At 65.5% G+C, this 53839-nt stretch carries 63 protein-coding genes (1 of these 63 cut by a window edge); 44 read left to right on the forward strand and 19 right to left on the reverse strand.

The annotated features are described in order from the left end of the window. Position 1: 1 nt before the first annotated feature. Both lnt and ACODSN_RS00010 read right to left on the reverse strand, forming a co-directional pair. Complete coding sequence (gene lnt, locus ACODSN_RS00005) at positions 2-1567, reverse strand: apolipoprotein N-acyltransferase (protein WP_489052583.1); 1566 nt, start codon at positions 1565-1567, stop codon at positions 2-4. 11 nt (positions 1568-1578) lie between these two features. Further along, complete coding sequence (locus tag ACODSN_RS00010; protein WP_489052146.1) at positions 1579-2214, reverse strand: YqaA family protein; 636 nt, start codon at positions 2212-2214, stop codon at positions 1579-1581. Positions 2215-2361: 147 nt separating this feature from the next. Here ACODSN_RS00010 and ACODSN_RS00015 point away from each other — a divergent pair, with 147 nt between their 5' ends. After that, entirely contained in the window at positions 2362-3138 is a 777-nt protein-coding gene (locus ACODSN_RS00015; protein WP_489052147.1) for a hypothetical protein, read from the forward strand. A 21-nt stretch (positions 3139-3159) separates the two neighbouring features. Here ACODSN_RS00015 and chrA read toward each other — a convergent pair whose 3' ends face one another. Beyond that, positions 3160-4440, reverse strand: a complete 1281-nt coding sequence (gene chrA, locus ACODSN_RS00020; protein ID WP_489052148.1) for a chromate efflux transporter — start codon at positions 4438-4440, stop codon at positions 3160-3162. A 331-nt stretch (positions 4441-4771) separates the two neighbouring features. Between chrA and ACODSN_RS00025 the strand changes: the two genes are divergently transcribed. From ACODSN_RS00025 to ACODSN_RS00085, 13 genes are all read left to right on the forward strand, one after another. Beyond that, entirely contained in the window at positions 4772-5377 is a 606-nt protein-coding gene (locus ACODSN_RS00025) for a hypothetical protein (protein WP_489052149.1), read from the forward strand. After that, positions 5377-6693 carry a DNA-packaging protein gene (locus ACODSN_RS00030; protein ID WP_489052585.1) on the forward strand — a complete coding sequence of 439 codons (1317 nt, stop codon included), beginning with the start codon at positions 5377-5379 and terminating at the stop codon, positions 6691-6693. The genes ACODSN_RS00025 and ACODSN_RS00030 overlap by 1 nt, the downstream gene beginning before the upstream one ends. A gap of 83 nt (positions 6694-6776) precedes the next feature. Beyond that, on the forward strand, positions 6777-7115 hold the full coding sequence (locus tag ACODSN_RS00035) for a hypothetical protein (protein WP_489052586.1): 339 nt from the start codon (positions 6777-6779) through the stop codon (positions 7113-7115). A 97-nt stretch (positions 7116-7212) separates the two neighbouring features. Further along, the gene (locus ACODSN_RS00040) at positions 7213-8346 is read left to right on the forward strand and encodes a phage portal protein (protein WP_489052151.1); all 1134 of its coding nucleotides are present in this window, start codon (positions 7213-7215) and stop codon (positions 8344-8346) included. Further along, the gene (locus ACODSN_RS00045) at positions 8343-8663 is read left to right on the forward strand and encodes a DUF6127 family protein (protein WP_489052153.1); all 321 of its coding nucleotides are present in this window, start codon (positions 8343-8345) and stop codon (positions 8661-8663) included. Before ACODSN_RS00040 ends, ACODSN_RS00045 begins: the two co-directional genes overlap by 4 nt. Continuing rightward, positions 8660-9067 (forward strand): HK97 family phage prohead protease, encoded by a 408-nt coding sequence (locus tag ACODSN_RS00050; protein WP_489052155.1) that lies wholly within the window; start codon positions 8660-8662, stop codon positions 9065-9067. Before ACODSN_RS00045 ends, ACODSN_RS00050 begins: the two co-directional genes overlap by 4 nt. A 79-nt stretch (positions 9068-9146) precedes the next feature. After that, the gene (locus ACODSN_RS00055) at positions 9147-10265 is read left to right on the forward strand and encodes a phage major capsid protein (protein ID WP_489052157.1); all 1119 of its coding nucleotides are present in this window, start codon (positions 9147-9149) and stop codon (positions 10263-10265) included. Between the two features lie 78 nt (positions 10266-10343). After that, a complete protein-coding gene (locus ACODSN_RS00060) occupies positions 10344-12884 on the forward strand; it encodes a tail fiber domain-containing protein (protein WP_489052159.1) in 2541 nt (846 codons plus the stop codon). Then, on the forward strand, positions 12871-13047 hold the full coding sequence (locus ACODSN_RS00065; protein ID WP_489052161.1) for a hypothetical protein: 177 nt from the start codon (positions 12871-12873) through the stop codon (positions 13045-13047). The genes ACODSN_RS00060 and ACODSN_RS00065 overlap by 14 nt, the downstream gene beginning before the upstream one ends. Next, entirely contained in the window at positions 13044-13322 is a 279-nt protein-coding gene (locus ACODSN_RS00070) for a phage fiber-tail adaptor protein (RefSeq protein WP_489052162.1), read from the forward strand. Before ACODSN_RS00065 ends, ACODSN_RS00070 begins: the two co-directional genes overlap by 4 nt. Next, positions 13322-13843 (forward strand): head-tail connector protein, encoded by a 522-nt coding sequence (locus ACODSN_RS00075; protein ID WP_489052164.1) that lies wholly within the window; start codon positions 13322-13324, stop codon positions 13841-13843. Before ACODSN_RS00070 ends, ACODSN_RS00075 begins: the two co-directional genes overlap by 1 nt. After that, on the forward strand, positions 13840-14043 hold the full coding sequence (locus ACODSN_RS00080) for a hypothetical protein (protein ID WP_489052166.1): 204 nt from the start codon (positions 13840-13842) through the stop codon (positions 14041-14043). Before ACODSN_RS00075 ends, ACODSN_RS00080 begins: the two co-directional genes overlap by 4 nt. Beyond that, positions 14040-14438, forward strand: coding sequence for a DUF3168 domain-containing protein (locus tag ACODSN_RS00085; RefSeq protein ID WP_489052168.1), 399 nt, complete (start codon positions 14040-14042; stop codon positions 14436-14438). The genes ACODSN_RS00080 and ACODSN_RS00085 overlap by 4 nt, the downstream gene beginning before the upstream one ends. Positions 14439-14456: 18 nt before the next feature. Here the strand turns inward: ACODSN_RS00085 and ACODSN_RS00090 are convergent, their stop codons facing one another. Then, complete coding sequence (locus ACODSN_RS00090; protein WP_489052170.1) at positions 14457-14780, reverse strand: hypothetical protein; 324 nt, start codon at positions 14778-14780, stop codon at positions 14457-14459. A 55-nt stretch (positions 14781-14835) separates the two neighbouring features. On the opposite strand from ACODSN_RS00090, the gene ACODSN_RS00095 reads away from it, so the two are divergent. From ACODSN_RS00095 to ACODSN_RS00150, 12 genes are all read left to right on the forward strand, one after another. Continuing rightward, positions 14836-15243: a phage tail tube protein gene (locus ACODSN_RS00095; protein WP_489052172.1), complete on the forward strand. Its 408-nt coding sequence runs from the start codon at positions 14836-14838 to the stop codon at positions 15241-15243. Further along, positions 15240-15551, forward strand: a complete 312-nt coding sequence (locus tag ACODSN_RS00100) for a gene transfer agent family protein (protein WP_489052174.1) — start codon at positions 15240-15242, stop codon at positions 15549-15551. The genes ACODSN_RS00095 and ACODSN_RS00100 overlap by 4 nt, the downstream gene beginning before the upstream one ends. Continuing rightward, positions 15548-15745: a phage tail assembly chaperone gene (locus tag ACODSN_RS00105; protein ID WP_489052176.1), complete on the forward strand. Its 198-nt coding sequence runs from the start codon at positions 15548-15550 to the stop codon at positions 15743-15745. The genes ACODSN_RS00100 and ACODSN_RS00105 overlap by 4 nt, the downstream gene beginning before the upstream one ends. Before the next feature lie 19 nt (positions 15746-15764). Further along, complete coding sequence (locus ACODSN_RS00110; protein WP_489052178.1) at positions 15765-16322, forward strand: tail tape measure protein; 558 nt, start codon at positions 15765-15767, stop codon at positions 16320-16322. Further along, positions 16319-18649, forward strand: coding sequence for a DUF2460 domain-containing protein (locus tag ACODSN_RS00115; RefSeq protein WP_489052180.1), 2331 nt, complete (start codon positions 16319-16321; stop codon positions 18647-18649). The genes ACODSN_RS00110 and ACODSN_RS00115 overlap by 4 nt, the downstream gene beginning before the upstream one ends. Further along, positions 18646-19473 carry a DUF2163 domain-containing protein gene (locus ACODSN_RS00120; protein WP_489052182.1) on the forward strand — a complete coding sequence of 276 codons (828 nt, stop codon included), beginning with the start codon at positions 18646-18648 and terminating at the stop codon, positions 19471-19473. Before ACODSN_RS00115 ends, ACODSN_RS00120 begins: the two co-directional genes overlap by 4 nt. Further along, positions 19470-19880 (forward strand): NlpC/P60 family protein, encoded by a 411-nt coding sequence (locus ACODSN_RS00125; protein WP_489052184.1) that lies wholly within the window; start codon positions 19470-19472, stop codon positions 19878-19880. The genes ACODSN_RS00120 and ACODSN_RS00125 overlap by 4 nt, the downstream gene beginning before the upstream one ends. A 4-nt stretch (positions 19881-19884) precedes the next feature. Next, positions 19885-22074, forward strand: a complete 2190-nt coding sequence (locus ACODSN_RS00130; protein ID WP_489052185.1) for a phage tail protein — start codon at positions 19885-19887, stop codon at positions 22072-22074. Between the two features lie 161 nt (positions 22075-22235). Then, positions 22236-22739: a DUF2793 domain-containing protein gene (locus ACODSN_RS00135; RefSeq protein ID WP_489052187.1), complete on the forward strand. Its 504-nt coding sequence runs from the start codon at positions 22236-22238 to the stop codon at positions 22737-22739. A 181-nt stretch (positions 22740-22920) separates the two neighbouring features. After that, positions 22921-23985: an OmpA family protein gene (locus ACODSN_RS00140; protein WP_489052588.1), complete on the forward strand. Its 1065-nt coding sequence runs from the start codon at positions 22921-22923 to the stop codon at positions 23983-23985. 189 nt (positions 23986-24174) lie between these two features. Further along, positions 24175-24708 carry a superoxide dismutase family protein gene (locus tag ACODSN_RS00145; protein ID WP_489052188.1) on the forward strand — a complete coding sequence of 178 codons (534 nt, stop codon included), beginning with the start codon at positions 24175-24177 and terminating at the stop codon, positions 24706-24708. A gap of 239 nt (positions 24709-24947) precedes the next feature. Further along, the gene (locus ACODSN_RS00150; protein ID WP_489052190.1) at positions 24948-25685 is read left to right on the forward strand and encodes a Bax inhibitor-1/YccA family protein; all 738 of its coding nucleotides are present in this window, start codon (positions 24948-24950) and stop codon (positions 25683-25685) included. A gap of 58 nt (positions 25686-25743) precedes the next feature. On the opposite strand, the gene ACODSN_RS00155 is transcribed toward ACODSN_RS00150, so the two are convergent. The 4 genes from ACODSN_RS00155 to ACODSN_RS00170 all read right to left on the reverse strand — a co-directional run bounded on the left by ACODSN_RS00155 (position 25744) and on the right by ACODSN_RS00170 (position 29843). After that, the gene (locus ACODSN_RS00155; protein WP_489052191.1) at positions 25744-26370 is read right to left on the reverse strand and encodes a glutathione S-transferase family protein; all 627 of its coding nucleotides are present in this window, start codon (positions 26368-26370) and stop codon (positions 25744-25746) included. A gap of 98 nt (positions 26371-26468) precedes the next feature. Further along, positions 26469-27158, reverse strand: a complete 690-nt coding sequence (locus ACODSN_RS00160) for an alpha/beta fold hydrolase (RefSeq protein ID WP_489052193.1) — start codon at positions 27156-27158, stop codon at positions 26469-26471. Between the two features lie 13 nt (positions 27159-27171). Further along, the gene (clpA, locus tag ACODSN_RS00165) at positions 27172-29490 is read right to left on the reverse strand and encodes an ATP-dependent Clp protease ATP-binding subunit ClpA (protein ID WP_489052195.1); all 2319 of its coding nucleotides are present in this window, start codon (positions 29488-29490) and stop codon (positions 27172-27174) included. A 155-nt stretch (positions 29491-29645) separates the two neighbouring features. Further along, a complete protein-coding gene (locus tag ACODSN_RS00170) occupies positions 29646-29843 on the reverse strand; it encodes a DUF1192 domain-containing protein (RefSeq protein WP_489052197.1) in 198 nt (65 codons plus the stop codon). Between the two features lie 99 nt (positions 29844-29942). Between ACODSN_RS00170 and ACODSN_RS00175 the strand changes: the two genes are divergently transcribed. The 7 genes from ACODSN_RS00175 to ACODSN_RS00205 all read left to right on the forward strand — a co-directional run bounded on the left by ACODSN_RS00175 (position 29943) and on the right by ACODSN_RS00205 (position 36490). Next, positions 29943-30950, forward strand: a complete 1008-nt coding sequence (locus ACODSN_RS00175; RefSeq protein WP_489052198.1) for an NAD(P)H-quinone oxidoreductase — start codon at positions 29943-29945, stop codon at positions 30948-30950. 102 nt (positions 30951-31052) lie between these two features. Next, positions 31053-31919, forward strand: a complete 867-nt coding sequence (locus ACODSN_RS00180) for a UDP-2,3-diacylglucosamine diphosphatase (RefSeq protein WP_489052200.1) — start codon at positions 31053-31055, stop codon at positions 31917-31919. Positions 31920-31930: 11 nt separating this feature from the next. After that, on the forward strand, positions 31931-32959 hold the full coding sequence (locus ACODSN_RS00185) for a glycosyltransferase family 4 protein (protein ID WP_489052201.1): 1029 nt from the start codon (positions 31931-31933) through the stop codon (positions 32957-32959). A 115-nt stretch (positions 32960-33074) separates the two neighbouring features. Beyond that, positions 33075-33758, forward strand: coding sequence for a DUF1013 domain-containing protein (locus ACODSN_RS00190; RefSeq protein ID WP_489052589.1), 684 nt, complete (start codon positions 33075-33077; stop codon positions 33756-33758). Between the two features lie 104 nt (positions 33759-33862). Then, complete coding sequence (locus tag ACODSN_RS00195; protein WP_489052203.1) at positions 33863-35569, forward strand: long-chain-fatty-acid--CoA ligase; 1707 nt, start codon at positions 33863-33865, stop codon at positions 35567-35569. A 41-nt stretch (positions 35570-35610) separates the two neighbouring features. Continuing rightward, a complete protein-coding gene (msrA, locus tag ACODSN_RS00200; RefSeq protein ID WP_489052205.1) occupies positions 35611-36144 on the forward strand; it encodes a peptide-methionine (S)-S-oxide reductase MsrA in 534 nt (177 codons plus the stop codon). Positions 36145-36229: 85 nt separating this feature from the next. Continuing rightward, positions 36230-36490 carry a hypothetical protein gene (locus tag ACODSN_RS00205; RefSeq protein WP_489052206.1) on the forward strand — a complete coding sequence of 87 codons (261 nt, stop codon included), beginning with the start codon at positions 36230-36232 and terminating at the stop codon, positions 36488-36490. Positions 36491-36495: 5 nt separating this feature from the next. Here ACODSN_RS00205 and ACODSN_RS00210 read toward each other — a convergent pair whose 3' ends face one another. After that, positions 36496-37449 (reverse strand): L-threonylcarbamoyladenylate synthase, encoded by a 954-nt coding sequence (locus ACODSN_RS00210; RefSeq protein ID WP_489052208.1) that lies wholly within the window; start codon positions 37447-37449, stop codon positions 36496-36498. Between the two features lie 83 nt (positions 37450-37532). Between ACODSN_RS00210 and ACODSN_RS00215 the strand changes: the two genes are divergently transcribed. Next, positions 37533-38348, forward strand: a complete 816-nt coding sequence (locus tag ACODSN_RS00215) for an ATP-binding protein (protein WP_489052209.1) — start codon at positions 37533-37535, stop codon at positions 38346-38348. 7 nt (positions 38349-38355) lie between these two features. On the opposite strand, the gene ACODSN_RS00220 is transcribed toward ACODSN_RS00215, so the two are convergent. Both ACODSN_RS00220 and ACODSN_RS00225 read right to left on the reverse strand, forming a co-directional pair. After that, a complete protein-coding gene (locus ACODSN_RS00220; protein WP_489052210.1) occupies positions 38356-39684 on the reverse strand; it encodes a PQQ-dependent sugar dehydrogenase in 1329 nt (442 codons plus the stop codon). 45 nt (positions 39685-39729) lie between these two features. Beyond that, on the reverse strand, positions 39730-39906 hold the full coding sequence (locus ACODSN_RS00225) for a hypothetical protein (protein WP_489052212.1): 177 nt from the start codon (positions 39904-39906) through the stop codon (positions 39730-39732). 217 nt (positions 39907-40123) lie between these two features. Here ACODSN_RS00225 and ACODSN_RS00230 point away from each other — a divergent pair, with 217 nt between their 5' ends. Beyond that, a complete protein-coding gene (locus ACODSN_RS00230) occupies positions 40124-40333 on the forward strand; it encodes a hypothetical protein (RefSeq protein WP_489052213.1) in 210 nt (69 codons plus the stop codon). 156 nt (positions 40334-40489) lie between these two features. Here ACODSN_RS00230 and argC read toward each other — a convergent pair whose 3' ends face one another. The 4 genes from argC to ACODSN_RS00250 all read right to left on the reverse strand — a co-directional run bounded on the left by argC (position 40490) and on the right by ACODSN_RS00250 (position 44181). Next, positions 40490-41434 carry an N-acetyl-gamma-glutamyl-phosphate reductase gene (gene argC, locus ACODSN_RS00235; protein WP_489052214.1) on the reverse strand — a complete coding sequence of 315 codons (945 nt, stop codon included), beginning with the start codon at positions 41432-41434 and terminating at the stop codon, positions 40490-40492. Further along, complete coding sequence (locus tag ACODSN_RS00240; protein WP_489052216.1) at positions 41431-42354, reverse strand: C40 family peptidase; 924 nt, start codon at positions 42352-42354, stop codon at positions 41431-41433. The genes argC and ACODSN_RS00240 overlap by 4 nt, the downstream gene beginning before the upstream one ends. Beyond that, entirely contained in the window at positions 42326-42721 is a 396-nt protein-coding gene (locus ACODSN_RS00245) for a MarR family transcriptional regulator (RefSeq protein ID WP_489052217.1), read from the reverse strand. Before ACODSN_RS00245 ends, ACODSN_RS00240 begins: the two co-directional genes overlap by 29 nt. 65 nt (positions 42722-42786) lie before the next feature. Continuing rightward, a complete protein-coding gene (locus tag ACODSN_RS00250; RefSeq protein WP_489052591.1) occupies positions 42787-44181 on the reverse strand; it encodes a leucyl aminopeptidase family protein in 1395 nt (464 codons plus the stop codon). 139 nt (positions 44182-44320) lie between these two features. Here ACODSN_RS00250 and ACODSN_RS00255 point away from each other — a divergent pair, with 139 nt between their 5' ends. Continuing rightward, positions 44321-44521, forward strand: coding sequence for a hypothetical protein (locus ACODSN_RS00255; protein WP_489052218.1), 201 nt, complete (start codon positions 44321-44323; stop codon positions 44519-44521). After that, positions 44521-45360 carry a DUF4163 domain-containing protein gene (locus tag ACODSN_RS00260; RefSeq protein ID WP_489052220.1) on the forward strand — a complete coding sequence of 280 codons (840 nt, stop codon included), beginning with the start codon at positions 44521-44523 and terminating at the stop codon, positions 45358-45360. Before ACODSN_RS00255 ends, ACODSN_RS00260 begins: the two co-directional genes overlap by 1 nt. A gap of 3 nt (positions 45361-45363) precedes the next feature. Here ACODSN_RS00260 and rimO read toward each other — a convergent pair whose 3' ends face one another. The 3 genes from rimO to serS form a co-directional block, all read right to left on the reverse strand. After that, positions 45364-46752, reverse strand: a complete 1389-nt coding sequence (rimO, locus tag ACODSN_RS00265) for a 30S ribosomal protein S12 methylthiotransferase RimO (protein WP_489052593.1) — start codon at positions 46750-46752, stop codon at positions 45364-45366. A 51-nt stretch (positions 46753-46803) separates the two neighbouring features. After that, a complete protein-coding gene (locus ACODSN_RS00270; protein ID WP_489052221.1) occupies positions 46804-47847 on the reverse strand; it encodes a peptidoglycan DD-metalloendopeptidase family protein in 1044 nt (347 codons plus the stop codon). 65 nt (positions 47848-47912) lie between these two features. Then, entirely contained in the window at positions 47913-49193 is a 1281-nt protein-coding gene (gene serS / locus ACODSN_RS00275) for a serine--tRNA ligase (protein ID WP_489052222.1), read from the reverse strand. 140 nt (positions 49194-49333) lie between these two features. On the opposite strand from serS, the gene ACODSN_RS00280 reads away from it, so the two are divergent. The 4 genes from ACODSN_RS00280 to ACODSN_RS00295 all read left to right on the forward strand — a co-directional run bounded on the left by ACODSN_RS00280 (position 49334) and on the right by ACODSN_RS00295 (position 51698). Then, positions 49334-49702, forward strand: coding sequence for a hypothetical protein (locus tag ACODSN_RS00280; protein ID WP_489052223.1), 369 nt, complete (start codon positions 49334-49336; stop codon positions 49700-49702). A 9-nt stretch (positions 49703-49711) separates the two neighbouring features. Next, on the forward strand, positions 49712-50215 hold the full coding sequence (locus ACODSN_RS00285) for a hypothetical protein (protein ID WP_489052224.1): 504 nt from the start codon (positions 49712-49714) through the stop codon (positions 50213-50215). Between the two features lie 582 nt (positions 50216-50797). Continuing rightward, entirely contained in the window at positions 50798-51262 is a 465-nt protein-coding gene (gene dksA / locus ACODSN_RS00290; protein ID WP_489052225.1) for an RNA polymerase-binding protein DksA, read from the forward strand. A gap of 67 nt (positions 51263-51329) precedes the next feature. After that, positions 51330-51698, forward strand: coding sequence for a PilZ domain-containing protein (locus ACODSN_RS00295; protein ID WP_489052227.1), 369 nt, complete (start codon positions 51330-51332; stop codon positions 51696-51698). A 214-nt stretch (positions 51699-51912) separates the two neighbouring features. Here the strand turns inward: ACODSN_RS00295 and ACODSN_RS00300 are convergent, their stop codons facing one another. Continuing rightward, positions 51913-52071 carry a YdcH family protein gene (locus ACODSN_RS00300; RefSeq protein WP_489052595.1) on the reverse strand — a complete coding sequence of 53 codons (159 nt, stop codon included), beginning with the start codon at positions 52069-52071 and terminating at the stop codon, positions 51913-51915. Positions 52072-52261: 190 nt separating this feature from the next. On the opposite strand from ACODSN_RS00300, the gene ACODSN_RS00305 reads away from it, so the two are divergent. The 3 genes from ACODSN_RS00305 to ACODSN_RS00315 form a co-directional block, all read left to right on the forward strand. Then, entirely contained in the window at positions 52262-52441 is a 180-nt protein-coding gene (locus ACODSN_RS00305) for a YdcH family protein (protein WP_489052228.1), read from the forward strand. 107 nt (positions 52442-52548) lie between these two features. Next, positions 52549-53028, forward strand: coding sequence for a DUF1465 family protein (locus tag ACODSN_RS00310; protein WP_489052230.1), 480 nt, complete (start codon positions 52549-52551; stop codon positions 53026-53028). A gap of 129 nt (positions 53029-53157) precedes the next feature. After that, on the forward strand, positions 53158-53839 hold the start of the coding sequence (locus tag ACODSN_RS00315; RefSeq protein WP_489052597.1) for an autotransporter assembly complex protein TamA. 1289 nt of this gene lie beyond the right edge of the window; only the first 682 of its 1971 coding nucleotides appear in the window; its start codon is at positions 53158-53160; its stop codon lies off the right edge, out of view.

Genomic DNA, 53839 nt, shown 5'->3' on the forward strand with positions numbered 1-53839 from the left:
TTTATGTGCCTCGATAGCGCCTGACCCACCCCAAAGCAATGCCAAGCAGAAGCAATGCCACCATGAAGATGGCGGGCGCGCGATTTCCGGCGCGGGAAAATATCGTCGGAGGGAGAGCAGGCGGCAGGCCGGTGTCGAGGAAGCCAGCGCGGCCCAGGCCGAGTGCATGGCGGATTTGGCCTCTGGCGTCGATGACGGCCGAAACCCCGGTCGGCGTCGAGCGGATGATCGGCAATCCTTCCTCTATCGCGCGGAGGCGGGCTTGCGCGAGATGCTGGACCGGCCCCCAACTGCCGAACCAGGCGTCGTTGGAAGGGTTGAAGAGGAAAGCGGGGCGGTTTGCGGGATCGATAACCTGGCCGGAAAAAATGATTTCGTAGCAGATCTGGACGCCCATTTTCATCGCGGGACGCCCGAGGGCGGCGGGGAGATTGAGGCTGCGCGGGCCGGGGCCGGGCCAGAAATCCGCGTCGCCCGGAACGAGGCGGGACAGGCCGAGCGGCTGAAGGAAGGACCGCATGGGGAGATATTCGCCATAGGGGACGAGATGCGACTTGTCGTAGCGGGCGGCGATGCGGGCATCAGGAGTCACGACCCAAAGGCTGTTGTTCGCGCCCGCAAGGACGCGGTCGAGGTACAGGCCTTTATCGACTTGTTTGTAGTAGATTTTATCGGCGCCGGTCATCAGCAGATCGCCGGGGCCGAGCAGGCTCGCCAGCCGGTCGCGCCATTCGGGTTCCATGTCGAGATAGGCGGGGATCGCGGCTTCGGGCCAGAATATGAGGCGGGGGGCGGCGCGTGAGGCGCCGGTCAGGGCGGCGAGGGTGCGAAAATGTTCCGCTTCGCGGGTGGGTGAATATTTTTCGCCTTGGCCGATATTGGGCTGGACCACGCGGATTCGCGGCGCGCCCGGGAGCGCGGGCGATGATCCTGCGACCATGCCCCACAAAGCAATAACGCAGAGCGGCAGCAGGATCGCGGCGGCGGGCACGAACCGGCTCCGGCTGGCGAGGATGAGGGCACCTGCGGCCAATATGACCAATGCGCCAAGGCCATAGGTGCCGATGATCGTCGCCGCGATGGCGATTCCCGTGGGCAGCAGGACGGCGCCGAGCGGGTTCCAGGCAAAGCCGGTGAAGGCGGAGGCGCGCAGATATTCAGTCGCGATCCAGAAGGCCGCGAAAATGAGGATGAGCGAGAGCGGCGCGGCGGCGCTTCGCAGGCGCCGGTTAATCCACCAGGCTGCGAGCGTGGCGAGGCCGGGATAGACAGCGAGATAGAGCGACAGCAGGACGACCGCGCCATAGCCGAACCAGTGCGGCATCGCGTCCTGAAAGGTGAAGGCGTGGGCGATCCAGTTGAGGCCGAGGGTGAACTGGCCGAGACCGAACAGCCAGCCGCGCGTGAAGGCGGCGCGGCGGTCTGGCGCGGCTTCAAGCAGGAGCAGCAGGGCGCAAAAGCAGAAGATCGCGACTGGCCAGAGCGAGAGTGGTGCGAAGCCTGTCGCCGACAGGAAGCCGGCGATCAGCGCCGCGATTTTAGGATGCCGTAGAAGGATCGCCTGCATCGCGGCGGGAATCAGCGCAGGGTCGCCATGGTGGCGTGGCTGCACAAATCATCCTTCTTGCCGCCGCCCGACAGCATCGATGCGCCGACAAATCCGCCCACGATCAGGACAAGGAACAGCGCGGAAAGCGGGGCGAGATATTTTTCGATGAAGGGTTTGATGGTCGCGCCGAATTTCCAGAACAACAGGCCGACGATCATGAACTGGAACGCGCGGCTGACGATGCTGGCCCATAGGAAGGTGAAGATCGACAGACCGACGAAGCCGGCGGTGATCGTGATCAGCTTGAACGGGATCGGCGTCGCGCCTTTGATCAGGATGATTTCCGCGCCATATTGCCGCAGATAGCAGGCGGCGACGGGGAATTTGGCGGACAGGCCCAGAGCGGCGAGAATTTGCTGTCCGACCGCTTCGTAGAGGAAATGGCCGATCGCGTAGCCGAGCAATCCGCCGAGGACGGAGGCGAGAGTGCAGATGATGCCGAAGCGGATCGCGCGTTCCGGGCGGGCGAGGCACATCAGGCCGAGCAGGGGATGGGGAGGAATCGGAAAAAAGCTCGATTCCAGAAAGCTGAAGGCGAAAAGCCAGCGTTCGGCATGGGGGTGGGCCGCTTTGGCGAGCATCCATTGGTAGAGCCGGGTAAGCATCGGGCGTGGGCCTAGCGGAGATCGTTTCGGGCCGCCAGCGCTTTCGGGCGGCTGGTCGGGCGACGGCGTTGACGATCGGGTGACGTCTGGGCAAGACCCTGCCTGCCATCCCGTCCTGCCTGCCCAACCCTGTCCGATCGGCGTTATGTGAACCAATATCCCCTGACCTGGCGGAAAATACGCGAACGAATCGGCGGTTTTGCGTTCGCGCTGGTGCTCAATCTGCTGTTGTTGCTGGCCCTGTTCACGCTGGCCCCGCACACGACGCCGCCGCCGGAGGAGGATCGCAATCCGGTGACGTTCGAGATGGCGCCCGCGCAAAAGGCGGAGAAGAAGCAGGCGAAGGCGGCCAAGCGCGCCGAAAAGCGCGAGGCGAAGAGCGTCGCGCCGCCGGTGGTCCAGCCCAGGCCGGTCCGCAAGCCCGTGGAATTGCCGCGATTGCCGCTCCCCTTCGTGACGCTGGACAGCAAGGCGATGGCGGCGGCGGACATCGGCAAGATGGCGAAATCGGATGCGGCGGCGGGCAGCGGCGCCAGCGGGAACAGCGGCGCGGTGGCCGGGCCGGGCGAGGGACCGGGCGGGGTGCAATTGTTCAACGCCGAATGGTATCGGCGGCCGACCAATGCGGAACTGTCGCCGTTCCTGCCCGCCAATGGACCGGCGCGCGGGTGGGGCATGGTCGCGTGCAAGACGGTCGATCATTATCATGTCGAAAATTGCCAGATATTGGGCGAATCGCCGCTGGGGTCGGGGCTTGCGCGCGCGGTGCGGCTGGCGGCATGGCAGTTTCTGGTGCTGCCGCCGCGCGTCAATGGCAAGCAGATGGTCGGAAGCTGGGTGCGGATCAGGATCGATTATACCCAGACTCCGGCGCGCGGCGCGGGTGACGGCGGCGAAGAGGCTGGCGGCGACGGGGGGCAGTGAGCCGACCCCGCGACACGATTATCAAAACAGATGCGCGAGCAGCGCCGCACCGGCGCAGAGCGCGAGCGTGCCGGGGACGCCGAGCCGGGTCCTGAACAGCAGGAAAAAGGCGAGCAGTGTAAGGACGAGCGCGAGCGGATCGAGGCTGCGCGGATCAGGAAGTTGGGGACGCAACGGCCCGGCTTCGACCGTGACGACCCGGCGGAACAGCAGGTGCAGCGCGAACCAGACCGACAGGTTGGCGATGACTCCGACCACGGCGGCGGTGATCGCGGCTAGGCCGCCCTGCAACCGGCGGGCATGGGACAGGCGCTCGATCCACGGCGCGCAGGCGAAGATGCCAAGGAAGCTGGGGGCGAAGGTGGTCCAGGTCGTGACCGCCGCGCCCAGGATGCCCGCGAGCATCGGCGAAAAGGGCGCGGGCGCGCGATAAGCGCCGAGGAAGCCGACGAACTGCGTCACCATGATGAGCGGTCCCGGCGTGGTTTCGGCCAGGCCGAGGCCATCGGCCATTTCTCCGGCGCTGAGCCAGTGATGCGCCTGCACCGCTTCCTGCGCCATATAGGCGAGCACGGCATAAGCGCCGCCGAAGGTCACGACGCCGAGTTTCGAGAAGAAAGCGCCGATCGCGAACAGCGGGTGATCGGGGCCGAGCAGGAGCGCGAGAAGCAGCATCGGCGCGGCCCAGATCGCCGCCCAGAGCGCGATGGTCGCGAGCGTGGCGGCGAGCAGGGATCGACGCGATTGCGTGGGCGGCTGCGGGGCCAGCGTCTTGAGGCGGAGCCAGTGCGGCGCGAAGGCGGCGACGGCCATGCCGATCAGGCCCGCGCCCAGCACCACGAGCGGGAACGGCAGAGCGAACAGGAACAGGGCGGCAAAGGAGAGGATGGCGAGCAGGATCTGAAGCGGGCTTTTGAGCGCGCGGCCGCCGATTCGCAGCAGCGCCTGCGCCACCAGCGCCAGCACCGCCGCCTTGATTCCCAGGAACAGGGCGGCGAACCAGCCGAGATGGGCGGCCTGCACATAAAGGATCGACAGGCCGAGCATGACGAGCGCACCCGGCAGGACGAATAGCCCGCCACCGACAAGGCCACCGCGCACGCCATGCAGCCGCCAGCCGATATAGGTGGCGAGTTGCTGGGCTTCCGGCCCCGGCAACAGGTGGCAGAAATTGAGCGCTTGAAGAAAGCGATCCTCGCTGATCCAGTCGCGATCGTCGACCAGTTCCTTGTGCATCAGGGCGATTTGCCCCGCTGGGCCGCCGAAGCTGAGCAGGCCGATGCGCGTGAACACGCGGGTCATCTGTTGAAAGGAAGGTTCGGATATAAGTTCGGACATAAGTTCCCCGGCGGCGCGATGGCCGTGCATTGATCCGACGCTTGGGCGGGGAACGCCTGAACGGGAGGTCGCCTTGTCCCGTTGCATATAGTGCTGCCACAGCGGGGGTGGGCGCGCAAGTTGTCGTGCGGCGGTTGATATAAATAACCTATTTGGAACATTATTCTTGACATCGTCACGCTGTTCTGGCAGTTATTGGCACACTGAGAAATTGTGACTCGCCGGCGACGGCAAGGGGCTGATCCTGACGGGTCGGCCCTTTTGCGTTGGCGGGCGTGCAGGCAACGGGGGCGGTATGGCGAAGGACGAAAAGGGCGCGGCGCAAGGCAAGGCGCGGATTCGCAGCTTTACCGGAAAGGCGGGGGACGGGCAGGTCGAGCGGGCGCTGACCGTGACGGGGAGCCTGCGCAGCGGGGGCGTGAACGGGCCGCAGGTGAAGGCGATCCGCAAGAATGGGTGGACCCCGGCGCGGCGCACGCTGTTCATGGAGACGCTGGCGGCGACCTGCAACGTCAGCGAGGCGGCGCGGGTGGCGGGCAAGAATCTGTCGAGCGCCTATTATCAGCGCCGCCGCGATCCGGCCTTTGCCCGCGAATGGGGGCAGGCGCTGAGCGTGGGCTATGGCGAGCTGGAGGCGTTGCTGCTGCGCCAGTCGCTGTTCGGCAGCGAGCAGGAGGATGTGACGCTGGACGGCGAAGGCGTGGTCAAGAGCCGCAAGATCAGGCGGGGCCATCCCCATGTCGTGGGCGTGCGGCTGTTGCTGGCGCATCGCGGCGCGGCGGAGGCGGCGCGGGCGCAGGAAATGCGCGAGCAGCCGGACGGCGAGGATGCGATCGAGCGGCTGCGCGCCGCCTTGCTGGAGGTGCGGGCGCGGGTGATGCCCGGTGCGGCGGAGGAATGATGAGCGGCGGGGTTTCGGATTTCGAGCGGCTGGCGCTGTTGCCGCGCGACGAGCGCGAGCGGGTGCTGGCGGGGCTGGACGCGGCGGCGGCGGAGCGGCTGGCGGTCGAGTGGCGCTGGCATGCGCGGCCCGATCAACTGCCGCCGGACGGGCGCTGGCGCATCTGGCTGATGATGGCGGGGCGCGGCTTTGGCAAGACGCGGGCGGGGGCGGAATGGGTGCGCGCGGTGGCGGAAAGCGATCCGCGCGCGCGCATCGCCCTCGTCGGGGCGACGCTGGGCGAGGCGCGCAGCGTGATGGTGGAGGGCGCGTCGGGGCTGTTATCGATCGCGCCATGGTGGAACCGGCCCGCCTTCGCGCCCGCGCTACGCAAGCTGATCTGGCCCAATGGCGCGATGGCGACGCTGTATGGCGCGGCGGAGCCGGAGGCGTTGCGCGGGCCGCAGTTCAGCCATGGCTGGGCCGACGAGATCGCCAAATGGCCGGGCGGCGAGACCGCGTGGGACATGATGATGATGGGCCTGCGGCTGGGGCGCGACCCGCGCGTGCTGGCGACGACGACGCCGCGCCCGGTGCCGCTGGTGCGGGCGCTGGTGGCGCGGGACGGCGCGGATGTCGTGGTGACGCGGGGGCGGACGGCGGACAATGCGGCGCATCTGGCGGACGGCTTCGTCGCGGCGATGACGGCGAACTATGGGGGCACGCGGCTGGGGCGGCAGGAGCTGGACGGCGAACTGATCGAGGAGGCGGAGGGCGCGCTGTGGTCGCGCGACGCGATCGAGCGGTGCCGGGTCGCGCATGTGCCGGCGCTGGGGCGGGTCGTGGTGGCGGTCGATCCGCCAGCGTCGGCCCATGGCGATGCGTGCGGCATCGTGGTCGTGGGGAAGGGCGGCGACGGCCGCGCCTATGTGATCGCGGACGCGACGGTCGAGGGCCAGTCGCCCGAAGGCTGGGCGCGGGCGGTGGCGGCGGCGGCGGCGACCCATGGCGCGGACCGGGTGGTGGCCGAGGCGAATAATGGCGGGGCGATGGTGGAAAGCGTGTTGCGGGCGGCGGAGGAGACGCTGCCGGTGCGGCTGGTCCATGCGAGCCGGGGCAAGGTGGCGCGGGCGGAGCCGGTGGCGGCGCTGTATGAAGCGGGGCGGGTCGCGCATCGCGGCGCTTTTCCCCAGCTGGAGGACCAGATGTGCGGGCTGGTGCTGGGAGGTGGCTATGTCGGGCCGGGGCGCTCGCCCGATCGCGCCGACGCGCTGGTGTGGGCGCTGACCGAATTGATGCTCGGGCGCAGCGGGGATGCGCGCATTCGCGGCATCTGACACTTCGATGCGTAGGCGTAACGAGGGAACCGGCCGGGGCGTTCAGGCGTATGGCAGGCAGGAATTCAGCCAGGAGAATCATGATGAAGACCACCAAATGGATCGCGGCGCTGACCGGCCTGTCGCTGATGGCGGGGCCGGCCATGGCGGCGTCGCTGAACAGCAAGGACAGGGCGCGGGTGGCGCGCGCCTATCCCAAGGATCGCAGCGAAGTGCGCTATTGCCTGTTGCAGGCCAAGAAGGGTCGCGACCGGGGCACGGTGATCGGTGCGGCGGGCGGCGCGGGGGTCGGTGCGCTGGCGGGCGGCAATCTGGGCGAATCGCTGCTGGCGGGTGCGGCCGGGGCCGTAGCGGGCCGGGTGATCGGCAAGAGCGAGGGCACCAATTCGGCCTGCGACCGGGTGCTGCGGCGTAATCCCTGAAGATCGGGGGCGCTGACCTCCCGATCCTTTTAGCAAGCGGTTTTCACGATCCCTGCCCCGTTCGACCGGGGCGGGGATTTTTTTATGCGGGGTTTCCATGAAATGGTTCGGGACGAAAGCAGCGCGCGAGGATGCGCGGCCGGCGTTGGCGCGCGCCTGGGGCGCGGGCGCGGTATCGCTCGGGGAATGGCCCGCAAGCTATGAGGCGCAGATGCGCGCCGGGGTGATCGGCAATCCGGTGGCGCAGCGGGCGTTGCGGCTGGTGGCGGACGGAGCCGGGTCCTGCGCGCTGACGGCGAGCGGTGAGGAAGCGGCGCGCGCGCTCGCGCTCGTCAACCGGGCTTCGGCGGGGCAGAATCTGGTGGAGACGCTGGCGGCGCATCTGCTGTTGCACGGCAATGCCTATGTGCAGGTGATCGCCGGGGTGGACGGGACGCCCGCCGAACTGTTCGCGCTGCGGCCCGAGCGGGTATCGGTGGAGGCGGATGCGCGCGGCTGGCCGATGGCCTATCTCTATCGCGTCGGCGACAGCGTGACCCGGCTCTGTTCGGAGGATGGCGCGGGGCGCACGGCGGTGATGCACCTCAAATCGCTGCATCCGCTGGACGATCATTACGGGCTGGGCTGTGTCGGCGCGGCGGCTGGCGCGGTGGCGATCCACAATGCCGCGACGCTGTGGAACAAGGCGCTGCTCGACAATGCGGCGCGGCCTTCGGGCGCGATGGTTTATGATCCGGGCGACGGATCGGTGATGTCGCCCGAGCAGTTCGACCGGGTGAAGCGCGAGATGGAGGTCGCCTTTTCGGGTGCGGCCAATGCCGGGCGGCCGATGCTGCTGGAGGGCGGGCTGGACTGGAAGGCGATGAGCCTGACGCCCGCCGAGATGGATTTCGTGGGGCTGAAGGCGGCGGCGGCGCGGGAGATCGCGCTGGCGTTCGGGGTGCCGCCGATGCTGATGGGGCTGCCCGGCGACAATAGTTACGCCAATTATCGCGAGGCCAACCGGGCGCTGTGGCGGCAGTCGATCCTGCCGCTCGTCGGCAAGATCGGCGCGGGGCTGGCGCAGGGGCTGAGCGGTTGGTGGCCGGGCCTGACGCTGGGCGTCGATCTGGATAGCGTGCCCGCGCTGTCGGAGGAGCGGGCGGCGCTGTGGGAGCGGGTCGCGGCGGCGGATTTCCTGACCGCCGAAGAAAAGCGGGCGATGATCGGAATTGGGGAGGCGCAGCCGTGAAATATGATGGCGAGATGCTGGCGCGGCTGGTGGCGCAGGCGGAAGGGGTGCCCGGAGCCGGTGATATGGTGATGATCCGCGCGCTGATCGAGGAGGCGAGCGAGCTGGGCGCGGGGCGGGCTTTGGAGCGGCTGGGCTTAAGCGACCGGCGGGCCGAGGGCGACATGCGCGAATTGCGCGAACTGCTGGGCGCATGGCGGGATGCGAAGAAAGCGGCGCGGGGGGCGGTGGTCGGCTGGGCGGTGCGGATCGGGCTGGCGCTGGTGCTGCTGGGGATCGCGGTGAAGATGGGGCTGCTCGGGCTGGTGCGGGCATGAGCGGGGCGGGGGATGTGCGCTTTGCCGGCTATGCCGCCGTGTTCGACCGGGTGGATCGCGGTGGCGACGTGGTGCGGGCGGGGGCCTTTGCCGGGCTGGAGCCGGGGGGCGTGCCGCTGCTGTGGCAGCATGCGCCGGGCAGCGCGATCGGGACGGTCGAGCGGCTGGAGGAGGACGCGCGGGGCTTGCGCGTGATCGGGCGCGTGTCGGCGCGAACGGCGGCGGGGCGCGAGGCGGCGGCGGCGCTGAAGGCGGGGGCGCTCGACGGGCTGAGCTTTGGCTATCGGGTGCGCGCGGCGCGGGGAATGCGGCCGCGGGAACTGCTGGCGCTGGAACTGGTGGAGGTGAGTCTGGTGACGCACCCGATGCAGGATGCGGCGCGGGTGATCGCGGTGGAGGGTTAGACTTCGTCGCCCGGTTTGAAATTGCAGGGCGGTCCCGGTCGGGGCCGCCCTTTTTCGTGTTCACAAGCAGGAGATGCGTATGACGGACGGTGTTTTGGACAAGCTGGAGGGGGCGTTTGACGCGGTGCTTCAGGGGGAGCGGATTTCGGCTTTGGAGGCGGATTTGTCGGCGATGCGGGTGGCGATGCAGCGGCCTGCGCTCGATGGGGTGAAGGGGGGTAGCGTCGATCCGGCGCGGGCCAATTTTGTCGATCGCTATTTGCGGCAGGGGCATGAGGCGGGCGTGGAGCTGAAAAGCTTTTCGGGCGCGAGCGGCGCGGCGGGGGGCTATGCGGTGCCGCGCGAGATCGATCAGTTGATCGACGCGACGCTCAAGGGCATTTCACCGATCCGGGGCATCGCCAATGTCGTGCGGACGGGGACGGCGGGCTATCGCAAGCTGGTGACGTCGGGCGGGATCGTGTCGGGCTGGGCGAGCGAGACGGGCGCGCGGACCGAAACGGCGACGCCCGTGTTCAACGAGATCGCGCCGCCATCGGGCGAGCTTTACGCCAATCCGGCGGCGAGCCAGGCGATGCTCGACGATGCGCAGTTCGATGTCGAGGGCTGGCTGGCCGGAGAGATCGCCCGCGAGTTCGCGGCGGCGGAGGGCGCGGCCTTCATCACCGGCAACGGGACGAACAAGCCCAAGGGCTTTTTGACCTACACCGCCACCAATGAGGCGGACGGGGTGCGCGCGTTCGGATCGCTGCAATATGTGGCGTCGGGCGGGGCCGGGGCCTTTGCCGCGTCCAATCCGCAGGACCGGCTGATCGATCTGGTGCAGAGCCTGCGTGCGCCCTATCGTCAGGGGGCGAGCTTCGTCATGAATGCGGCGACGCTCGCCACCATCCGCAAGATGAAGACGAGCGACGGCGCGTTCCTGTGGCAGCCGTCGCTGAGCGCGGAACAGCCGGCGACGTTGCTGGGCTATCCGGTCGTGGAGGCGGAGGACATGCCCGATATCGCGGCGGGCAGCCTGTCGATCGCGTTCGGCAATTTCCAGGCTGGCTATGTGATCGCCGAGCGAAGCGAGACCAGCATCCTGCGCGATCCGTTCAGCAACAAGCCTTTCGTGCATTTCTACGCGGTCAAGCGGATCGGCGGCGCGGTGGCCAATTCCGAGGCGATCAAGCTGATGAAGTTCGCCGCGTCCTGATCCGCCCCACCGGCGGTTTGGTTGAAAGGGTGGGGGAGCGTCCGATGGGCGCTCCCCCTTTTTTGTTGGGGGACGGGCGTGGCGATCACCGATCTTGAGATGGCGGACCTGGTGCGGGAGGTCTGTTACGATATGGGCGCGGGGCCGCTGATATTGGGCGGGCCGCTGTCGGGCTATCGCGCCTTTGCCGATGCGGTGAGCGAGGGCGCGCAATTTCCCTATATGATCGTCGGCATCGCCGATCCCGCGCAGTGGGAAGCGGGCACGGGCGCGCTGGACGGCAGCGGGCGGCTGGTGCGGACGCCGGTTGCTTCGTCCGCTGGCGGTGGCGTGGTGGATTTTGGCGCGGGCGAGAAGCGGGTCGGGCTGGCGCTGCATAGCGGCTGGGCGGCGGCGGTGGAGGCGCATGGCCATGGCATCGCGGGCGTGGCCGGGCTGGGCGCGGCGCTGGCGGGCAAGCAGGAGGCGCATGCAAACCTGACGGCGATTGCGGGTCAGGCGAGCGCGGCCGACCAGTTGAGCTACTGGACCGGGGCGGGAACGGCCGGGATGACCGGGCTGGGTGCGCTGGGGCGCGGGCTGATCGGCGCTGTGGATGCTGCGGCGGCGCGGGGCGTGCTGGGGCTGGGGGCGATGGCGACGCAGCAGCCGGGCGCGGTGGCGATCAGCGGTGGCGCGATCAGCGGCATTACCGATCTGGCGGTGACCGATGGCGGCACCGGCGCGTCGAGCGCGGCGGCGGCGCGGGCCAATCTGGGCCTGTCCATCGGCAGCGATGTGCAGGCGCATGACGGGCAACTGGACGCCATCGCCGCGCTTGCGACGACATCTTTCGGACGCGGTGCGCTGGCGCGTGCCGATGCGGCGACGTTCCGCAGCTATATCGGTGCTGGGACCAGCAGCACGAGCGGCACGGTGACGAGCGTCGCGATGAGCGGCGGGACCAGCGGGCTGAGCATTTCGGGTGGGCCGGTCACGGGTGCCGGAACCATGACGCTGGGCGGCACGCTGGCGATCGCTAACGGGGGGACCGGATCGACCAGCGCAGGTTCGGCGCGCGCTGGTCTGGGGCTGGCGATCGGCGCGGACGTGCAGGGCTATAGCGCCAATCTGGCGGCCATTGCCGGGCTGACGACGGCGGCGGATCGATTGAGCTACTGGACCGGCGCGGGTGTGGCGGCGACCACGACACTGACAAGCTTTGGCCGCAGCCTTGTCGATGATCTCGACGCCGCCGCCGGACGGACGACGCTGGGCCTCGGGACGATGGCGGTGCAGGACGCCGCTGCGATAGCCATCAGCGGCGGATTCATCACCGGCATCACCGATCTCGCTGTCGCCGATGGCGGAACCGGGGCTTCCACCGCAGCGCAGGCGCGCACGAATTTGGGGCTGGGGACGATCGCGACGCAGGCCGCCAGCGCCGTGAATGTAACCGGAGGAACGATCGGCGGACTTTCGTCCCTTTCCGTCACCACCATCGGCGCCGGCGCGTCCGCCAATATCGCGGTGTCGGCGGACGCCGCGCAAAACAGCTTCGCCTATTTCAGTGCGACCGGACAGCGCTGGGCGTTTGGCCGGGCGGGCGGCGCGGAAACGGGCAGCGACGCGGGCAGCAATTTCGCGATCAATGCCTATAGCGATGCGGGGTCCTATAAGAATACGCCGTTTCAGATTACGCGATCCAGCGGCGTCGTGACGATGGGACTGGGCATTTCGGCGGCGCAGATCGCACCGCTGGCGACCAATTCCTATGCGCTGGGTACGTCGGCCCTGCGCTGGTCGGCGGTCTATGGTGTAGCGGGCGATTTTTCCGGGGCGATTTCATCCGGCGGTACGATCATCGGCAAAGGTCTGATCGCCAGTCGCATCGGTGACGCGGCCGACGCCAACATCAATTTTGCCGCCGATGTCGGACGGCTTTCCCAACTGGTTTTTTATTCCGGCGCGATTTCTGCAGCGGGCCTGCGCTGGGCCTTTGGCAAGAGCGGGACGGCAGAAAGCGGCGCGAACGCCGGTTCCAATTACTTCATCGCCCGTTATGCCGATGACGGGACGTCGCTGGGCACGGCCATCAGCATCATCCGTTCTACGGGCGAGACGTCGATTGGCGGCAATATCCTGCCGATTACCGATAATGCGCGGACGCTGGGCAGCAGTTCGTTCCGATGGAGCACCGTCTATGCGGGGAGCGGGACGATCAATACGTCAGACGCCCGGTTGAAGCGCGATATCGGCGGGGTCGGGGACGCGCTGCTCGACGTCTGGTCGAACGTGGGCTGGAGCCGCTATCGCTTCATCGACGCATGGGAGGCCAAGGGCGAAGGCGCACGCTGGCATATCGGCCTGATCGCGCAGCATGTGCGCGACGCCATCGATGCGCGGCTGGGCGAGGGTGCGGCGGTGACGCTGGGCCTTGTCTGTCACGATCGCTGGGACGCGCTGGACGAGCAGCGGGACGAGGGCGGCCATGTGACGCGGCTCGGCCGGGCGGCGGGGGACCGCTGGGGATTGCGCTATGAAGAATGCCTGGCCGTCGAGGCGGCCTGGCAGCGGCGTCGAATGGCGCGGATCGAGGCGCGGCTGGACGCGCTGGAGGCGCGCGATGTTGCAGGGTGACGTGCTGGGCGCGGGGGTGATCGGCGATATCCGCCTGTCCGAAACGAACCATCTTTGGACCGGGCCATGGCGCGTCGGGCTGCGGCCGGAACAGGCGCTGCGGATGCGTGGCGAAGCGCGGGTGGAGCGGCCGGAGGCCGACAGGGGGAGCAAAATCCGATGAGTCTGTATTTGAAGGACCCGCAAGGGCGGATCGATCATGCGATCGACTGGTCGGCCTATCTGGCCGGGCAGAGTCTGGTCGCGAGCAACTGGACGGTCAGCCCGGCGGAGGGCGGCGGCGTGGCGGTCGAGGCCGATGCGGTTGAGGGGCTGCGTAGCAGCGTCCGGCTGGGCGGTGGCCGGGTCGGGCGGCTGTACCGAATCACCAATCGCGTGACTTTGTCCGACGGGCAGGTGGACGAACGGTCGATCCATATAAGGGTGGAGGAACGCTGATGCTGGTGGAGCAGGAACAGGGCGCGGCGAGCGCGGCGCTGGCGGAACTCAAGGCCTATCTTCGGATCGAAACGAGCGCGGAGGACGCGGTGCTGGCGGGGCTGCTGCGCGGCGCGGGGGCCTTGTGCGAGCAATTTATCGGCCAGTGGCTCATCATCCGCGAGGCGCAGGAGACGGTGGCGGCGGATCGAAGCTGGCGGCGGCTGGCGGCGCGACCGGTGGTGGAGATTGTGTCGGTCGCGACGGGCGAGGGGCCTTTGGCGGCCGATGCCTATGCCATCGACATCGATGCGCAGGGCGAAGGCTGGGTCCGCGCGGCGCGGCCGGTGACGGACGGGCTGCTGACGGTGCGCTATCGGGCGGGGCTGGCGGCGGAGATGAACGGCCTGCCCGAAGCGATCCGGCAGGGGATCGTGCGACTGGCGGTGGAGCATTTTTCGGCGCGGGGCGGTGATGGCGCCGCGCCGCCCGCGGTGGTGAGCGCGCTGTGGCGGCCGTGGCGACGGATGCGGCTGGCATGAGGGCGATGGCGCGGCGGCTCGCGGGGCTGGCGGAGGCGCGGGCGGCGAGGCTGCGGGAGGCGGTTGCCCGCGCGATCGTGGCGCGCGGGGTCGCGGACGTAGCGATCGAGGGCGAGGATGTGCGCTTTTCCGGGCGGGGGCTGATGCGGCGGTGGATCGGCGATCTGGCGTTGCGGGAAGCGGGAAGGGGGGAGCGATGAGTGCGGAACTGGCGATACGCGGCGCGGTGATAGAGGCGCTGCGCGGTGACATGGCGCTGATGGACCGGCTCAACGGCCTGTTCGACGGCGCGCCGGTGCGGGCAAGCGCACCCTATGCGGTGGTCGGCGAATGTCTGGGCGCGGACTGGGGGGCGAAGGATGTGGACGGGCGCGAATTGCGCCTGACGATCAGCCTGCATGATGCCGGGCCGACGCCGGGGCGGCTGACGCCGATCATGGCGCGGATCGACCCGGTGTTGCGCGCGGCGCTGGCCCCGGCGGACGGATGGCGGATCGTCACCGCGCGGCTGCTGCGATCCCGCGTGGCGCGCAGCGGGGCGGACGCGTGGCAGGCGGTGGTGGATTATCGCCTGCGCGTGGTGCGGGAATTATGAGGGCGCGACAATCACCGCTCAGGGCGACTTGGCGTAATCCTCATATTCGGCGGTGATCTTGTCGACATATTCGGCGACCTGATCGTCCGCGTCCGACTGGCTGTCCTTGAGCGACATGCCGTCCGCCTTGTCGGCGGCGAGGATGGCGGTGCGGAAGGCGGTTTCCTTGTCGCCACACTTGGCCTTGAGCGTCTGTCCGAAGTCGGCGAGCGTCGTCTTCGCCTTGAGCGCGGGTTCGATCTGCGCCTCCAGGCAGGCCGAGAAGGTCTTGCGCCCGACGCCGACGGCATCGGCCGCAGGGGCGGTCGCGAGCATCATCGCGAGTGGCACGGCCATCATCATCTGAACCTCTCCTCATCCCAATTCTGGAACGTTTTATCTGTAAGGAGAATGCGCCATGGGCGTCGAAAAAGGAAGCGCGTTTCTGTTGAAAGTGGGCGATGGCGGGTCGCCGGTCGCTTATGCCACGGTGGCGGGGATGCGCACCACGCAACTGTCCGTCAATGGCGAGGCGGTGAACATCACCAGCAAGGATTCGGGCGGCTGGCGCGAATTATTGTCGGGCGCGGGTGTGCGATCGGTCAGCGTGTCGGCGGCGGGCATCTTCACCGGATCGGCGGCGGAGGTACGCATTCGCAACCATGCGCTGTCGGGCACGATCGACGATTATGAACTGAGCTTCGAAAGCGGCGAGCGGATGCAGGGCAAGTTCCTGGTCACGCGGCTCGACTATGCCGGGGACTATAATGGCGAGCGCAATTATGCGCTGAGCCTGGAAAGCTCCGGCGCGGTGGTGAGCCTGTGAGCGGCGCGAACCCGGTGCGGGGCGAAGTGGCGCTGGAGATTGGCGGGGCGCGGCTGGTGTTGCGGCCGAGCTTTGGCGCGCTGGTGGCGGCGGAAGAGGAACTGGGGCCGCTGTTCGCGCTGGTCGAGCGGGCGGCGGACGGGAAACTGACGCTGGGCGAGATGGCGGGGCTGTTCTGGCACTGCCTGGTCGAGAGTGATGCCGGTTTGACCCGCGAGGGGCTGGGCGAGGCGATCGTCGCGGTGGGGCTGGCGCGGGTGACGCCGGTGCTCAAGGCGATCTTGCAGCAGATATTGGCGGGAAAATGACGTGCTTTGCAGAGTGCGCGGCGCGGCTGGCCGGTGTGGCCGGCTGGCTGCTGGGCTGGCGGCCGCATGAATTCTGGCGGGCGACGCCGGTGGAACTGGCGGGCGTGCTGCTGGCGGCGCGCGGCGAGGATGCGGCGGGCGAGGGCGTGGACGGCGGCGAACTGGCGCGGCTGATGGCCGACATGCCCGACTGATCGGAACAGGGAGCGCGAGATGGACGAGGAAATCGAGACGCTGGTCGTGCGCGTGCGCGCCGACACGCAGGGGCTGAGCCGCGATGTCGATGCGATGCGCGCCGATATGGAAGGACCGCTGGCGGCGGGGGCCGAGCGGGCCGGGCGGCGGATCGAACAGGGGCTGTTGCGCGCGGCGCGGACCGGCAAGTTCGGGTTCGAGGATTTGAAGCGGATCGCGATCGGCGTGCTGGACGATATCGCGGCGAGCGCGCTCAAGACTGCGATGGGAAGTGTCGGCGGTGGTGGGGGGCTGCTCAATCTGGGGTCGTCGCTGCTGGGGTCGGCGCTGGGGCTGCCGGGGCGGGCGACCGGCGGGCCGGTGTCGCCGGGGCGGGCCTATATGGTCGGCGAGCGCGGGCCGGAAATGTTCGTGCCCACGGCGAGCGGCCAGGTGCTGGCGCATGGCGCTGGCGGCGGACGCGACGTGCGGGTGAGCATCGCGGTCAACGGGCGCGGCGGAGACAGCGAGCCAAGATTGCTGGCGCGCAGCGCGCGGCAGGTGGCGCGGGCGGTGAGGGGAGCGCTGAACGGATGAGCGGGATCGATTACTGGCTGGCGGATTCGCGGCAGGGGCAGGAGACGCGCTTCATGAAGCGGTTCGCGCCGACGCACTGGACCGTCAATTTCCCACGGCCGATGATGGCGAGCGTCGTCACGACCGCGCCGGATGCGCTGCGGGTCGATTGCGTCTTTTATGGGTCGGGCGATCTGGCGGGGCTGATCTGGGAAGCGGAGGACAAGTGGAGCCATCCCCTGCTGGCCTATGAGACGGCGCGGGATTTTCGCCAATGCGAGCTGCGGTTCCGCTGGCGCAGCGGGGGGCTGCGGCGGCTGGACGAGACGCACGGGCCGACGCTGACGATCGAGGGGCGCGACGCGGCGGGGGAACCGCGCGCCTGGTATGTGCGGTTGTGGAACTATGCGAGTGGGTCGCCGGAAGATGCGGAAATAAAGCTGGATTTTTCCGATCTGGATGGCGGGTTCCTGTTGCCGGGCGAGGCAGATCCGGTGTGGGCGGGCGATGTCGATCGCATGTTCATTTCGCTGGTCGCGCCGGATTATAATGCGGGGGATATGCCCTTTGCCATGGGGGCGGAGGGCTGGGCGGAACTGTCGCAGATGCGGTGCGACGGGGCGGGATCGGTGCTGGCGGTGGGCGATGTCATGCTGCCCGAACATGGCCTCTGCATGGCGACCGGCTATGATGATGGCTTCAACCAGACGCCCGAGCGGGTGGTCGCGGCGATTCATGCGCTGGGCTATCGCGGGGCGATCAACCATTATGTCGGCATGAGCCATTATTTCCGGCTCGAACGGGCAGGCGGCGGACTCTATGTCAGTCTCGCGGGCGGGGTGCTGAATGCACCCTGCGCGGCGTGGCATGATGATTTCGCGCGGCGGGCCAGGGCGCTGGGGCTGGGGGTGATCTGGTCGCTTTCCTATGAGTTGTTCGATGCGCATTGCTGGAACGACTGGAAGCAGCGGGCGGAAAATGGCGATCCGGCGCTGACCGGATGGTCGCCGCCATCGACTTTGCTGTCGCCGGCCCATGGCGGGGCAATGGCTTATTTGCAGGCGGTTGCCGGAGCCTTTGTTTCCATAGGTTTGGGCGCCGACTTGCCGATCCTGTTTCAGGTCGGGGAGCCATGGTGGTGGGTGATGCCGGGCGACGGGCGCATCTGCCTGTATGATGACGCGACGCGGGCGGCGTTCGGCGGCAGTCCGGTGGTGATTACGGACGTGCGCGGAACCATGAGTGCGCCGCAAAAGGCTTTGCTGGATGCGGCGGGCGCGTTGCTGGCGGCGTCGACGGCGGCGCTGTGCGCGGCGGTGAAGGCGGCGGCGGCCGATGCGGTGACGCATCTTCTGGCGTATCTGCCGACGATCCTTGACCCGCTCGCGCCCGAAGCCAAGCGCGCTAACATGCCGGTCGGCTGGGCGTCGCCCGCTTTCGACGTGCTGCAACTGGAAGATTATGACTGGGTGACGGAGGGGCGGCCGGGGCAGACGGCGCTTGGCGTGGCGCTGGCGACGGCGCGGCTGGGCTATCCGATCGCGGAACAGCATTATTTTTCCGGCTTCGTGCTGCGGCCCGATCAGGCGGCGCAGTGGCGCGAGATCGCGGCAGCGGCGCAGGCGTCGGTGGAGCGCGGCACGGCGGCGACCTTCATCTGGGCGCTGCCGCAGGTCGCGCGCGATGGCTTTACCTGTTTCAGATTGAGTGGGGACGAGGATATGCAAGCCTTTGACGATGTGGCGTTTCCGCTGGCGATCGGGCGCGAGGCGAGCCTGTCGCCGGCTTTTTCGACGCAGATTGTCGAAAGCCCGTCCGGGCATGAGCGGCGGAGCAGCGACTGGGCCGATGCACGGCTGTCGTTCGACGCCGGGCCGGGGGTACGATCGGAGGCGGACATCGCCGCGCTGATTACGTTCTTTCGGGCGCGGCGCGGGGCGGCAAAGGGGTTTCGCTTTACCGATCCCTATGACGACCGCAGTTGCGATCATGGCGATACGCCGTCGCCGATCGACCAGCGGCTGGGGATTGGCGACGGGGCGCGGACGAATTTCCAGCTGACGCGCTATTATGGCGACGGGGAAGAGGCGCAGAGCCGGATCGTCACGCGGCCGGTGGCGGGGACGATCAGGGTCGCGGTGGATGGCGTCGAGGCGCTGAGCGGATGGAGCCTTGGCGCGCTGGGCGTCATTGCGTTCGATCATGCGCCGGTGGCGGACGCGGTGCTGACCGCCGGGTTCCGGTTCGACGTGCCGGTGCGCTTTGCGGAGGACCGGCTGGACATCAACCGCGCGACCTTTGCGGCGGGCGAGGCGCCATCGGTGCCGCTGGTGGAGATCCGCGAATGAGCGGCGGGGACAGTCTCGAAGAGATATTGGGCAAGCCGCTGTGCACGCTCGCCTTTTGCTGGCGGCTGGAGCGGCGGGACGGGATCAGCATCGGGCTGACCAGCCATGATCGCGACCTTGTGATCGACGGGATGCGCTATCGCGCCGCGCCGGGGATGCGACCGGCGGCGGTGCGCGGCGGGATCACGGCGGAGGGCGGCGATACCGATGTCGAGGGCGCGCTGGTGGCGGATGCGATCAACGAGGCCGACCTGACCGCCGGTCGCTGGGACGGGGCGGCGCTGGAATTGCGGCTGACCGAGTGGGAGTCGCCGGGCGCGCTGTGGCTGTTGCTGGCGCGGGGCGAACTGGGCGCGGTCGGGCGCAAGGGCGGGGCGTTCACCGCCGAATTGGTGGGCGCGGCGGCGGTGCTGGGGCAGGCGGTCGCGCCGTCGACCTCGCCCGATTGTCGCGCGGCGCTGGGGGACCGGCAGTGCCGGGTCGATCTCGCCGGGCGGCGGCGGATCGTGACGGTCGCCGGGATCGAGGGAGCGGATATGGCGGTTTCGGGGCTGGTGGCGGGCCATTATGCCTTTGGCACGTTGCGCTGGCTGAGCGGAGCGAATGGCGGCATCGTGCAGGGCGTGGCCGATAATGCCGCGGATGGCGTGATGCTGGTCGATCCGCCGCCATTCGCGGTCGAGCCGGGGACGCTGGCGCTGCTGACCGAAGGGTGCGACGGGCAGATGGAGACCTGCGCCACCCGCTTTGCCAATGCGCTGAATTTCCAGGGCGAGCCGTATCTGCCGGGCACCGACCTTTTGACGCGCTATCCCGGCGCATGAGCGGCGACATGCTGGGCGCGGCGGTGGCCGCGCAGGCGCGCGGGCTGATCGGCGTGCCGTTTCGCCTGCATGGCCGGGACGAGCGGCGGGGGCTGGATTGCGTCGGGCTGGCGGCGCTGGCTTTTGAGCGCGCCGGGTATCGCGGCGCATTGCCCCCGGCCTATGGGCTGCGGCTGAACGATGTCGCGCGGGTCCGGGCGTGGCTGGCGGCGGCGGGGCTGGCCGAGGTCGGGGATATGCGACCGGGCGACTTGCTGCTGGTGCGGCCGGGGCCGGTGCAACTGCATCTGATGATCGCCGTGCCGGACGGCTTTGTCCACGCCCATGCGGGGCTGGGCCGGGTGGTGGAATGTCCCGGCGCTTCGCCCTGGCCGGTGATCGGCATCTGGCGCACAATCGAGGAGTGAATGGATGGCCACTTTGGTGCTTACCGCCGTGGGATCGGTGTTCGGGCCGATCGGGGCGGCTCTTGGTGGGCTGATCGGCAATGCGTTCGATCATGCCGTGCTATTCAAGCCCAAGGGCCGCGAGGGGCCACGGCTCAATGACCTGCAATTGCAGACGTCCACCTATGGCACGCAGATACCGAAGCTGTTCGGGGCGATCCGGGTCGCAGGCACCGTCATCTGGGCCACGGACCTGCGCGAGACCAAGAGCAAGAGCGGGGGCGGCAAGGGGCGGCCGAGCGTCACCACCTATGCCTATTCAGCGAGCTTTGCGGTGGCGCTGTCCGCGCGTCAGGTGCGGTCGGTGAAGCGGATCTGGGCGGACGGCAATCTGCTGCGCGGGGCGGCGGGGGATTTCAAGACCGAGCTGGGGGCGTTCCGGCTGCATGATGGCAACGAGGACCAGCCGGTCGATCCGCTCATCGCTTCGGCGCAGGGGGTGGCGCGGACGCCGGCGCATCGCGGGGTTGCCTATGCGCTGTTCGAGGATCTGGCGCTGGCCGATTATGGCAATCGCATCCCGTCGCTGACCTTCGAGGTGGAGGCCGATGGCGGGGCGGTGTCGATCGGCGAGATTGCGTCCGTGCTGAGCGAGGGCGCGCTTTTCGGTGACGGACTGGCGAGCGTGGATGGCTATGCCGCGGAAGGGCGCGACACAGGCGAGGCGATCGTCCCGCTGATCGAGGCGCAGGGACTGGCCTTGCTGGCCGGAGAGGGGGGGCTTCGGCTGGAAGCGGCGGCGCTGGTGAGCGGGGGCGAGATCGGCAGGGAAATATTGTGCCGGGCTGTGAACGGCCGCGTGCTCGACATCATCGAGCGATCGGTCGAGGCGGCCGAAACGGCGCCGGTCGCGCTGTCGATGCGCTATTATGACGCGGAGCGGGATTATCGCACGGGTGTGCAACGGTCGACACGACCGGGACCGGGCCGGGCGGAGCGGGGCGTCGACTTGCCTGCCGTGCTGTCCGCCGATGCCGCGCGCGGGCTGACCGGGCGGCGGCTGGGCGAGATGTGGACGGGGCGGGCGACGATGACGCTGCGCTGCGGGTGGGGTGCGCTGACCCATGAACCCGGCGCGGTCGTGACGGTTGAGGGCGAACCCGGCCTGTGGCGGATCGAGGAGCGCGAATGGGAGGCGATGGCCGTGCGGCTGGCGCTGCGCCGGACGCGGGGGGCTGGCGGCAGCGTGCCGACAGGAGCCTCGTCCGGGGCGATCGTGCGCCAGAGCGATGCACCGCATGGGCAGACGAGTTTGATGCTCGCGGATTTGCCTGCGCTCAAGGACGGTGTGGCGAACGCGCCGATCGTGGTGGCGGCGGCGAGCGGGGGGACAGGCTGGCGTAGCGCGGCGCTGTTTTTCACGGGCGCCAGCGGTGAATCTATCCCGCTCGGGCGATCGGCGCCACGGGCGGTCATGGGCGAGCTGGGGGCCGCGCTGGGGCCGGGCAGCGTGACGATGGTGGATGAGCGCAACCGACTGAACGTCTCGCTGCTGGCGGAGGATATGCTGCTGACGCCAGCCGACGACGTTGCGCTATCGCAGGGACGCAACCTGTGTCTGGTCGGAGGGGAACTGATTCAGTTCAGCCGGGCGGAACAGACGGGACCGGCGCAATTTGTCCTGAGCGGGCTGCGGCGGGGATTGCGCGGGACCGAATGGGCTATGGATCATGCGGCGGGCGCGTCCTTCCTGCTGCTGGAGGAAGAGCGGCTGCGCGATCCCTTCGCGATGATGGGGACGGACGCAGAGGTCGGGAGCCGCGCTCAGATTGCGGCAATCGGGATCGGCGATGTCGAGCCGGCCGAGGCGGAGCTGATGCTGACCGGAGAGGCGCTGATCCCGCCGTCGCCGGTACATCTGCGCGCGCGGACGGAGGATGGCGGCTGGACGATCGGCTGGACGCGCCGGAGCCGGGCGGGCTGGCGCTGGAGCAGCGGGGGCGACGTGCCGCTGGCCGAGGAAAGCGAGCGTTATACGGTGCGCGTGTTGGCCGGGGAGGTTAGTGTCCGGAGTGTCGAAACATCGCTGCCCTCATGGACCTATGATGCCGCGACGATCGCCGCAGATGGCGCGGCGGGCGCCATCACCATTGAAATCCGCCAGACCGGATCGCGGGCGATGGGGCGACCAGCCTTTATCACCCTCACCGCCTGAGAGTTTGTTTGGAAATGCGTCTTTGGCGCATCCGCACCGGCCGTTCAAACGAGTCACGTGCCTCGTTTGAAGGGCCGGTGCGGCAACCTGAAATGCGCTCTTCCGCGCTTTTCCCAACAGCTCTGAGCCGCCATTTTTTCCCAAACCGGAGGGCCGATATTATGACCATGGATGTAACCGTGCGCTGGGCGTTGCCGCTACTTTATGCGGGGCAGGCGCAGAAGGAACTTTTCCACAATGAGGCGCTGACGGTGATCGATGCGCTGCTGCATGGGCAGATGGAAAGTGCCGATATCTCTGTCCCGCCTGAGTCGTCGATGATCGGGCAATGCTGGATCGTCGCGCCCGGCGCGACCGGAGCATGGACGGGACAGGCCAGCCGGGTGGCGTGCTGGACCGAAGGCGGCTGGCGTTTTTTTCAGCCGCGTACCGGGCTGTCTCTGCTCGTGAGCGACCGGGGCCATGCCATGGCCTATGACGGTTCGGCCTGGCGGGACGCGAGCTTGCGCACCGATGGACTTCATATTGCCGGCCATCGGGTCGTCGGCGGACAGATGGCAGCTATATCAGCACCTGCCGGGGGGGCGATCGTCGATGATAATTCACGAACCGCCATTAACGCCATTCTTGACGCGCTGCGCGCGCATGGCCTTATTGCTTCCTGACACTCCCGCGATATTTACATAATTGTTAAACGACTTATGACGGTGCCTCATATTATTTCAAAAATCCCGGCCTATGCGGCATTTTTGCAACGGTTCCCGCAAATGTAGACTTGCTATGAAACTTTCTTGCGGATACAGGGTTTCAGCAGTCCTTCGTGACACTTTTGAAAGGGGAATTCAGATGCGGAAGCTTGCCCTCGCGGCTGCTCTTGCGACCAGCGTTCTGGCCAGTCCGGCCTTTGCGCGTGATGACAGCTGGTATATCGGCGTAGACGCCGGCGTGCTGCTGGTTGAAGACCAGGGCGCCAAGATCAACGGCGTACCTGCTGTTGGCTCTATCGATTATCATAAGGGTTATGATTTCGACGCCAATATCGGCTATGATTTCGGTGGTTTCCGCCTGGAGGCTGAGTCAGCCTACAAGCGCGCCAGGGTGGATCTGGACAAGACCGGCTTCGGCGGTTCGGCTTCGGCTCTGTCGTTCATGATCAACGGTCTGCTCGATTTCGGTTCGGATGATGGCCTGCAGGGCTTCGTTGGCGGCGGTGCGGGCGTTTCGCGCGCCAAGATCGCCAATGACATCGTCAATGACACTGACACGGGCTTCGCCTGGCAGGCGATCGCGGGTGTTCGTTATCCCGTGACCAACCATGTCGATGTTTCGTTGAAGTATCGCTTCTTCAACCAGAACAAGATCAATGTGATCCCCAGCTACACCGATCTCGTTTATGGCACGGGCGTAAATGCGGGCGACAATATCCGCACCAAGCTGCGTACGCACAGCCTGTTGCTGGGTCTGACCTACAATTTCGGCGAACCGGCTGCGCCTCCGCCGCCGCCTCCTCCGCCGCCCCCGCCTCCTCCGCCCCCGCCGCCTCCGCCGCCGGTTGCGGAATGCAGCCCCGGACCGTACATCGTGTTCTTCGAATGGGACAAGTCGGACGTTACGCCTGACGCGGCTACCATTCTGGACAACGCGGTTTCGGCTTACAGCAACTGCGGCAGCGCCCAGGTCATGCTGGCAGGCTATGCGGACCGTTCGGGTTCGGCCTCGTACAATGTCGGCCTGTCGCAGCGTCGCGCTGACGCCGTTAAGGCTTACATTGCGTCGAAGGGCATTCCTGATGGCGTGATCACGACCCAGGCGTTCGGTGAATCGAACCCCCGCGTCGAGACTGCCGATGGCGTGCGCGAACTGCAGAACCGTCGTGTGGAAATCACCTACGGTCCGGGTTCGGGTCAGTAATCAGATTTCCTTCAGCGATGAAGGAAGATGGGAGGGGCCGGTCGAAAGACTGGCCCCTTTCTTTATGCGCTATGGCGGTAGTTCCGGTTGGAATCATAGCGAACAGCGAATTTCGATGACAATTTCAGGCAGGTAAGCAACAAACAGAGCGGCCTCACGTTCAAGCCAGTGTTCATTGGGGATGCTATCATGAAAATCGCGGCGATATGTCTGGGTTTGCCTCTGCTCATGGCGGTTGGTGGTTGTGCGACGACTGGTTCGAACACAGCGGCGCCGGCTGCGAATGCCCGGCTTCTCGCCGGTGATGGCGCCGCCCGTGGTTCGGCCACCGTCACGCAGGCGGCGGATGGCTTGCATATAATGGTCAGGGCCACAGGACTCACGCCGGGAATTCATGCGGTCCATGTGCATATGACCGGCCTTTGCACGGCGCCTGACTTTGTCAGCGCAGGCGGGCACTGGAATCCGACCGGCCGCAAACATGGCAGGAATAATCCAGCGGGCATGCATATGGGTGATATGCCGAATATGTCCGTAGGACCGGATGGAACGGGCGATCTGGATTATGTAATCCCCGAAGGGCAATTGACAGGCGGCGCGATGCCGCTGCTCGATGCGGACGGAGCGGCGATCGTGATTCACGCGAAGGCTGACGATAATGTCACCGATCCTGCGGGGAACGCTGGCGGGCGCATCGCGTGCGGTGTGCTGACGGCCGGTTAGCCGGGGCGGGCGAGGCCGATCCAGTGAGCATGGGCCGATGGCGCTAAACGCCGTGAAGGTTGGATGCTGACGAAACCTGGTTGCCAAAGTGCAGTGCTGAAGCAAGAGCAGGACGCATCAGGATAGCCGGGCGGCTGTTGAGCGTGGTTGCTGGCCCTTCACACCAGCGCTTGAATTGCGAGACAGAGTCCACGATAATGGTGATGCCGGGAAATCATGCCGGTAAAGGAGATGTTTCCATGGCCAACTGGTCCGACCCCCGTTCCGATATTGCCGGCTTCGGTGGCGCGAGCGTAGCGCGCGGCGAGGCGTTCGACGCTGGCCTGCACAGCTATATGCTGTCAGTCTATAATTATATGGCAAGCGGCGTGTTGCTGACGGGCCTTGTCGCGATGCTGTTCGCGTCCAGCGGTCTCGCCTATCAGGTGCTGGCTGGTCCCGGTATCCTCAAATATATCATCATGTTCGCGCCCCTCGGATTTGTGATGGCGCTGAGTTTCGGAATCCAGCGGATGTCGACCTTTACCGCGCAGGCCCTGTTCTGGGCTTATGCCGCGGTGATGGGCCTGTCCCTGTCGTCCATTTTCCTCGTCTACACGGGCACGTCGATCGCGCAGACCTTTTTCGCAACGGCGGCGGCTTTTGCCGGGTTGAGCCTGTTCGGTTATACGACGAAGAAGGACCTGTCGGGTTTCGGCACCTTCCTTATCATGGGCGTCGTGGGCCTGCTGGTGGCGAGCCTTATCAACCTCTTCCTCAAATCCAGCGCGATGAACCTGATGATCAGCTTCATCGGCGTGTTGTTGTTCGCGGGACTGACCGCCTATGACACGCAGAAGATCAAGGGCATCTATGCCTATGTCGCGGGCACCGATATGATGGGCAAGTCGGTGGTGATGGGGGCGCTGAACCTCTATCTCGACTTCATCAACATGTTCATGTTCCTGCTGCGCTTCATGGGTAACAGCCGCAACTGAGCAAGCGGGAAATAACAAAAAAAGCCGGCGCACCGCCGGCTTTTTTTGTGACTGGCGATCAGCCGGGCTGCTGCATTTCCTCAATAAGAGCGGCGTCCAACGCTTTCTGGCGTTGATAGGCCGGTCTGGCGCCGAGGCGAGCCGCATAAGCCTCAAGGGTCGGGGTGGCGGGGATCGACTGGAACGCCAGACCAAAATCGACCTGTGAACCGACATATATGTCCGCCGCAGTGAATTGATCCCCGCATATCCAGCCCGTTCCGGACACGGAGTGTTCGAGCGTCGCGATGGCTCGTTCGAAATTGCCATAGCCTGCCATGGATTCGCGACCCTCTGGGATTTCAAAGCCAAGCGCCCTGTTCGTGACGGCGGCTTCGACCGGCCCCGCAGCGAAGAACAGCCACCGATAATAAGCGCTGCGGTCATCGAGCGCCGGAGCAAGATTGGCGGATGGAAAGGCATCCGCGAGATAGGCGCAGATCGCGGCGCATTCGGTGACGACGTGGCCATGGTGGACGATCGCGGGCACCTTGCCCATCGGATTGATCGCCAGATAGTCGGGTGACTTCATGCCGACGGCGTTCAGTATGACGACCTGGTAATCTACGCCGACTTCTTCCAGCATCCAGCGGACGATCTGACCCCGCGACATGGGGTTATGGTAGAAAATGATGCTATCGGCCATGCGGGTTGCTCCTCGGTCGGTCGTTGATCTGCGATCCGATCATATCGAGCCTGCGGGAGCCAGCCCTTTTTGCCTATTCGCGCGGTGCGAGGTTAATCCTATGGTCGGTTCGGGCGCTGGAACGCCCCATTGGCAAGGAAATGGAGGATCTGGCGGGCCACGGCGGCTCTGTAGATCATCGTCATATGTTCGACATGCATGACAAGATGATCGGTCTGACCGTCCGCATGGGTCGCGGCGACGCTGACCAGTCCGTCATGGGGCTGGGTAAAGAAGAGGCTGGCGAACGGGCCACCCAAGGGACGGTCGCCGGCGATGACTCCCAGGGGATAGTCGATCGCGCCAAGCAACGCCGTGACGCCCGGCTTGCGCGCCGTGCGCAGGAGCCGTCCCGCGCGATTGAGAAAGGGGCCGTGTAGGCGCAGACGATAGAGAAGGTCGGCCAGTTCGCTGCCGCCATGGGGCGTGCCCAGGGTCACGACATGGCCGAGATTATCGGGCCGTTGCCGCGCGATCGCAGCACGCGCGATAAGGCCGCCCATGGAGTGGCCGACGAAATGGATGCTTGAAACCTGATCGGCGAAGCGCGCGATTTTGGGCGTCAGATCATCTACGATTTTATCCACCGGCGAGTGCCAGGATAGATAATGTGGGTTGAGGATGGCGTAACCCGCACGTCGCAGCCGCTGTCCCAATAGCCCCATCTGTATGGGCGCGCCGCCAAAACCATGGAGGAGGACGACGCCGTCGGGCAGCCGTCCTCCTCCCTTTTCATCTTGAAGCTGCAACGACAGGGTGTCCTTATTTCGCCCGTTCGTCGGTTTTGGCCTTGCCGCCCCGCTTGCCCTTTTTCGGCGCGGCGGGGGTGATTTCGAAGGCGAGCGCTTCGTCCTTCATCCTGACATGGACCTCGCCGCCATGGACGAGCTTGCCGAACAACAGCTCCTCAGCGAGTGGCTGCTTGATCTTTTCCTGCATGAGCCGACCCATCGGGCGGGCGCCATACAGCTTGTCATAGCCTTTCTTGGTGAGCCAGGCCTTGGCCTCTTCGTCCAGTGTGATGTGGACGTCGCGATCGGCCAGTTGCAGCTCCAGCTGAAGCACGAACTTGTCGATCACGCGGGCGACGATTTCCGGCGGCAAATAGCCGAAGGGCACGATCGCATCGAGGCGGTTGCGGAATTCGGGGGTGAAGAGTTTCTTCACCGCATCCTCCTGCACATCCTCGCGGGTCAGTTCGCCAAAGCCGATCGATTCCTTCGCCATGTCCGATGCACCGGCATTGGTGGTCATGATGAGGATGGTGTTGCGGAAATCGACGGTCTTGCCGTGATGATCGGTCAGGCGGCCATTATCCATGACCTGCAACAATATGTTGAACAGATCGGGATGCGCCTTTTCGATCTCGTCCAGCAGCAGGACACTATGCGGCTGCTGATCGACGGCGTCCGTGAGCAGACCGCCCTGATCATAGCCGACATAGCCTGGAGGCGCACCGATCAGGCGGCTGACCGAATGGCGTTCCATATATTCGGACATGTCGAACCGCTGGAGCGGGATGCCCAGCAGGGTCGCGAGCTGGCGCGCCACCTCCGTCTTGCCGACGCCGGTGGGGCCGGAGAAGAGATAGTTGCCGATCGGCTTGTCGGGATCGCGCAGACCAGCGCGCGATAGCTTGATCGCGGACGACAGCACCTCGATCGCCTTGTCCTGCCCAAACACGACGCGCTTGAGGTCGGTCGTCAGCGATTCCAGCACGCTCTTGTCGTCGGACGATACCGTCTTTGGCGGGATGCGGGCCATGGTCGCGATGACCTGTTCGATCTCCTTGGGGGTGATCGTCTTTTTCCGCTTGGACGGCACGACCAGCATCTGCATCGCGCCGACTTCATCGATCACGTCGATCGCCTTGTCGGGAAGCTTGCGGTCGTTGATGTAGCGCGCCGATAGCTCGACCGCCGCTTTGATCGCGTCGGGCGTATATTTGACGTGATGATGCTCTTCGAACGCCGAGCGAAGGCCAGCGAGGATCTTGATCGTATCCTCGACCGTCGGTTCGTTGACGTCGATCTTCTGGAAGCGCCGGAGCAGCGCCCGGTCCTTTTCGAAATGGTTGCGAAATTCCTTGTAGGTGGTCGAACCGATGCAGCGGATCGTTCCGCCCGACAGGGCAGGCTTCAAAAGATTGGATGCGTCCATCGCCCCGCCGCTAGTCGCGCCGGCGCCGATCACGGTATGGATTTCATCGATGAAAAGAACCGCGTGCGGCATCTTTTCCAGTTCGGTGACGACCGCTTTCAGCCGCTCCTCGAAATCGCCGCGATAGCGGGTGCCAGCCAGCAACGCGCCCATATCGAGCGAATAGATCACCGCTTCCCTGAGCACATCGGGCACTTCGCCCTCAATGATCTTGCGCGCGAGGCCCTCCGCGATGGCGGTCTTGCCCACGCCCGGATCGCCCACATAGAGCGGGTTGTTCTTCGACCGGCGGCACAGGATCTGAATGGTGCGATCGACCTCGGCAGCGCGGCCGATCAGCGGATCGACCTTGCCGCGCGCCGCCTTTTCGTTGAGGTTGACGGTGAACTGGTCGAGCGCGCTGTCTTTCTTCCCCTTGCCGTCCTGCACCTTCTTTTCCTCCTCGGCAGCGCCCTTGGTCTCCTGACGTTCGGGTGCGGGGGTGCCCTTGCCGACGCCGTGGCTCAGGAAGCTGACGGCATCGAGGCGGCTCATATCCTGTTGCTGCAGGAAATAGACGGCATAGCTTTCCCGTTCGGAAAAGAGCGCGACGAGGACATTGGCGCCCGTTACCTCATCCTTGCCGGAGGACTGGACGTGGAGGATGGCGCGCTGGACGACGCGCTGGAAACCGCTGGTGGGGGAAGGGTCGCTGGCGCCCTCGACCTTGAGACTGTCGAGTTCGCTGTCGAGATACTGGGTGACGGCATCGGCCAGTTCGCCCAGTTCCACGCCGCAAGCCTGCATGACCTTCGACGCATGTTCGTCGTCGATCAGCGCGAGCAGCAGATGTTCGAGCGTCGCATATTCATGGCGGCGTTCGGACGCATGCGTCAGCGCATTGTGCAGGGTGGTTTCAAGGGCGGTGGCGAAAGATGGCATGTCCGTTCAACTCCTGGCCCGCAATGGGGCGGTGTGGAACCATATGTCGGCATTGCTCGACAACAGATCAAGGACAGAGTCCCGATCGCCGGAATTGCCAGACTGCCCGTGCCCGGTGAAGTCCTTGAGCGGACCGCAAAGGGCGGGGTGAGGGTTCATCGTCTGAATAACGCCTCGGCACTTGCCTTATGGTTAACGGCGCTTTCCAATTTCGATCTGGTGCGTTTTATTTCGCCTTCCAGGCTGATGATGCGCGCTTCCAGATCGGCTACGGACAGGGGCGCCAGATCCTGCTTCACCAGCCGGTCCAGCGGATCATCGGCCTTGCGTGGCAGATCATTATCCATGTCCATAGCGCCAATGTTGACCCTGCTTTGCAGTCTGTCAATAAGGACAAATGTTTGCCGGTCGATTTTCGGTGCGGTGCAGCATAGCGACAATCGGGGGCGGGCATGACGACTGACGACAGGCTACTGCCGGACGACATGGTGGCGATCGCCGTCCCGGTTCCGGGCGGGCCGGAAGCGCTGGTGGCCGAACGACGGCCGATGCCGGTGCCGGGTGCCGATGAAGTGCTGATCCGCGTCGCGGCCGCCGGGATCAACCGGCCCGATGTCATGCAGCGCATGGGCAAATATCCGCCGCCGCCCGGCGCATCCGATATTCCGGGGCTGGAAGTTTCCGGCACGGTCGTCGCGGCCGGGCAGGGTGCGGATATGCTGATCGGGCAACGGGTGTGCGCCCTGCTGCCGGGCGGCGGTTATGCGGAATATGCGGTGGCGTCTGCGGGCATGTGTCTGCCCGTGCCGGACGATTATGACCTTGTCGAAGCGGGGGCACTGCCCGAGACGCTGTTCACCGTGTGGACCAACCTGTTCGAGCGGGCCTATGTGCTAGAGGGCGACACCGTGCTGGTCCATGGCGGGACGAGCGGCATCGGCACCATGGCGATCACGCTGTGCCGGTTGTTCGATATCACGATCATCGTCACTTGCGGTAGCGACGAAAAATGCGAGGCGGCCAAGGCGTGGGGCGCGAGCCACGCGATCAATTATCGCTCGCAGGATTTTGTCGAGGAAGTGAAGCGGATCACCGGCGGACGCGGGTGCCAGGCGGCGCTCGACATGGTGGGCGGCGATTATGTGCCGCGCAATATCGAATGTCTTGCCGACGATGGGCGTCATGTTTCGATCGCGACGTCCGGTGGGCCGAAGGCGACCATATTCCTGCCGGCGCTGATGTCGCGGCGGTTGACGCTAACGGGATCGACCCTGCGGCCGCGCTCCGTCGCCTTCAAGAGCCTGATCGCCGACGAACTGATCCGCACCGTCTGGTCCTTTGTCGAAAAGGGCAAGCTGCGTCCGGCGATGGACAAGAGGTTCGCGCTGACGGACGCCGCCAAGGCGCATGCGCGGATGGATGCGGGCGAGCATTTCGGGAAGATCGTGCTGATCCCGTGACGGAAGGACGGCGCGAACTGTCGTATTTCCGTCATGTTCGGCGCGGAGTTGTCACACAGAGCGACTAGAGGCCTCAAAGGACAATAGCCCGAGGCTTTATTCATGAATGCCATCATGCGCCTGCCTTTCGCGGCGGATATTGCGGAGAGCATCACCGCACGGCCGCATATTCCCGAACGCGAAGAGGGCGAACGCCGCCGCTATCGCACCATCTGGATCTCCGACATTCACCTCGGCACGCGCGGGTGCAATGCGCGGATGCTGATCGATTTTCTGGACAGCGTCGACAGCGACACCATGTATCTGGTCGGCGACATCATCGACGGCTGGCGCCTTAAAAAGCGCTTCTACTGGCCGGCGACACATAATGACGTCGTCTGGCGGGTGATGAAGCGGGCCAGTCGCGGCACGCGCGTCGTCTATATCCCCGGCAATCATGACGAGATGTTCCGCCAGTTCACCGGCATGAGCTTTGGCGGGGTCGAGATACGGCGCAAGGCGATCCATCAGACTGCGGACGGGCGCAAGCTGCTGGTGCTGCATGGCGACGAGTTCGATACGATTATGCTCGCCCATCGCTGGCTCGCCTTTGTCGGCGACGCGGCCTATGGCGCGCTGATGCGGCTGAACGTCGTGGTCAATGCGGTGCGTCAGCGGATGGGGCTGCCCTATTGGTCGCTCTCCAAAATGGCCAAGCATAAGGTCAAGAACGCCGTGTCCTTCATTTCCCGGTTCGAGGAAGTGGTCGCGCATGAAGCGGGCGCGCGGGGCGTGGATGGCGTGGTGTGCGGCCATATCCATAATGCGGAAATGCGCGAAATCGGCGGCGTCGCCTATTATAATGACGGCGACTGGGTGGAAGGCTGTACCGCGCTGGTCGAGCATTATGACGGACGGATGGAGGTGCTGCACTGGGCCGACGAGATCGCGGCGCGTGCGCGCGTCGAACCCGCACGCATCGCAGCTTAGGGGCGTCCGGCATGCGCATCGCGATCGTCACCGACGCCTGGCTGCCACAGGTCAACGGCGTTGTCCGCACATTGCAGACGATGAAGGATGAGCTGGAAAAGCTGGGGCATGCGGTCAAGGTGATTTCGCCGGATCTTTACGGCTCGATCCCTTGTCCCACCTATCCTGAAATCCGCCTCGCACTGGTGCGGCCCGCCGTCGTTGGGGAGGCTATATCGGGCTTTCATCCCGATGCGGTGCATCTCGCGACCGAAGGGCCGCTTTGCCTTGCAGCGCGGCGCTGGTGCCTGCGTTCGGCAGTGCCCTTCACAACCGCCTATCACACGCATTTCCCGGATTATGTTGCGAGCCGCACGGGGCTGCCCGCCGCGTGGTTCTGGCGTTATATCCGCTGGTTTCATGGACCCGCGCAGGCGGTTCTGGTCTCCACCCGCTCGGTGATGGCGCAGCTTCGCGCGCATGGTGTCGCCCAGGTGCGCGAATGGGGCAGGGGTGTGGATCTGGACGCGTTTACGCCCGGGGCGGCCGCGCACGATCTATTCTCGACACTTGAGCGGCCCATCCAGCTCTATGTCGGCCGGATCGCGGTGGAGAAGAATCTGGAGGCGTTCCTCGCCAATAGCCATCCGGGATCGAAGGTGGTGGTGGGCGATGGGCCGGCCCGCGCGGCGCTGGAGCGGGCTTATCCCGACGCGCATTTCATCGGCCCCCTGTTCGGCACGGCGCTGGCGGGCGCTTATGCGGGCGCGGATGTGTTCGTCTTTCCGAGCAGGACGGATACGTTCGGGCTGGTGATGATCGAGGCGCTGGCCTGCGGCACGCCGGTCGCGGCCTACCCGGTGACGGGGCCAGTGGATATCGTGACCCCGCAGGCCGGTTCATTGTCCGAGAAACTGGAGGAGGCGATCGCCGCCGCCCTGCGCTGCGATCGCGCTGCTTGCGCTGCCTATGGCCGGAGCTTTAGCTGGGAACGCAGCGCTCGTGAGTTCCTGTCCGGCCTGCATGCCATCGACCAGCAGAGCCTGGATAGCGCCGCCTGACGCTTTTCCTTGCTCCGGCGGGCGTCATGGACTATCCCCGACGCATCGTGGCCGCCCTGCTTGGGCGGCCCTTATTATTTTTGCGTGCCGGAGAATGCTCGTGTCCCAGCCCCTGATGCCCCACGCGACCGCCAGCTGGCTGGTCGACAATAGCGCGCTGAGCTTTGACCAGATCGCGGAATTTTGCGGGCTTCACATCCTGGAGGTGCAGGCGATCGCCGACGATACCGCCGGGACCAAATATACCGGCCGCGATCCGGTGCGCGCGCATGAAATCACGATGGAGGAAATCCACAAGGGCGAGCAGAATCCGGATTACCGGCTTAAGATGCTCAAAGGTCCCGAGCCTGTCCGTCGCACCAAGGGGCCGCGCTACACGCCGGTTTCCAAGCGGCAGGACAAGCCCGACGGCATCGCCTGGATCCTGCGCAATCACCCCGAAATTTCGGACGGCGCGATCGGCAAGCTGATCGGCACCACCCGCACCACCATCGCCGCGATCCGCGATCGCAGCCACTGGAACATCTCCAACATCACCCCCAAGGACCCGGTGACGCTCGGTCTGTGTTCGCAGCGGGAACTGGACGGACTGGTCGCCAAGGCGGCAAAGAAGGCGGGGATCGAAGCGCCCACGGATTCGCGTCTGGACGGCGATCGCGCCGCGCTGATCGAAGAGCTGCGCCGCGAGCGCGACGAGGCTGCGCGTCGGGCCGAGGAAGCCGCGCTGAGCGGGGGCGACCTGATCTCGGAGGCCGCGAAAATCCTCGATCCTTTCAGTAACAACAAGGGTCATGTCTGATCGTTCGGCGTCTCCGGCCTGACGGCTGGAGGCGCGCGGATGGAGTCGGTATGATACCTTCCTTTACGCTTGCGTAAAGCAAAGCTGCGCCATACACTCTCCCGATGGAGAGCGAAGCAAAGCCGTGGATGGCCCATTATAGTCACCCGGTTCCATGGGATCAGACATTTCCGCCCTTGTCGGTCGTCGACATGGTGGTGCGGAGCGCGACGGCCAAGCCCGCCGCCATCATGATCGATTTCATGGGGCGCAAGATCAGCTACGGCGAAATGCTGCCCCATATCCGCCGCGTGGCGAAGGGGCTTCAGGCGATGGGCGTGCGCAAGGGCGACCGGGTCGGCCTGTATCTGCCCAACGTTCCCCATTATGTGGCCGCCTATTATGGCGCGATGATGGCTGGCGCCACGGTGGTCAATTTCTCGCCGCTCTACACCGCCGCCGAACTGGAGCATCAGGTCGAGGATAGCGGCACGAAAATCCTCTTCACGCTGTCCGCCAAGGCTCTGCTGCCGACCGCCATCGCGGTGCTGAACAATAGCAGTCTGGAACGGCTGGTCGTCGGCAGCGTCGCGCAGGCGCTGTCGCCGGCGAAGTCGCTGCTCTACCGCCTGTTCAAGCGGGCCGAAACCGTGGCGGTGCCGCATGATCCGCGCATCACCAGCTTTGCCAAGCTGGCCCATCATGGTGACGATCCCGCCCCGGTCGAGATCGACCCGGAAAACGACATCGCCCTGCTGCAATATACCGGCGGCACCACGGGGACGCCAAAGGGGGCGATGCTTTCCCATCAGAATCTCACGGCCAATGCCCGCCAGATCCGCATGATGGACCCGCATGTGGAGATGGAGGATCGGATCATCGCCGTGCTTCCCTTCTTCCATGTATTCGCCAATACCTGCACCCTCAACCGGACGGTGCTGAGCGGCGGCGAGATGGTGATGCTGCCCCGGTTCGAAGCGGTTCAGGTGCTCGCCGCGATCCAGCGGACGAAGGCGACATCGCTGCCGGGCGTGCCGACCATGTATCAGGCATTGCTGGACCATCCCGCGACCGCGAATATCGACTTTTCATCGCTGCGCGTCTGTATTTCCGGCGGCGCGCCGCTGCCGCTGGAGGTCAAGCAGCGGTTCGAGGCCGTGACCGGCGCGAAGCTGGTCGAAGGCTATGGCCTGACCGAGACCAGTCCGGTGGTCTGCTCCAACCCCTATGAAGGGCTGAACAAGAGCGGCACGGTCGGCCAGCCCGTCCCCGGCACGCATGTGCGGCTGGTCGATCGCGAGGACCCGACGCGCCCGGCGCCCGAAGGCGAACCGGGCGAGCTGGTTTTTGCCGGGCCGCAGATCATGAAGGGCTATTGGCAGCGGCCTGATGCCGACCGGGAGGTCTTTGTCGATGGATGGCTGCGCACCGGCGACGTCGGCCTGATCGACGCGGACGGCTATGTGAAGATCGTCGACCGGCTGAAGGACATGATCGCCGTGGGCGGGTTCAAGGTGTTTCCGAGCCAGATCGAGGCGATCCTCTATCATCATTCCGCCGTCAAGGAAGCGCTCGTCATCGGCGTCGCTGACCATTATCGCGGCGAATGCCCGAAGGCTTTCGTGACGCTTCAGGAAGGAGCGGTGGTCGATGGCGCTGCCCTCAAGGATTGGCTAAACCCGCAACTGGGCAAGCATGAGAAGGTGTGCGAGGTCGAAATCCGGCTCAATCTGCCCAAGACGCTGGTCGGCAAATTATCGCGCAAGGAACTGGTCGCCGAGGAGAAGGCGAAAGCGGCCGCCCGCCCCGCCGAGACTGGAATGCCGGCCTGATCCTTCCTATCTTGGCGGTTCCAAGGCATGAGGGATGATCGATGGCGCAGGAAATCGCGACGCTGGCCGGTGGCTGCTTCTGGTGCACCGAAGCGGTCTATCAGAATCTGAAAGGCGTCACGTCGGTCGAGAGCGGCTATCTTGGCGGTGCTGTCCCCGATCCCACCTATGAGCAGGTTTGCGCCGGCAGTACCGGCCATGCGGAAGCGATTCGGGTCGCCTTCGATCCCGATGTCATTTCCTATGGCGACCTGCTCGATATTTTCTTTGCGACGCATGATCCGACGACGCTCAATCGCCAGGGTAACGATGTCGGTACGCAATATCGTTCCGCCATCTTTCCCCATTCGCCCGAGCAGACCGAGGCTGCGGAAGCGGCCATTGTCCGCGCTGCCCCCGACCATGCCCGTCCGATCGTAACCAGTATCGAGCCGGACGCTCCCTGGTATCCGGCCGAGGATTATCACCAGAAATATTGGGATCGGGTCGGCGATCGCAACCCCTATTGCATGGCCGTCATCCCGCCCAAACTCGCCAAATTGCGCAAGGGTTTTTCCGAACGCATCGCAAGCTGATGGCTATTTTGCGGGCGCGCCGTAGGGTGAGGTTCATATCGGCCATGCCATGCATGCATCGATGTAAGCATGGGGGAATGGACGAATGAACAAGAGCTATCTGATCGCCGCGCCGTTGTTGATGCTGGCTCTGCCCGGATGCGTCAGGACCGTGGCCAGTGTCGTAACGGCCCCGGTGCGGGCGGGGTCGCAGGCGGCGGATTGGGCGACGACCAGCCAGGATGAGGCGGACCGCAATTATGGCCGCAAGATGCGCAAGCAGGAGGCTCGCGACGGCAAAGCGCGCAAGCAGGCGGAAAAGGATCGCCAGCGCCGCTGCCGTGACGCCGGCTATGGCGACTGTTGAACGGATCAGGCTGCGGCGCGGGCCAGTCTGTCGTTGATTGCCACGCCGATCCCTTCATGCGGGATCGGAGCCACCGCGATGCAAATGGCGTCGCTCGCATCGGCGATATGCAGGGCCGCGAACAGAGTGGCCGCCGCTTCCTGCAAATCGCCGGTGGGACTGAGGTTGAGGTCGCAGGGCATCGAGCCAAAGCCGATCAGATATTCCCCCGCCTGCGCCGTGATAGCCTGGAGGCGGAGCGGCTTTGCGGGCGCATAATGGCTTTCGAGTTGCCCCGGCGCTTCGATCCGCTTGTCATGCGCGCTCTCCAGCACCGGAACGCCGGTCGCTTCCTCCAGCATCGCGGTCGTCACCGGGCCGGGACGCAGCAGGCGCAGATGGTCGCTTTCCGGCGCGACGATCGTGGATTCCAGACCTTCGGCAGAAGGCCCGCCGTCCAGAATCATGCCGATCCTGCCATCGAGGCTGGCACGCACATGAGCGGCGCTGGTCGGGCTGATCGATCCGCTGCGATTGGCCGAGGGGGCTGCCAGCGGCCGGTCGCTCGCTTCGATCAGCGCGCGCATGACGGGATGTGCTGGCATGCGCAGCGCGACGGTTGGAAGGCCGGCGGTGACGAGCGGCGAGAGGCCGCTATCCGCCCGCACGGGAATGACGAGCGTCAGCGGTCCCGGCCAGAAGCGGTCCGCGAGCGTATCTGCCAGTGGCGAGAAATCAGCCAGCCGTCGGGCCATGGCGCGATCGGCCACATGCACGATCAGCGGATTGAAGGTCGGCCGGCCTTTCGCCGTATAGATGGCGGCGACCGCGCGGCTGTCGGTCGCGTCGGCGGCGAGGCCATAGACGGTTTCGCTCGGTACGGCGACCGGCTCGCCCGCATGGATGCGTCGCACCGCGTCCCGCAAGGCGCCGGGATCATAGGGTTGGATGATGGTGTCAAGGGTCTGGGTCACGGTCATGGCGCTATAGCCGCACCTTGCTCCACTGTAAAAGAACATAGGCGTCGCTTGCCGCTAACGCCTGCGAGAGCTAAGCGCAGTCGATGACCGACCCCGTCCTGATCCGCATTGCCGACGCGCTGGACCGGCTCGCGCCGCCGCCACTGCCGTCCGCCGACCTCGGCGCTTCGCGCGCCTATGTGTGGGACGGGGCCGCCATCGCCGGGGTCGAGGATTTCGATCCGGTGGACTATGCGCTCCTGTCGGGCATCGACGCGCAGAAATCGGCATTGCTCGAAAATACGCGGCGGCATGCCGCGGGCCACGCCGCACATGACGTCCTGCTCTGGGGCGCGCGCGGCACCGGCAAGTCCGCCAGCGTCGCCTCCGTGGTCGGCACATTGCAGGGGGAGGGCACCGATATTGCCCTGCTGCAATGCGCGATCGACGAACTGGCGAGCCTGCCCCGCCTCTTCACGCTGCTGCGCGCGACCAAGCGGCCTTTCATCCTGTTTCTGGACGACCTGGGATTTGACGAGGGCGTCGGCGATGCGCGCGCGCTGCGGTCGCTGCTTCAGGGCGGAACGGCGGCGCGGCCGGCCAATGTCCGCCTCTATGTGACGTCGAACCGCCGGCATATCGTGCCGCGCCATTTGTCGGAGCAGGATGATCCGGTCAATCCGCGCGACGTCGTGGATGACAAGATGGCGCTGTCCGATCGCTTCGGACTGAGCCTTGGCTTCCATGCGATGGACCAGCAGGCCTATGTCGATATCGTCGCCGGCTATGCCGCCAGCCTTGGCCTCGCGTTCGACCCGTTGCAGGCGATTCAGTGGGCGACGCAGCGCGGCAGCCGTTCGGGCCGGGTCGCGTGGCAATATGTGGTCGAACTGGCGGGACGAAACGGACTGCCGCTCTGATCCAGCCTCAGCGCGTCGGCGTGACCCGCCAGATGACTCCGCCGACATCGTCGCTGACGAGAAGGGCGCCCGCCGCGTCGATTCCAACATCGACCGGGCGACCGCGTGCGTCGCCCTTGCTATCCAGAAAGCCGGTCAGGACATCGGCAGGCTTGGCTTTGCCGACCTCGCCATTATCCTCGAAGGGCACGAACACCACCTTATAGCCTGCCGCCGGCTTGCGGTTCCAGCTGCCATGCAGACCGACGAACGCGCCGTTGCGGAATGAATCGCCGAGCTTCGCGCCGGTGGCGAAACTCAGGCCCAGCGGGGCAACATGATTGCCCAGCGCATAATCGGGCCGCTTGGTATATTCGCGGATTTCGGGACGCTGCGGCTGGACCCGGCGGTCCTCATACCCGCCCCAATAATTCCAGGGCCAGCCATAAAAGCCGCCAAATTCGACGCGCGTGAGATAATCGGGAACCAGGTCGCTGCCCAGCCCGTCGCGTTCGTTGACGACGCCCCACAGCACGCCGCTTTCCGGCTCGAACGCCAGGCCGACAGGGTTCCGCATGCCGCTCGCGTAAATGCGGTAATCGCCGGTCTTGGGGTTCACTTCCAGCACATTGGCGCGATTTTCCTCAAGCTCCAGCCCGTTCTCGCCGATATTGCTGTTGGCGCCGACGCCGACATAGAGCAGGCCGGACGGCCCGGCGACGAGGCTGCGCGTCCAGTGCATATTGGGGCCCTGCGCGGGCAGGTTCAGGATCTTGCGGCCCCTGGCGGTGATCCTGGTATCGTCCGCCTTGTAGGGATAGGCCATCAACGCATCGGTATTCGCGACATAGAGCGTGTCACCCACCAGCGCCATGCCATAGGGCGAATGCAGACCCGTCAGGAACGCGCTTTTCAGCTCCGCGCGGCCATCGCCGTCCGCGTCACGCAACAGGGTTATGCGGTCGGGGGACGGGACACCGGCGCCCGCCTTGTCCATCAGATAATTCATGACCCGGTTGACGATGCCACTTGTGGGTCGGGGCGGGCTGTTGGTTTCCGCCACCAATATATCGCCATTGGGCAGGCGCAGCAGCGAACGCGGATGCGCCAGCCCGTCGGCGAGGCGGCTGACGGCCAGACCCTTCGCCGGCGTGGGATGTTCGCCCGCCTTCCACGGCCGCGCATCCGCGACATTGATCGTCGGGATGATTTCGCTGCGTGGTTCGGTGAACGACGGCTCGCGTCCCACGTCGGCCCCTACGGGCAATTGGGCCGTGTCACCGCGCGACAGATAGAAGAGGACGCCGCCGCCGAGCAGGAGAAGGATCAGGCTGAACGCGATCAGATGCTTTTTCATGTTCCTCCCTTATGCTCGCAATGGCGGACCGGCAAGGTCGCGCGCTTATCGGCCGCGTTCGCGTAGCCAGAGGATGACCGCGATCAGGATGCCGATGCCGGCCCCCGCCAGCAGCCCGGCGCTCGGCTGTCCCAGCATCCCGCCGCCGATCGCGCCGGCCAGGATCAGGAAGGCGATGATGGCGCCAGCGCCCGTGGGCGGCGATTGTCTTGGGCTGTTCATCGCGGATCCTTGCCACGGCCGTCGCGCCAAGGCCAGTCGCTTGTTCCTGTCCCGTTGCAGGACGGACCGTCTCGTCACGATACGCCTGTGCCGGGATGGGACTTGGCTAACGGCTACTTTACCTTCGCAGGGGGCTGCAAAGCGCCGAAAGGCATAACTGGCATGCCGATTGAATGGAGTATCCCAATAATAAAGGTCGCAAAAATCAGGGGGTTCCATGCAACTGCCATATCTGTCGGGCCGTCAGAGCTTCGAAGATGCCGCCGAATTGATCGCCCATTTCGGGGACAATGCTGGCTATGAGGCCGCCGCCCGCGCCGACCGCAGCAGGGACCTGGGCAATCACATCCATTTTTGTCACTGGCGACAGATTGAGCGGCTGATCGTGCTGCTCGCTTACGACCATCCGCTCGGCACCGTCCACTAAGCGGACAATCGACATTCAGTCCTGACGGCCTGCAAATGTCGATTTTCCGCGCTTCCGGTGCTCACCTACTTTGCGTAGGGTGCGCTCCGGGTCACGGAAAACCGCCATTTTCGGCTCGTCATCCTCTGAATGTCGATCAGCCCTGAACGGACGGCATTATAGCCTCAGGCTAGCGGTCTCGGGCAGCCCGGCGAGGATGTTGAGATTCTGTACCGCCGCGCCCGCCGCGCCCTTGCCCAGATTGTCGAGTGCGGCGACCAGCCGGACCTGACCCGCCCCCTCATTGCCGAACACGAACAGCGCCAGCCGATCGGTGGCGCCGACATGTTCGATATGCAATTGAGCCATGCTGGCACTGTCCGCCAATGACGTCACGCTGACGATCGGGGAGCCTGCATAGGCTTCCGCCAGCGCCGAATGAATATCGGCCACCGAAGGCGCGCCGGGCAGGGCGCGCAAGTGCAGCGGCACCTCCACCAGCATCCCGCGATAGGCGGTGGCGACGGCGGGCGCGAAAAGCGGTGGCACTGAGAGGCCGGAATAGCGCAGCATTTCCGGCGCATGCTTGTGCGCCAGACCCAGGCCATAGGCGCGAAAGCCGGTGGGCGCGCCGCCCGGCGCCTCATATTCCGCGATCATGGCCTTGCCGCCGCCCGAATAGCCCGATGCTCCCGACACCGTGATCGGGAAATCGGCGGGGATCAGCCCGGCCAGCACCAACGGCCGCACCAGTGCAAGGAAGCCGGTCGGCCAGCAGCCGGGATTGGCGACGAAGCGCGCGGCGGCCAGCCGTTCGCGGTGCCCCGGTTCCAGTTCGGCAAAGCCATAGGTCCAGCCATCGGCGACCCGATGAGCGGTCGATGCATCGATGACGCGGGTGCGATCATTGTCGATCAGGGCCACGGCCTCACGCGCCGCATCGTCGGGCAGGCACAGGATGACGACATCGGCGTCGTTGAGCGCCGCCCTCCGGGCAATCGGGTTCTTTCGGTCCTTCTCATCGAGGATGATGAGCGACAGTTCCGCGCGATCCGCGAGCCGGTCCGCGATTTCGATGCCGGTCGTGCCGACCGCGCCGTCGATGAAAATATGGCTCGTCATGATCCCAGTCTCCGCCGCGCGACGATCGGCTCCGCATGATCGACCGCCAGCCGCGCCACGACATCCGCCAGCGGCTCGATCACTACCGCCATCCAATGGGCATTGGCGTGGAGCAGCCGATCGCCATCCACCATGATCCCGACATGGCCGGGGAAGAATAACAGGTCGCCCCGCCGCAGCGCCGCGTCGGCCGCCAATGGCGTGCCGATGCCGTCCCGTTGCAGGTCGGTGTCGCGAGGCGCGGCAATGCCGCACTGGCCAAGCGCCGCCTGCACCAGACCCGAACAGTCGATGCCGCGATGGCCGCGCCCGCCCCAGATATAGGGCTGCCCCAGATATTGCTCCGCAACGGCGACCCAGTCTCTTTGCAGCAACCCGCTCGTCGGAGTGCCGATCGCAGCGACATGGCGCTGATGAACAAAGCCCTCGCCCGTCGCGATGAAATCGCCCGCGACCTCGCCCGAAAATTGCGCGCCCATGGGCCAATAATCGACGATCGACGTCTTGATATCGGGAGCACTGAACAGTGGCGCGGTGGTTGCGATCACATAATGGGTCGGCGTCTCGCGCGTATCCAGCGCATCGCGGCGGATATAGCCGACATAGCCATCATGGCCGCAAAAGCCCCACGCCCATTGGGTCGTAATGTCGAGGGCATGAAAGCTCTCGCCGCGCAAAAGCTCGCTGACGGCGACGGCGTTCGCCGAGGGAGAGGCCAGCACAGGCGCGCCGCTGGCCACGCAGGTCAGCTCGATCGCACGCGCATAATGGGCGGAGAAGAGGATGCCGGCGAGGGATATATCGGCCAGATCACCACGCGCCGCGTGGATGCGGCTGTCCAGCGCAACAGAGCGTCCCTCCAGCCTGAAATGGGTTCGTTCGGTGGGCGCGCTACGCGCGGGAGGGATTGAGCCTTTCATCGCGGCCGGTTCCTGCGATGAAATTGTGAAAGGCGTCAAGAAATTCCGCCCCTTTGGGGGTCCGGGCGATGAAAATATTCCTGCGGTCGGCCGCATCGCGCTCCCGGCGCAGATAGCCGAGCGCGGAAAGTTTGTTGAGCGCGCGGGTGATGACCGGCTTCGAAACGTTCAGCACTTCCGCTAGTCCACGCACGGTATGGGGACCGGCGCTGATATAAACCGTCATCATCAGCGCCATCTGGCGATTGGTGAGGTCGGGCTTTCCGGATCGGACATAGTCGACCAATGTGCGCATCCACTGATTCAGTGGTTTCTGGCCCGGCCGCTCCGTTTGGGCGCCCTCGTCCTTTATGGCTTGCGCGTTCATGATCCCCCAAACGCGCCATGGCCAATCCGGTTGCGTAACGGGTCGCCAAACTTGCAGCTTTTCGTTCAGCGCGGCCGGTAGCGGTTTTGCAGCATATGGAACACGGACCGCAACCCCAGCGCATCCCCTCCCTTGGGACGGCCGGGCCGGGCGGCGGGCCTCCAGGCGAAAGTGTCGAGGTGAAGCCACGGCGTTCCGTCGGGCACGAAGCGACGGAGGAACAAAGCGGCGGTGATGGCGCCAGCGAAACCGCCTTCGCCCGCATTATTGATGTCCGCTACGTCCGACTTCAGCATATCGGCATAGCCGTCCCAGAGCGGGAGCCGCCAGCTTGGATCGTCTACCGTCGATCCCGCCGCCGCCATCTCCGCCGCCAGCGCATCGTCATTGGTGAACAGCGCAGGCAGATCCGGTCCCAACGCGACGCGCGCCGCGCCGGTCAGCGTCGCGAAATCGACGATCAGTTCGGGCGCATCCTCGCCCGCTTTGGTCAGGGCATCGCCCAGCACCAGCCGTCCTTCGGCGTCGGTATTGCCGATCTCGACCGTGACGCCCTTGCGGCTTTGCAGAATATCGCCGGGGCGAAAGGCGTTACCGGCGATCGCATTTTCGGCCGCCGGGATCAGCAGGTGCAGCCGCACCGGCAGCCGCGCGCCCATCACCAGCCGCGCCAGCGCCAATGCATGCGCCGCGCCGCCCATATCCTTCTTCATCAGGCGCATGCCCGCCGATGGCTTGATGTCCAGCCCGCCCGAATCGAAACAGATGCCCTTGCCGATGATGGCGACGCGCGGATGCTGCGGATCGCCCCATTGCAGTTCGATCAGTCGTGGTGCGAAGCCGCGATCCGCCGCCTTCCCGACGGCGTGGAGCATCGGATACCCCTGTTCCAGCTCGACGCCGCGCGTGACTATGACCTGCGCGCCGAACGCCGTGGCCAGTCCGGTCGTGGCCGCCTCCAGATCGGGTGGTCCCATGTCGGCGGCGGGCGTGTTGACGAGGTCCCGTACGAGCGCCACCGCCTCGGCCAGCCGGACCGTGGAGTCGATCCGGCCTGCATCCCGGCTGAGCAGGATGCGGGGACCGGCCGGCTGCTCATCCTTGCGGTAACGGTCGAACCGATATTGCGCGGTCAGCCAGCCCAGCGCCGCAGCGCCCGGTGACGAGTCGATGAGCCGATAGGCGCCTTCCGGCAGGGCTTCGGCTATTTTCGCAAGGCACCATGGGCCAAGGCTGTCGACCTTCGCCACGCCTGCAACCACCGACCAGTCGGCGGGCTTCTCTCCCGGCAATATGGCGAACTCATTGGCGCGCCCCTGGAATTTCTGGGCGGCGACGATGGCGCGATTTTGCTCGGGTTGTCGGCTGAGCCAGTTGTTCAGGCCCTCCGCGTCCACAAGGTGGATCGCATGGGCGCTTTGGTCGTTGTCGGCTTTCAGCAGGTCGGCAAAGTCGGTCATGCCCCGGATGTAGGTGAAAGCGCCACGCGATGGAAAGCGCAATATTCGTCCCACGTCCCGCCCGGTCAGCCGCGCTAGGCTTTGTATGTCGGATGAAGAAGGCGTAAAGTCGCTCGATCAATCGCGGAAGGAGAAGATCATGATCCATGCCGAAAATGAGGCGCTTCAGGCGCTGCGTGCGCGTGCCTATTCGCTGGCCGAGACCGGACAATTCGACGGCGCCCATGCCGTGGAGAGGGCGTTGATCGCGGAAGGCTGGCCCAATGCCGGCGAGGCGCTTCAGAGCGAATATTCCCGCAAGGCGATCAGCGAACGGTGCCAGGCCGCCAAGGCGCATTGATGCGATTGCGCGCCATTTTGCTTTGCACGGGGCCGCTGGTCATGGCGGCCCTTTCGCTGTCGGCGTGCGGATCTGCCGACCACGGCGGCTCCGGCCAGAATGCCGCCGCCGATGTGCAAGCGCGCAATTTCGCCGAGCGGATGACCGGCGCGTCCACTGCCGCGCCATCCGCCAAGGCATTCGAGAAATCCGAAAAAAGCGCGTTGCTTGAATTTGCCTATGCCTATCCGGCGCAGGCGGCGGCGGTGCCCGCGCTGGTGGCGCGGTTCGACAAGGATATGAGCGTCGGGCGCGCCGACGCGCTCAAAATGGCGCGAGAGGACCAGGAAGCCGCAAAACAGTCCGACTTCCCGTTCCACGCTCATAGTGCGGAGGTTCGCTGGACGGTGGCCGCCGACACGCCGCGCTTTCTGGTGCTCGAAGCGACCCGCTACGTCTTTACCGGCGGTGCGCATGGCATGACCGGCTATGACGCGCTATTGTGGGATCGCGAGCGGAAGCGCGAAACCAGCTTTGCGGCGATGATGACGTCGCCAGCGGCCTTCGCCGCCACGATCCGCGATCGCTTTTGCCGGGAATTGGACAAGGCGCGTGCCGAAAAGCGCGGCGCGGCGGTCGGTCCGGGCGATGACGACTTCACCAAGTGCATCGACCCGATGAAGGAAGTGCTGGTCCCGACCTCGCGCGATGGCAAGCTGATCGACGGCGTGACCGTGGTGGTGGCCCCCTACAGCGCCGGTCCCTATGCAGAAGGCAGCTATGATATCGCGCTGCCGGTCGACACGCCGATGCGCAAGGCGATCAAGACGGAATATCAGACCGCATTCGTCGGCGGCTGATAGTCAGGGCGCGACCGGCACCCCGTACAGATCATGCTCGTCGGCATCCTCGATCAGCACCTCGAAAATATCGCCGGGCTGGTGACCCTGGCCGACATCGCGCAGAAAGACGTTGCCGTCGATCTCCGGCGCATCCGCCTGACTGCGGGCGGTCGCGCCGACGGAGCCATCCTCCTCGTCCGGCTCGCCGACCTCATCGACGATGACGGGCAGGACGCGGCCGACCTTGGCTGCCAGCTTGGCTGCGCTGATCGCCGCCGTCTTTGCCATGATCCGCTGATAGCGGTCTTCCTTGACCTCTTCGGGCACCGCGCCCGGCAGATCATTGGCAGCCACGCCCTCGACGGGTTCGAACCGGAACGCGCCGACGCGATCAAGTTGCGCCTCGTCCAGCCAGTCGAGCAGATACTGGAAATCCGCTTCGGTCTCGCCGGGGAAGCCGACCACGAAGCTCGACCGGATCGCGATGTCCGGGCAGATATCGCGCCACTTGCGGATGCGGTCGAGCACTTTGGCTTCATTGGCGGGCCGCTTCATCGCCTTGAGGACGCTGGGCGCGGCATGTTGGAACGGGATGTCGAGATAGGGAGTCAGCAACCCCTCCGCCATCAGCGGGATCACCTGATCGACATGGGGATAGGGATAAACATAGTGCAGACGCACCCATGGCGGCGCGCCGTCCGGCGTGCGCAACTGGCCGAGTTCGCGCGCAAGATCGGTCATATGCGCGCGCACATCGCGACCCTTCCACGCCCGCGCCTCGTGCCGGGTATCGACGCCATAGGCCGACGTATCCTGGCTGATGATCAGCAATTCGCGAGTGCCTGCATGGACCAGCTTTTCCGCCTCGCGCAGCACCGCGTCCACCCGTCGCGACACGAGATCGCCGCGCAGAGACGGGATGATGCAGAAGGAGCAGCGATGGTTGCAGCCTTCGGAAATCTTGAGATAGCTATAGTGGCGCGGCGTCAGCTTCAGGCCGCCCTCGGGCACCAGATCGACAAAGGCGTTGGGCACCGGCGGCGAAGCGTCATGCACGGCGTTGACCACCGCCTCATATTGATGCGCCCCGGTCACGGCCAGAACCTGGGGGAATTTCGCGCGGATCATTTCCGCCTCATTCCCCATGCAGCCGGTGACGATGACCCGGCCATTTTCCGCGATCGCCTCACCAATCGCCTCAAGCGATTCTTCTTTCGCCGAATCGAGGAAGCCGCAGGTGTTGACGAGCACGACATCCGCGCCCGCATAGTCGGCCGACATCTGATAGCCGTCCGACCGCAGCTTTGTCAGGATGCGTTCGCTGTCGACCAGCGCCTTGGGACAGCCGAGCGATACCATGCCCACTTTGGGCGCTTGCGGAAATTTGGTTGCCATGATCGCCGCGCACATAGGGATTTTTGCGCGCAATGTCACGGGCCGCGCGGAAATGGCACGAATAGCCTATGGCGCGGGTGGTAGCTGCCCCAGCGGATTGACCGGCACGCGATCCTTGCGCAGCTCGAAATGCAGCTTGGGCTGGCTGGCATAGCCGGTGTCGCCCGACAGGCCGATAATCTGTCCGCGGCTCACCTTCTGCCCGCGCACGACATCGACCCGGCTGGCATGGCCATAGGCGCTGACCCAGCCGCCGCCATGCGCGATCAGCACGAGGCCGCCGAACACCGCCACCTTGTCACCGGCATAGGCGACCACGCCATCGGACGCGGCGCGAATCGCCGTGCCGTCGGGCACGGCGATATCGATGCCATTGTTGCGCGCGCCGCTTTCGCCCGGCCCGAACCGCGATAGAATCTTGCCGCGCAACGGCCACGCGAAATGACCGGCAAAGGCGCCGGGCGTCGCGATCGGCACGTTGGAGGGCAGGGGGCGGGGCTGACGCGAGGCGGTGGCGACGGGCGCATTATCCGCTGTCGCGGGCTGTCCGCCGGTCAGCACATCATCAATATCGATGCGGAATGCGGCGGCGCGCTCCTCCATCGTCGGCGGCCGGCGGGGCGTATTGTCGGGCAACAGCAGTCGCTGGCCCCGACGCAGGACAAAGGGCTCGTCCAGCCCGTTAATATCGACGATCCGGCTCCACTGCACGCCATAGGCGGCGGCGATGGCGATGCCGGTCTCGCCTTCCGCCACCAGATGATAGCGCCCGCCGGGGATCGACAGTTTCTGCCCCGCGCGCACGGTGAACGGTGCGGCAAGGCCGTTTGCCCTCGCAATGCTTTCCGATCCCGCGCCGGTGCGATTGCCGACGCCGCGCAGCGTATCGCCGGGCTGCACGACATAGGTGGATGTGGCCACGGTCCGGGCGTTCGCCACCACCTGCTGCGCCGTCCAGACGGGTTCCGGCTCGATCACATCGACGGCGGTCGCATCCGCATCCAGCCGGGGTGGCGGGGTCTCGCGCGGGCCTTCGCCACGATTGGGGATGCAACCCGCCATGAGCACGGGCGCAAGGCACAGGAGCGATTTTACGGTCTGGCGCGTCATCGCTTCACTCCTAACCCCAACCTGCCGCCGATTCCATCCCGCAGATCGGTCGGCGCGGCGCGCCGCTACGTCGCGGGCGTCAGCGCCGTGAGACCACCCATATAAGGGGCGAGCGCATCGGGCACGGTCACGCTGCCGTCCGCCTGCTGATAATTTTCCAGCACCGCGACCAACGTCCGTCCGACCGCGAGGCCCGACCCGTTCAGCGTGTGAAGAAAGCGCGTCTGCTTGGCGCCTTCCGGCTTGTAGCGCGCGTTCATCCGGCGCGCCTGAAAATCGCCGCAGTTGGAGACCGAACTGATCTCGCGATAGGTCTGCTGGCTCGGCAGCCAGACTTCGAGGTCCCACGTCTTGCGCGCGCCGAATCCCATGTCGCCGGTGCACAGCAGCATCTTGCGATAGGGCAGGCCCAGCGCCTGCAATATGCCCTCCGCCGCCGCGCTCATGTGCTCATGCTCGGCTTCGGAGTCCTCGGGCGCGCAGATCGTCACCAGTTCCACCTTCTCGAACTGGTGCTGGCGGATGAAGCCCCGCGTATCGCGTCCGGCCGATCCCGCTTCGGATCGAAAACAGGGGGTGAGCGCGGTCAGCCGCAGCGGCAGACTGCCTGTGGGCACGATCTGCTCGCGCACGAGGTTGGTCAGGCTGACTTCGGCCGTGGGGATGAGCCAGCGGCCGTCGGTCGTGCGGAACAGATCGTCGGCGAATTTGGGCAATTGCCCGGTCCCGAACAGCGCTTCGTCGCGGACCAGCAGGGGCGGATTCACTTCCTCATAGCCATTGTCGCTCGTCTGGCGATCCAGCATATATTGGCCAAGCGCCCGGTGCAGCCGTGCCATCGGACCGCGCAGCGCGGTGAAGCGCGCGCCCGACAGGCCAGCGCCCCCTTCAAAATCCAGTCCCAGCGCCGGGCCGAAATCGGCATGGTCCTGGGCCACGAAGTCGAACGCGCGGGGTGTGCCCCAGCGGGCGACCTCGACATTGGCGGCCTCGTCCTCGCCTTCTGGCACATCGTCTGCGGGCAGATTGGGGATCGCCGCGAGCATGGCCAGCAGGGCCTCGCCGGTCTCGCGATCTTCCGCTTCCAGCGCAGGCGCCGTTTCCTTGAGGGTTGCGACCTCGGCCTTCAGGGCCTGCGCCTTGTCCATATCCTTGGCGGCCATCGCCTGACCGATCGCCTTGCTCGCTTCGTTGCGGCGCGCCTGGGACTGCTGCAACTCGGTCTTGAGCGCGCGGCTCCGCTCGTCCAGCGCGAGTATGTCCGCGCTGAGCGGGGCAAGGCCGCGACGGCCAAGGCCGGCATCGAAAGCGCCGGGATTTTCGCGGATGAAGCGGATGTCATGCATGGCCTGCCCTATGCCGCCGGGGCGTGCGCCATGCAACCCCGTGCGCCCCGCGAATGACGGGCATGAAAAAGGGCGGGTCCTTGCGAACCCGCCCCATTCTGCCCCACGCAGGCAAATATTTTCAGGCTGCGGCCTGAACCTTGCCCCGGTCGGCGAACCGCTTGCGGGCGATCAGCGCTACCGCCGCCGCGCCGAACAACAGCACCATGGGCGGTGCAGGGACGTCGGTGCCGCCGCTGCTGCCCGAACTGCCGCCGCTCGAAGAACTGCTGCTCGACGAGGAGGAACTGGAGGACGAGGAACTGCTCGAACCCGAACTGCCCGTCGATCCGGTGCTCCCGGTCGATCCGGTGCTGCCGAAGCTCGACGATCCGCCGGACGAGGACGAACTGCTGCTCGAAGAACTGGACGAGGAGGAGCTGGAGCCGCTGCTGCCGCTCGATCCGCTGCTGCCCGAACTGCCGCTGCTACCGGAGCTGCCGCCATTGCTCGATCCGTGGCCGCCATGACCGTGATCCTTGCCGCCATGGTCCTTGCCGCCCGATCCGCCCGAACTGCTCGACGAAGATGACGAACTGCTCGACGAAGATGACGAACTGGAAGAGGAAGAGCTGCTCGTCACATTGCCGCTGGACGTGGACACGTTGCCGCTGGAGGTCGAAACCCCGCCAGTGGACGTGCTGACGCCGCCCGTGGATGTCGAAACGCCGCCTGTCGTTGAACTGGTCGAGCTGCTGATGCCGCCCGTCGAGCTGCTGGTCGAGGAAATGACGACGGACCCGCCACCGCTGCCGCCGCCACCGCCGCCGAAAAAGCCGCCGATGAAACCGCCGCCGCCAAAGCCGCCGCCGCCCATGACCATCGGCACTGCGCCGCCGCCGCCCGACAGGACCGGCATCTCGGCCGGCAGCAAGGGCGCGGGCAGAGGAATGGGGGCCGCCTGTGTGGTGACGGTCACGCGATACGGCGCACGGGCCGTCACCGTCTTGACCACCTTGCGCTTCACCGTGCGGACGGCGTAGCGCTTGCGCGGCTGCGCCTTGGCGCTCTTCACACTGTGGACCACTGCCGGCCGCGCGCTTTCAGCGACATGGACGGCACCGCCGCCGATGATCGCCCCGCCGCAGGTGCAGGCGCATAATTTTGCCAAGGCCATTCGAACCGACATAGGATCCACTCTTTAATTCTTACCGGCCTGATCCACTGCTGAAATATTCAGTCAAGGACAGGCTGATATTGCCTATGCACAAGAACGCAAAAGAAAGCGTTAACTGCAACGCCATTAACCCTGAAATACGGACGCAAGTCGATAGAATTCAACCCTTATCCTCAAACTATATGGTTAACGTCCCATAATGGAACGAAGCCCATGGCATAGGTTGCAGCCTTGCTGCGCCCGCCGCCTTTTTCGATCCGTTGTCGCCATCTCGCCGGTGCTCGCGGGAAAGGGTGGAGTCGCCGCGCGGCGACCGGTCCGTTTTGCCGCTGAACGGAAGAGATGGGCGCTTGTATCGGTTCGCCCCGATGGCTATTAGGCGCCCTCAATCACCAGTCATGGCGCGCCGAAGTCGCAGCGCCCAGGGCCAATCGAGTCGGAGAGCCAGATGGCATCGCTCCTGAATTCCGGTACGGACGGCGAAAACCCGCCCAAGCCCGCTATTGCACTGCCCTCGGATTACCGCCCCTCGCCTGACGAGGAGTTCATGAACCCGCAACAGCTCGAATATTTTCGTCAGCGGCTGTGGGATTGGAAAAAGCAGATATTGACCGAAGCCGAAGGTACGCTCGCGGTATTGCAGAATGAACCGCTGCGCGAGCCTGACCTCAACGACCGCGCGTCAAGCGAGACGGACTGGTCCATTGAATTGCGCACGCGCGATCGCCAGCGCAAGCTGATTTCCAAGATCGACGCTGCATTGCGCCGGATCGACGATGGCGAATATGGCTTTTGCGAAGTGACGGGCGAACCCATTTCTCTGGGTCGTCTGGAGGCCCGGCCGATCGCGACCATGACCGTCGAAGCGCAGGAGCGCCACGAGCGGCAGGAAAAAATCTCCCGCGACGATTAACCGTTTTTCCATCAAATCCTGACAATGTCGCTGTTGAATAAACAGCAGCATTTCGTGAGATTTACCTATGGACGGCGGGCAGGATAATTCCGATCGGGGACCGGCGCGGTCTGCGCCGCGCGACAGCCTGTTCCTTTTGACCAGCTTGCGAACGCCGGATGAGGCGCCGCTCGGAAAAGCGCGTGTACGAAATCTGTCCGCAACCGGACTGATGGCGGATTGCGAACGGGCTATTCCGGCAGGCACGCGCGTCATATTCGAATTGCGCGGTATTGGCGAAGTCTTTGGGGTCGTCGCCTGGGCGCGCGATGACAAGATCGGCGTGGCGTTCGACAAGGATATAAATCCGCAACTCGCCCGCAAACCTGTCACCAAAGCGGAGCGCTCGGTCGGCATGCCCGATTATTTGCGGTCTACCCAGCTTCATCGCCACTAAGAGCGCCGCACTCGCCCAGACGCTGGCAGCCGTCCTGCGTTCGAGCGGGCGACCTGCGTTCCCAGCAGCTAAATGCTTGCCATTTCGTAGCGGAATCCACGCGACCCGGACCTGACCGATGCGGCCATGCCCCCGCGTGTTCGAACCAGTCACCGGAAGCGCGGGACCGGGCTATTGCCAGCCGGTCCCGACAGCATTCCGGACTAGTCTCGGCTCAATGCCGTTCGGTAATTTCTTCCTTCAGCCGCAATTTCTGCTTCTTAAGGGACGCCACCAATATAGCGTCGGGCATGGGACGACTCGTCTCGGCCTTGATTCGCGCGTCAAGACCGGCATGCTTGGCCGAAAGAGCTGAAATGTGGGTATTTTCCATGACATTCTCCTCAAGAGGGTGATGGATGATCGAGTAGATCATGGATCGTTCCTGATGTCTCGCGGGGATTGGCGCTTTGCGATGATATTAAACAAATTCGCGATGGTCCGCGCCTTCCACTGCGGCTATCACTCCTGCATGAACGGGTCCGCGCTGAGAAGGCAGGTGTGAGTTGAGTCAGGAAGACATCATGCGTCGCCTGGAACTGTTGCGCGTGGAACATCGCGATCTCGACAGCGCCATCATGGCGCTGGTGGCGGCGGGGTCCGCCGACCAGATGCAGCTGGCGCGCCTGAAAAAGCGTAAATTGCGCCTTCGTGACGAGATCGCGCTGCTGGAGGACGCGCTGGTGCCGGACATCATCGCCTGACCCGGCGATCATGGTTAATAAATCGCTAACCGACCCTCTATGGGACAAGTGCCGCCGAGATGCGTAACGGGCCTGACAAAATTGCAGAATTGTGCGAGCAAGGTGCAATGAAGGTCGCGCCATTCCTCGATCATGGACTCCACCGCCGTCTGGTTGATGGTCTTTATCTCGAAGCCATGGTGATGGCTGACGAGGCGCGGTCCTATTTCGACGCGAGCGAGGCGGCGGAACATGGTCTAGACGATCCGCTGAAACGGGTCGCCTTCACCTGTGAATCGCTCAAGGTCACGACCCGGCTCATGCATGTCATTGCCTGGCTGCTCAGCCAGCGGGCGTGGGAGCGCGGCGAGATTGACGGCGCCGAACTGCTCGATGAAAAATACCGGCTGGGTCGGGCGACAGCGACCGATTACGCGCTGGTCGGGACCTTTCCTTTCGCCGCTCGCGCGCTGGTCGAGGCGAGTCAGGAGCTTTACGGACGGGTCGCGCGGCTTCAGGATCGCATGGATATGATGGCGGGTCCGGGCCGGCCAGCCGGGGCAGGGCCAGCGCGCGCCTTGATGGATCGCCTGAACACCGCTTTTTGAAGGCAGCCATTTTGCCATATCTTGACTGGCCTTTCGCCCGGCTATTGGTCTAGACCCGTGCATATGATTACCGGTTTGCGGACCCTTGGCCGCGTTTCAGGCTTGCCGTTCGCCGCCCGTTTCGTGCTGCTGCCCCTTGTGCTGGCGCCGGGCACGGGATGGACGCAGCCACCGGCTCCCTCAGTTGCGCCTGCTCCGGCCAATCAAGGGCTGGATTCGATGCCCGATATCGGGGTGGACTGGCCGGATATGGGGTCGGCGGACAGCGTCGTGCCGCTGCCGTCTGATCCGGCCGCTGGGCAGCCCGGCGACGCGGCGACAGCGGATGCCGCGCCCACGCCATCGGAACCGGCCGACGCCACCGCTGCCTTTGCCGATAATGCGGAAGAACGCCGCTATGGCGTGACGCTCAACGGCCTGGACGCGATCGCCGACAGCCAGTTCATGAGCCGTTTCGATGCCCTCTCCGTCTTGCGGCAGGGCGAGGGGAAGGCGGCGAACCTTGCCCAGATCAACCGGCGCATCAAGGAGGATAATGATGTGCTCGATCGCCTGCTGCGGGCGAAGGGCTATTATGCCGCGCGTATCCGAAGCGCCGTGACGGCGGCGGGCGACGGGCGGCTCGCCGTTACGTTCGATGTCATTGCGGGCACGCAATATCAGCTCTCGTCCGTCGCCGTCGAGGGGCTGGAATCCACGGGTGAGCGGGAAGCGCGGCTGCGGGCGGCCTTCCCGGTGGTGGTGGGCGATCCGGTCGATGCCGACCGCATTCTGGCGGGCCGGGACGCGCTGTCGGAAGTGCTGGCGCAGG

The sequence above is a fragment of the Sphingobium sp. FG11 genome (genome assembly GCF_057809915.1).

Excerpts from the sequence above, each read along its gene's own strand:
- ACODSN_RS00095 (WP_489052172.1), top strand. The coding sequence starts at position 14,836 with ATGGGCGTCGAAAAAGGAAGCGCGTTTCTGTTGAAAGTGGGCGATGGC.
- ACODSN_RS00040 (WP_489052151.1), top strand. The coding sequence starts at position 7,213 with ATGAAATGGTTCGGGACGAAAGCAGCGCGCGAGGATGCGCGGCCGGCG.
- ACODSN_RS00270 (WP_489052221.1), bottom strand. The coding sequence starts at position 47,847 with ATGACGCGCCAGACCGTAAAATCGCTCCTGTGCCTTGCGCCCGTGCTC.
- ACODSN_RS00105 (WP_489052176.1), top strand. The coding sequence starts at position 15,548 with ATGACGTGCTTTGCAGAGTGCGCGGCGCGGCTGGCCGGTGTGGCCGGC.
- ACODSN_RS00155 (WP_489052191.1), bottom strand. The coding sequence starts at position 26,370 with ATGGCCGATAGCATCATTTTCTACCATAACCCCATGTCGCGGGGTCAG.
- ACODSN_RS00065 (WP_489052161.1), top strand. The coding sequence starts at position 12,871 with ATGTTGCAGGGTGACGTGCTGGGCGCGGGGGTGATCGGCGATATCCGC.
- ACODSN_RS00245 (WP_489052217.1), bottom strand. The coding sequence starts at position 42,721 with ATGAACGCGCAAGCCATAAAGGACGAGGGCGCCCAAACGGAGCGGCCG.
- ACODSN_RS00050 (WP_489052155.1), top strand. The coding sequence starts at position 8,660 with ATGAGCGGGGCGGGGGATGTGCGCTTTGCCGGCTATGCCGCCGTGTTC.
- ACODSN_RS00055 (WP_489052157.1), top strand. The coding sequence starts at position 9,147 with ATGACGGACGGTGTTTTGGACAAGCTGGAGGGGGCGTTTGACGCGGTG.
- ACODSN_RS00110 (WP_489052178.1), top strand. The coding sequence starts at position 15,765 with ATGGACGAGGAAATCGAGACGCTGGTCGTGCGCGTGCGCGCCGACACG.
- ACODSN_RS00255 (WP_489052218.1), top strand. The coding sequence starts at position 44,321 with ATGATCCATGCCGAAAATGAGGCGCTTCAGGCGCTGCGTGCGCGTGCC.
- ACODSN_RS00120 (WP_489052182.1), top strand. The coding sequence starts at position 18,646 with ATGAGCGGCGGGGACAGTCTCGAAGAGATATTGGGCAAGCCGCTGTGC.
- ACODSN_RS00195 (WP_489052203.1), top strand. The coding sequence starts at position 33,863 with ATGGAGAGCGAAGCAAAGCCGTGGATGGCCCATTATAGTCACCCGGTT.
- ACODSN_RS00180 (WP_489052200.1), top strand. The coding sequence starts at position 31,053 with ATGAATGCCATCATGCGCCTGCCTTTCGCGGCGGATATTGCGGAGAGC.
- ACODSN_RS00090 (WP_489052170.1), bottom strand. The coding sequence starts at position 14,780 with ATGATGATGGCCGTGCCACTCGCGATGATGCTCGCGACCGCCCCTGCG.
- ACODSN_RS00030 (WP_489052585.1), top strand. The coding sequence starts at position 5,377 with ATGAGCGGCGGGGTTTCGGATTTCGAGCGGCTGGCGCTGTTGCCGCGC.
- ACODSN_RS00260 (WP_489052220.1), top strand. The coding sequence starts at position 44,521 with ATGCGATTGCGCGCCATTTTGCTTTGCACGGGGCCGCTGGTCATGGCG.
- clpA (WP_489052195.1), bottom strand. The coding sequence starts at position 29,490 with ATGCCATCTTTCGCCACCGCCCTTGAAACCACCCTGCACAATGCGCTG.
- serS (WP_489052222.1), bottom strand. The coding sequence starts at position 49,193 with ATGCATGACATCCGCTTCATCCGCGAAAATCCCGGCGCTTTCGATGCC.
- lnt (WP_489052583.1), bottom strand. The coding sequence starts at position 1,567 with ATGCAGGCGATCCTTCTACGGCATCCTAAAATCGCGGCGCTGATCGCC.
- ACODSN_RS00145 (WP_489052188.1), top strand. The coding sequence starts at position 24,175 with ATGAAAATCGCGGCGATATGTCTGGGTTTGCCTCTGCTCATGGCGGTT.
- ACODSN_RS00220 (WP_489052210.1), bottom strand. The coding sequence starts at position 39,684 with ATGAAAAAGCATCTGATCGCGTTCAGCCTGATCCTTCTCCTGCTCGGC.
- ACODSN_RS00295 (WP_489052227.1), top strand. The coding sequence starts at position 51,330 with ATGGACGGCGGGCAGGATAATTCCGATCGGGGACCGGCGCGGTCTGCG.
- ACODSN_RS00085 (WP_489052168.1), top strand. The coding sequence starts at position 14,040 with ATGAGTGCGGAACTGGCGATACGCGGCGCGGTGATAGAGGCGCTGCGC.
- ACODSN_RS00175 (WP_489052198.1), top strand. The coding sequence starts at position 29,943 with ATGACGACTGACGACAGGCTACTGCCGGACGACATGGTGGCGATCGCC.
- ACODSN_RS00240 (WP_489052216.1), bottom strand. The coding sequence starts at position 42,354 with ATGAAAGGCTCAATCCCTCCCGCGCGTAGCGCGCCCACCGAACGAACC.
- ACODSN_RS00080 (WP_489052166.1), top strand. The coding sequence starts at position 13,840 with ATGAGGGCGATGGCGCGGCGGCTCGCGGGGCTGGCGGAGGCGCGGGCG.
- ACODSN_RS00250 (WP_489052591.1), bottom strand. The coding sequence starts at position 44,181 with ATGACCGACTTTGCCGACCTGCTGAAAGCCGACAACGACCAAAGCGCC.
- chrA (WP_489052148.1), bottom strand. The coding sequence starts at position 4,440 with ATGACCCGCGTGTTCACGCGCATCGGCCTGCTCAGCTTCGGCGGCCCA.
- ACODSN_RS00070 (WP_489052162.1), top strand. The coding sequence starts at position 13,044 with ATGAGTCTGTATTTGAAGGACCCGCAAGGGCGGATCGATCATGCGATC.
- ACODSN_RS00205 (WP_489052206.1), top strand. The coding sequence starts at position 36,230 with ATGAACAAGAGCTATCTGATCGCCGCGCCGTTGTTGATGCTGGCTCTG.
- dksA (WP_489052225.1), top strand. The coding sequence starts at position 50,798 with ATGGCATCGCTCCTGAATTCCGGTACGGACGGCGAAAACCCGCCCAAG.
- ACODSN_RS00140 (WP_489052588.1), top strand. The coding sequence starts at position 22,921 with ATGCGGAAGCTTGCCCTCGCGGCTGCTCTTGCGACCAGCGTTCTGGCC.
- ACODSN_RS00185 (WP_489052201.1), top strand. The coding sequence starts at position 31,931 with ATGCGCATCGCGATCGTCACCGACGCCTGGCTGCCACAGGTCAACGGC.
- ACODSN_RS00225 (WP_489052212.1), bottom strand. The coding sequence starts at position 39,906 with ATGAACAGCCCAAGACAATCGCCGCCCACGGGCGCTGGCGCCATCATC.
- argC (WP_489052214.1), bottom strand. The coding sequence starts at position 41,434 with ATGACGAGCCATATTTTCATCGACGGCGCGGTCGGCACGACCGGCATC.
- ACODSN_RS00215 (WP_489052209.1), top strand. The coding sequence starts at position 37,533 with ATGACCGACCCCGTCCTGATCCGCATTGCCGACGCGCTGGACCGGCTC.
- msrA (WP_489052205.1), top strand. The coding sequence starts at position 35,611 with ATGGCGCAGGAAATCGCGACGCTGGCCGGTGGCTGCTTCTGGTGCACC.
- ACODSN_RS00075 (WP_489052164.1), top strand. The coding sequence starts at position 13,322 with ATGCTGGTGGAGCAGGAACAGGGCGCGGCGAGCGCGGCGCTGGCGGAA.
- ACODSN_RS00150 (WP_489052190.1), top strand. The coding sequence starts at position 24,948 with ATGGCCAACTGGTCCGACCCCCGTTCCGATATTGCCGGCTTCGGTGGC.
- ACODSN_RS00010 (WP_489052146.1), bottom strand. The coding sequence starts at position 2,214 with ATGCTTACCCGGCTCTACCAATGGATGCTCGCCAAAGCGGCCCACCCC.
- ACODSN_RS00025 (WP_489052149.1), top strand. The coding sequence starts at position 4,772 with ATGGCGAAGGACGAAAAGGGCGCGGCGCAAGGCAAGGCGCGGATTCGC.
- ACODSN_RS00300 (WP_489052595.1), bottom strand. The coding sequence starts at position 52,071 with ATGGAAAATACCCACATTTCAGCTCTTTCGGCCAAGCATGCCGGTCTT.
- rimO (WP_489052593.1), bottom strand. The coding sequence starts at position 46,752 with ATGTGCGCGGCGATCATGGCAACCAAATTTCCGCAAGCGCCCAAAGTG.
- ACODSN_RS00305 (WP_489052228.1), top strand. The coding sequence starts at position 52,262 with ATGCGTCGCCTGGAACTGTTGCGCGTGGAACATCGCGATCTCGACAGC.
- ACODSN_RS00130 (WP_489052185.1), top strand. The coding sequence starts at position 19,885 with ATGGCCACTTTGGTGCTTACCGCCGTGGGATCGGTGTTCGGGCCGATC.
- ACODSN_RS00035 (WP_489052586.1), top strand. The coding sequence starts at position 6,777 with ATGAAGACCACCAAATGGATCGCGGCGCTGACCGGCCTGTCGCTGATG.
- ACODSN_RS00125 (WP_489052184.1), top strand. The coding sequence starts at position 19,470 with ATGAGCGGCGACATGCTGGGCGCGGCGGTGGCCGCGCAGGCGCGCGGG.
- ACODSN_RS00210 (WP_489052208.1), bottom strand. The coding sequence starts at position 37,449 with ATGACCGTGACCCAGACCCTTGACACCATCATCCAACCCTATGATCCC.
- ACODSN_RS00190 (WP_489052589.1), top strand. The coding sequence starts at position 33,075 with ATGCCCCACGCGACCGCCAGCTGGCTGGTCGACAATAGCGCGCTGAGC.
- ACODSN_RS00230 (WP_489052213.1), top strand. The coding sequence starts at position 40,124 with ATGCAACTGCCATATCTGTCGGGCCGTCAGAGCTTCGAAGATGCCGCC.
- ACODSN_RS00115 (WP_489052180.1), top strand. The coding sequence starts at position 16,319 with ATGAGCGGGATCGATTACTGGCTGGCGGATTCGCGGCAGGGGCAGGAG.
- ACODSN_RS00170 (WP_489052197.1), bottom strand. The coding sequence starts at position 29,843 with ATGGACATGGATAATGATCTGCCACGCAAGGCCGATGATCCGCTGGAC.
- ACODSN_RS00135 (WP_489052187.1), top strand. The coding sequence starts at position 22,236 with ATGACCATGGATGTAACCGTGCGCTGGGCGTTGCCGCTACTTTATGCG.
- ACODSN_RS00310 (WP_489052230.1), top strand. The coding sequence starts at position 52,549 with ATGAAGGTCGCGCCATTCCTCGATCATGGACTCCACCGCCGTCTGGTT.